This window comes from Paenibacillus sp. GCM10027630 (assembly GCF_042676305.1).
Classification (GTDB): Bacteria; Bacillota; Bacilli; order Paenibacillales; family NBRC-103111; genus Paenibacillus_S.
The window spans coordinates 1-57671 of the sequence record NZ_JBHTGY010000050.1 but is presented as its reverse complement, the minus strand read 5'-3'; the positions used below and the strand labels follow the sequence as shown (position 1 = coordinate 57671).

Annotated in this window: 53 protein-coding genes, 1 rRNA gene, 1 other RNA gene and 1 riboswitch (1 of these 56 running past the window's edge); of the genes, 26 read left to right on the top strand and 29 right to left on the bottom strand. The window is 45.7% G+C overall.

The annotated features are described in order from the left end of the window. The 17 genes from ACFQ0C_RS24245 to ACFQ0C_RS24165 all read right to left on the bottom strand — a co-directional run. Nucleotides 1-77: the start of a hemolysin XhlA family protein gene (locus ACFQ0C_RS24245; RefSeq protein WP_258217724.1), read on the bottom strand. Its footprint begins 151 nt before the window's first position; 77 of the gene's 228 nt are visible here — the first part of the coding sequence; the start codon lies at nucleotides 75-77; the stop codon falls past the left edge of the window. A 63-nt stretch (nucleotides 78-140) separates the two neighbouring features. Further along, entirely contained in the window at nucleotides 141-2126 is a 1986-nt protein-coding gene (locus ACFQ0C_RS24240; RefSeq protein WP_379370388.1) for an Ig-like domain repeat protein, read from the bottom strand. Nucleotides 2127-2141: 15 nt separating this feature from the next. Next, a complete protein-coding gene (locus tag ACFQ0C_RS24235) occupies nucleotides 2142-7862 on the bottom strand; it encodes a hypothetical protein (protein ID WP_379370386.1) in 5721 nt (1906 codons plus the stop codon). Between the two features lie 18 nt (nucleotides 7863-7880). Beyond that, nucleotides 7881-8522, bottom strand: coding sequence for a hypothetical protein (locus ACFQ0C_RS24230; protein ID WP_379370384.1), 642 nt, complete (start codon nucleotides 8520-8522; stop codon nucleotides 7881-7883). Further along, a complete protein-coding gene (locus tag ACFQ0C_RS24225; protein ID WP_379370382.1) occupies nucleotides 8515-9690 on the bottom strand; it encodes a baseplate J/gp47 family protein in 1176 nt (391 codons plus the stop codon). The genes ACFQ0C_RS24230 and ACFQ0C_RS24225 overlap by 8 nt, the downstream gene beginning before the upstream one ends. Further along, a complete protein-coding gene (locus ACFQ0C_RS24220) occupies nucleotides 9680-10039 on the bottom strand; it encodes a DUF2634 domain-containing protein (protein WP_379370380.1) in 360 nt (119 codons plus the stop codon). Before ACFQ0C_RS24220 ends, ACFQ0C_RS24225 begins: the two co-directional genes overlap by 11 nt. Next, nucleotides 10021-10470 (bottom strand): hypothetical protein, encoded by a 450-nt coding sequence (locus ACFQ0C_RS24215; RefSeq protein ID WP_379370378.1) that lies wholly within the window; start codon nucleotides 10468-10470, stop codon nucleotides 10021-10023. Before ACFQ0C_RS24215 ends, ACFQ0C_RS24220 begins: the two co-directional genes overlap by 19 nt. Next, on the bottom strand, nucleotides 10467-11255 hold the full coding sequence (locus ACFQ0C_RS24210; protein WP_379370376.1) for a phage protein: 789 nt from the start codon (nucleotides 11253-11255) through the stop codon (nucleotides 10467-10469). The genes ACFQ0C_RS24215 and ACFQ0C_RS24210 overlap by 4 nt, the downstream gene beginning before the upstream one ends. A gap of 2 nt (nucleotides 11256-11257) precedes the next feature. Next, a complete protein-coding gene (locus ACFQ0C_RS24205) occupies nucleotides 11258-11575 on the bottom strand; it encodes a phage baseplate plug family protein (RefSeq protein WP_379370374.1) in 318 nt (105 codons plus the stop codon). Continuing rightward, nucleotides 11547-12032: a phage baseplate protein gene (locus ACFQ0C_RS24200; RefSeq protein WP_379370372.1), complete on the bottom strand. Its 486-nt coding sequence runs from the start codon at nucleotides 12030-12032 to the stop codon at nucleotides 11547-11549. The genes ACFQ0C_RS24205 and ACFQ0C_RS24200 overlap by 29 nt, the downstream gene beginning before the upstream one ends. Nucleotides 12033-12035: 3 nt before the next feature. After that, complete coding sequence (locus tag ACFQ0C_RS24195) at nucleotides 12036-14744, bottom strand: phage tail tape measure protein (RefSeq protein WP_379370370.1); 2709 nt, start codon at nucleotides 14742-14744, stop codon at nucleotides 12036-12038. Between the two features lie 41 nt (nucleotides 14745-14785). After that, on the bottom strand, nucleotides 14786-14986 hold the full coding sequence (locus ACFQ0C_RS24190) for a hypothetical protein (RefSeq protein ID WP_258217713.1): 201 nt from the start codon (nucleotides 14984-14986) through the stop codon (nucleotides 14786-14788). After that, on the bottom strand, nucleotides 14967-15260 hold the full coding sequence (locus tag ACFQ0C_RS24185; protein WP_258217712.1) for a hypothetical protein: 294 nt from the start codon (nucleotides 15258-15260) through the stop codon (nucleotides 14967-14969). The genes ACFQ0C_RS24190 and ACFQ0C_RS24185 overlap by 20 nt, the downstream gene beginning before the upstream one ends. A 12-nt stretch (nucleotides 15261-15272) precedes the next feature. Continuing rightward, nucleotides 15273-15668: a DUF3277 family protein gene (locus ACFQ0C_RS24180; protein WP_258217711.1), complete on the bottom strand. Its 396-nt coding sequence runs from the start codon at nucleotides 15666-15668 to the stop codon at nucleotides 15273-15275. 19 nt (nucleotides 15669-15687) lie between these two features. Continuing rightward, a complete protein-coding gene (locus ACFQ0C_RS24175; protein WP_308862397.1) occupies nucleotides 15688-16707 on the bottom strand; it encodes a DUF3383 family protein in 1020 nt (339 codons plus the stop codon). 12 nt (nucleotides 16708-16719) lie between these two features. Next, complete coding sequence (locus ACFQ0C_RS24170; protein WP_258217710.1) at nucleotides 16720-17259, bottom strand: phage neck terminator protein; 540 nt, start codon at nucleotides 17257-17259, stop codon at nucleotides 16720-16722. A 198-nt stretch (nucleotides 17260-17457) separates the two neighbouring features. Continuing rightward, a complete protein-coding gene (locus ACFQ0C_RS24165) occupies nucleotides 17458-17955 on the bottom strand; it encodes a sigma-70 family RNA polymerase sigma factor (protein ID WP_379370366.1) in 498 nt (165 codons plus the stop codon). Nucleotides 17956-18238: 283 nt separating this feature from the next. On the opposite strand from ACFQ0C_RS24165, the gene ACFQ0C_RS24160 reads away from it, so the two are divergent. The 3 genes from ACFQ0C_RS24160 (at nucleotide 18239) to ACFQ0C_RS24150 (ending at nucleotide 19674) form a co-directional block, all read left to right on the top strand. Further along, nucleotides 18239-18676 (top strand): helix-turn-helix domain-containing protein, encoded by a 438-nt coding sequence (locus ACFQ0C_RS24160; RefSeq protein WP_379370420.1) that lies wholly within the window; start codon nucleotides 18239-18241, stop codon nucleotides 18674-18676. Between the two features lie 49 nt (nucleotides 18677-18725). Beyond that, the gene (locus ACFQ0C_RS24155; RefSeq protein WP_379370364.1) at nucleotides 18726-19133 is read left to right on the top strand and encodes an ImmA/IrrE family metallo-endopeptidase; all 408 of its coding nucleotides are present in this window, start codon (nucleotides 18726-18728) and stop codon (nucleotides 19131-19133) included. 115 nt (nucleotides 19134-19248) lie between these two features. After that, nucleotides 19249-19674 carry a pyridoxamine 5'-phosphate oxidase family protein gene (locus ACFQ0C_RS24150; protein ID WP_379370362.1) on the top strand — a complete coding sequence of 142 codons (426 nt, stop codon included), beginning with the start codon at nucleotides 19249-19251 and terminating at the stop codon, nucleotides 19672-19674. Between the two features lie 171 nt (nucleotides 19675-19845). Here ACFQ0C_RS24150 and ACFQ0C_RS24145 read toward each other — a convergent pair whose 3' ends face one another. The 5 genes from ACFQ0C_RS24145 to ACFQ0C_RS24125 form a co-directional block, all read right to left on the bottom strand. Continuing rightward, a complete protein-coding gene (locus ACFQ0C_RS24145; RefSeq protein WP_379370360.1) occupies nucleotides 19846-21957 on the bottom strand; it encodes a methyl-accepting chemotaxis protein in 2112 nt (703 codons plus the stop codon). Between the two features lie 157 nt (nucleotides 21958-22114). Further along, complete coding sequence (locus ACFQ0C_RS24140; RefSeq protein ID WP_379370358.1) at nucleotides 22115-23506, bottom strand: cryptochrome/photolyase family protein; 1392 nt, start codon at nucleotides 23504-23506, stop codon at nucleotides 22115-22117. A 151-nt stretch (nucleotides 23507-23657) separates the two neighbouring features. Next, nucleotides 23658-24143, bottom strand: a complete 486-nt coding sequence (locus tag ACFQ0C_RS24135) for a C40 family peptidase (RefSeq protein ID WP_258217704.1) — start codon at nucleotides 24141-24143, stop codon at nucleotides 23658-23660. Nucleotides 24144-24147: 4 nt separating this feature from the next. Next, a riboswitch (cyclic di-AMP (ydaO/yuaA leader) is annotated at nucleotides 24148-24287 on the bottom strand. Nucleotides 24288-24666: 379 nt separating this feature from the next. Further along, a complete protein-coding gene (locus ACFQ0C_RS24130; RefSeq protein WP_379370355.1) occupies nucleotides 24667-25482 on the bottom strand; it encodes a hypothetical protein in 816 nt (271 codons plus the stop codon). A gap of 12 nt (nucleotides 25483-25494) precedes the next feature. Further along, the gene (locus ACFQ0C_RS24125) at nucleotides 25495-27675 is read right to left on the bottom strand and encodes a M1 family metallopeptidase (protein ID WP_379370353.1); all 2181 of its coding nucleotides are present in this window, start codon (nucleotides 27673-27675) and stop codon (nucleotides 25495-25497) included. A gap of 120 nt (nucleotides 27676-27795) precedes the next feature. Between ACFQ0C_RS24125 and ACFQ0C_RS24120 the strand changes: the two genes are divergently transcribed. Further along, nucleotides 27796-28311: a YwhD family protein gene (locus tag ACFQ0C_RS24120; RefSeq protein WP_258217701.1), complete on the top strand. Its 516-nt coding sequence runs from the start codon at nucleotides 27796-27798 to the stop codon at nucleotides 28309-28311. 138 nt (nucleotides 28312-28449) lie between these two features. On the opposite strand, the gene ACFQ0C_RS24115 is transcribed toward ACFQ0C_RS24120, so the two are convergent. From ACFQ0C_RS24115 to ACFQ0C_RS24100, 4 genes are all read right to left on the bottom strand, one after another. Next, nucleotides 28450-29118 carry a SanA/YdcF family protein gene (locus ACFQ0C_RS24115; RefSeq protein ID WP_379370351.1) on the bottom strand — a complete coding sequence of 223 codons (669 nt, stop codon included), beginning with the start codon at nucleotides 29116-29118 and terminating at the stop codon, nucleotides 28450-28452. A 145-nt stretch (nucleotides 29119-29263) separates the two neighbouring features. Beyond that, on the bottom strand, nucleotides 29264-29785 hold the full coding sequence (locus tag ACFQ0C_RS24110; protein WP_379370349.1) for a hypothetical protein: 522 nt from the start codon (nucleotides 29783-29785) through the stop codon (nucleotides 29264-29266). Nucleotides 29786-30129: 344 nt separating this feature from the next. Continuing rightward, nucleotides 30130-30951, bottom strand: a complete 822-nt coding sequence (locus tag ACFQ0C_RS24105; protein WP_379370347.1) for a dienelactone hydrolase family protein — start codon at nucleotides 30949-30951, stop codon at nucleotides 30130-30132. 86 nt (nucleotides 30952-31037) lie between these two features. Further along, nucleotides 31038-33110, bottom strand: a complete 2073-nt coding sequence (locus tag ACFQ0C_RS24100; protein WP_379370418.1) for a transglycosylase domain-containing protein — start codon at nucleotides 33108-33110, stop codon at nucleotides 31038-31040. Between the two features lie 293 nt (nucleotides 33111-33403). Here ACFQ0C_RS24100 and speE point away from each other — a divergent pair, with 293 nt between their 5' ends. After that, the gene (gene speE / locus ACFQ0C_RS24095; RefSeq protein WP_258217697.1) at nucleotides 33404-34231 is read left to right on the top strand and encodes a polyamine aminopropyltransferase; all 828 of its coding nucleotides are present in this window, start codon (nucleotides 33404-33406) and stop codon (nucleotides 34229-34231) included. Nucleotides 34232-34253: 22 nt separating this feature from the next. Further along, a complete protein-coding gene (speB, locus tag ACFQ0C_RS24090; protein WP_379370345.1) occupies nucleotides 34254-35123 on the top strand; it encodes an agmatinase in 870 nt (289 codons plus the stop codon). Nucleotides 35124-35227: 104 nt separating this feature from the next. Here speB and ACFQ0C_RS24085 read toward each other — a convergent pair whose 3' ends face one another. After that, nucleotides 35228-36073 carry a metallophosphoesterase gene (locus tag ACFQ0C_RS24085; protein WP_379370343.1) on the bottom strand — a complete coding sequence of 282 codons (846 nt, stop codon included), beginning with the start codon at nucleotides 36071-36073 and terminating at the stop codon, nucleotides 35228-35230. Between the two features lie 85 nt (nucleotides 36074-36158). Beyond that, nucleotides 36159-36989 carry a helix-turn-helix transcriptional regulator gene (locus ACFQ0C_RS24080; RefSeq protein WP_258217694.1) on the bottom strand — a complete coding sequence of 277 codons (831 nt, stop codon included), beginning with the start codon at nucleotides 36987-36989 and terminating at the stop codon, nucleotides 36159-36161. A gap of 139 nt (nucleotides 36990-37128) precedes the next feature. On the opposite strand from ACFQ0C_RS24080, the gene ACFQ0C_RS24075 reads away from it, so the two are divergent. From ACFQ0C_RS24075 to ACFQ0C_RS24065, 3 genes are all read left to right on the top strand, one after another. After that, nucleotides 37129-39156, top strand: a complete 2028-nt coding sequence (locus tag ACFQ0C_RS24075) for a beta-galactosidase (protein ID WP_445324361.1) — start codon at nucleotides 37129-37131, stop codon at nucleotides 39154-39156. 403 nt (nucleotides 39157-39559) lie between these two features. After that, nucleotides 39560-40462 (top strand): transposase, encoded by a 903-nt coding sequence (locus ACFQ0C_RS24070; protein ID WP_379370341.1) that lies wholly within the window; start codon nucleotides 39560-39562, stop codon nucleotides 40460-40462. Nucleotides 40463-41095: 633 nt separating this feature from the next. Continuing rightward, a complete protein-coding gene (locus ACFQ0C_RS24065) occupies nucleotides 41096-41506 on the top strand; it encodes a YwiB family protein (protein WP_379370339.1) in 411 nt (136 codons plus the stop codon). A gap of 39 nt (nucleotides 41507-41545) precedes the next feature. Here ACFQ0C_RS24065 and ACFQ0C_RS24060 read toward each other — a convergent pair whose 3' ends face one another. After that, a complete protein-coding gene (locus ACFQ0C_RS24060) occupies nucleotides 41546-42721 on the bottom strand; it encodes a S8 family peptidase (protein ID WP_379370337.1) in 1176 nt (391 codons plus the stop codon). A gap of 375 nt (nucleotides 42722-43096) precedes the next feature. Between ACFQ0C_RS24060 and rpoE the strand changes: the two genes are divergently transcribed. From rpoE to ACFQ0C_RS23975, 17 genes are all read left to right on the top strand, one after another. After that, nucleotides 43097-43684, top strand: coding sequence for a DNA-directed RNA polymerase subunit delta (gene rpoE / locus ACFQ0C_RS24055; protein WP_258217688.1), 588 nt, complete (start codon nucleotides 43097-43099; stop codon nucleotides 43682-43684). Nucleotides 43685-43880: 196 nt separating this feature from the next. After that, complete coding sequence (locus ACFQ0C_RS24050; protein WP_379370334.1) at nucleotides 43881-45482, top strand: CTP synthase; 1602 nt, start codon at nucleotides 43881-43883, stop codon at nucleotides 45480-45482. Between the two features lie 204 nt (nucleotides 45483-45686). After that, a complete protein-coding gene (locus ACFQ0C_RS24045; RefSeq protein WP_258217686.1) occupies nucleotides 45687-46079 on the top strand; it encodes a response regulator in 393 nt (130 codons plus the stop codon). 164 nt (nucleotides 46080-46243) lie between these two features. Further along, nucleotides 46244-47098: a class II fructose-1,6-bisphosphate aldolase gene (fba, locus tag ACFQ0C_RS24040; RefSeq protein ID WP_258217685.1), complete on the top strand. Its 855-nt coding sequence runs from the start codon at nucleotides 46244-46246 to the stop codon at nucleotides 47096-47098. 124 nt (nucleotides 47099-47222) lie between these two features. Beyond that, entirely contained in the window at nucleotides 47223-48476 is a 1254-nt protein-coding gene (locus ACFQ0C_RS24035; RefSeq protein ID WP_379370331.1) for a UDP-N-acetylglucosamine 1-carboxyvinyltransferase, read from the top strand. Between the two features lie 82 nt (nucleotides 48477-48558). After that, nucleotides 48559-49884: a transcription termination factor Rho gene (rho, locus tag ACFQ0C_RS24030; protein ID WP_258217739.1), complete on the top strand. Its 1326-nt coding sequence runs from the start codon at nucleotides 48559-48561 to the stop codon at nucleotides 49882-49884. Nucleotides 49885-49943: 59 nt separating this feature from the next. Further along, nucleotides 49944-51215 carry a radical SAM family protein gene (locus ACFQ0C_RS24025; RefSeq protein WP_379370329.1) on the top strand — a complete coding sequence of 424 codons (1272 nt, stop codon included), beginning with the start codon at nucleotides 49944-49946 and terminating at the stop codon, nucleotides 51213-51215. 75 nt (nucleotides 51216-51290) lie between these two features. Continuing rightward, nucleotides 51291-51488 (top strand): 50S ribosomal protein L31, encoded by a 198-nt coding sequence (rpmE, locus tag ACFQ0C_RS24020; protein ID WP_171650169.1) that lies wholly within the window; start codon nucleotides 51291-51293, stop codon nucleotides 51486-51488. Nucleotides 51489-51583: 95 nt separating this feature from the next. Then, entirely contained in the window at nucleotides 51584-51985 is a 402-nt protein-coding gene (locus ACFQ0C_RS24015) for a hypothetical protein (protein ID WP_379370327.1), read from the top strand. A 46-nt stretch (nucleotides 51986-52031) separates the two neighbouring features. Next, nucleotides 52032-52295, top strand: an RNA gene (ffs, locus tag ACFQ0C_RS24010) — signal recognition particle sRNA large type. A gap of 155 nt (nucleotides 52296-52450) precedes the next feature. Then, nucleotides 52451-53512 (top strand): ATP-binding protein, encoded by a 1062-nt coding sequence (locus ACFQ0C_RS24005; RefSeq protein ID WP_258217681.1) that lies wholly within the window; start codon nucleotides 52451-52453, stop codon nucleotides 53510-53512. A 66-nt stretch (nucleotides 53513-53578) separates the two neighbouring features. After that, nucleotides 53579-55342: a DNA polymerase III subunit gamma/tau gene (dnaX, locus tag ACFQ0C_RS24000; RefSeq protein WP_379370324.1), complete on the top strand. Its 1764-nt coding sequence runs from the start codon at nucleotides 53579-53581 to the stop codon at nucleotides 55340-55342. Nucleotides 55343-55361: 19 nt separating this feature from the next. Continuing rightward, nucleotides 55362-55673, top strand: a complete 312-nt coding sequence (locus ACFQ0C_RS23995; protein WP_258217679.1) for a YbaB/EbfC family nucleoid-associated protein — start codon at nucleotides 55362-55364, stop codon at nucleotides 55671-55673. A 117-nt stretch (nucleotides 55674-55790) separates the two neighbouring features. Continuing rightward, nucleotides 55791-56387, top strand: coding sequence for a recombination mediator RecR (gene recR / locus ACFQ0C_RS23990; protein ID WP_258217678.1), 597 nt, complete (start codon nucleotides 55791-55793; stop codon nucleotides 56385-56387). A gap of 248 nt (nucleotides 56388-56635) precedes the next feature. Beyond that, a complete protein-coding gene (locus tag ACFQ0C_RS23985; RefSeq protein ID WP_258217677.1) occupies nucleotides 56636-56911 on the top strand; it encodes a YaaL family protein in 276 nt (91 codons plus the stop codon). Then, entirely contained in the window at nucleotides 56911-57180 is a 270-nt protein-coding gene (locus ACFQ0C_RS23980) for a pro-sigmaK processing inhibitor BofA family protein (protein WP_258217676.1), read from the top strand. The genes ACFQ0C_RS23985 and ACFQ0C_RS23980 overlap by 1 nt, the downstream gene beginning before the upstream one ends. A 309-nt stretch (nucleotides 57181-57489) precedes the next feature. Further along, nucleotides 57490-57671, top strand: a 16S ribosomal RNA gene (locus tag ACFQ0C_RS23975); the annotation flags it as partial.

Below are 57671 nucleotides of genomic sequence, written 5' to 3'. Positions count from 1 at the left end.
TTGATCATTAAATCAAGCTTGGTTTCTACTCGCGTTAATCTTTGCAGGATTTCACCTTTCTCTTCATCATGTGGCATTGAGCACCACGCCCTTTCTGTGTAAAGAAATAGCCCCGATAAGGGGGCTATTTCTTTATAACATTACTTGGATATTGCTTTTATACCTTGGGTTGTCGTCAGTCGCATGGGACTTGCATTTACATCGGTTGTAGCTACTAGTTCATAACAGCCAACGACACCTCCAGATAAAGTGATTCTACGTGCAGTGGAACCAACAACACCGGATTGTGGATCGTATATCGGTAGTGAGATAGTAGTCCCACCTGCCTTAATACGTTTTTCACCTATTTTTTTCTTAGTAGCGAATTCCCGATAAGTATAGGAACTTGCATTTCCTGCATTATCGAAATGTATGACTGTATAACGATAGCGGCCACCCGCTTTAAGTCCTGTTATGTTTTTTTCTAAGACACTGCTATCTGTAGCAACAATATTTCCATTGAATAAGTTGGGTGTTCCGCCAACCCAATCAGAACCGCTCCATTCCCCTAGATACATTTTGGTGTTAGAAAAGCCTGATGAAGGAGTTGGATCGTAAAACTGCTGCCAAAATATTGTAGCAGTCGTTGTTCCGTAAATGGCTGCAGCGTTTGGGTCATTCGATATGACCGAATCAACGAAGAAGTAGGCTGTTTTGCTTCCAACCATCCAATTTCCAGCGTTATCAATGCAGTAAAAGTCCATTCTATATTCACCCTGCTGGGATAAAGGAATATCTACGTAAGCGTCAGAGCCGGATTTTGTACAAACAACACTGTTAACTTGCGTCCCGTTAGGTAGCTTATAATTACAGTAGATTGTCCCGATTCCAGAAAGATTGTCAGTAACCCCATACGCCCAAACTCTACGTGTTCCAGATGTCACGTTCGTATAACTATATCCTTGGACGCTTGAAATAGTAGGTGCTACTGTATCACGCATAACATAAGCGGCTACATAATTCCCATTTATTGCAGGGTTACCAGCATTATCGTAAGCCCTAAAGTGGAATTGCCAATTTCCATCGACATTTATCCCTGTAGCGTTTATCGAATAACGTCCGTTGCCTACATGAGTTGCGTTACCAATATCATAATAAGAACCGTCAGGACGCATTTGATAAACTTGGACTCGATTAATTCCGATTGCATCCGTCACCCCATCAACATAAACTGTAGCTGTTGTTCCTGCTATATATTGTTGTGTTGAAGGTGCTCCTATGGTTGGTGGGGTTGTATCTGAAATAAAATAAGTATTACCAAAAGCGGGGTCAGGCCCGTTACCATTTGCAGCATTTATAGCCCCACTTTGATCTTTAACTTGAATTCTAAGATAGTAAGCACCGTCTGCTGTAATTACACCGGCTGGTAATGTAAAGCTGGTACCTGAACTGCTAATCCAACCACTGTTCCATAATACCGCGCTGTAGACTGAATTTATTAATTCCACATAATAAGCACTCTGATAATTACCAGCGTCAGGGTCGGTAAATAGCCACGTAATTGTGGGCGTACGCGTTGCTAAGTTCTGTCCCCACGTAGGAGCTGTAATTGCTGGAGCGTTAGGTGCCACGTTTGAAGGTGTGTAGTCAACGATAAGTTTAGGTGATGTGGAGACTCCTGAAGCAACTCCTAAAATATATTGCTGAGAATAACTAAAGTAATAAATAAAGGGTCGCCAAAACTTAAATCCATAGCCGCCATATTGTCTAGTATCTCTGACGATACCAGTTACTTCAAATTCATACCAAGCAGATGTAGCGGTAGTAAAGCTTGGGGCATTAACTCTATTGGCATCTGTACTTGACGGCAAACCTGAATTGGATCCCCAATTTGATGTAATTCGATCGACATAGGTACTTACACCTACATCTACTTGTCCTTTTGAACCGTATACCCTAAGAGTTGCTTTATTTATGGTTGCACCAGCAGGAATACTATTAAAATCAAAATCAATGCAAGCTATTGCATTATACTCTTCTTCATAATAACCCCATTGACCATATTGGACTGCAGTCTCAGAGTTAACGGTGTGCAAATTAATAGAACCCCAACTATCTCTTGTGGCATTAAGAGTTATCAACGACATTTACTTCCCCCCCTCCTACAAGTCGCTTCGCAGCCATTCTTGCCCAACAACAGGACTAACAGGGTCGGAAGTCCTTACCTCGACTACTAGAGGTTTCGTGTTGTCTGTACGCACCGCATCAACGGTGTCTTTTCTGGCAATATCGGCAGCAGCTACAGGTGCAGCAACTTGTGCGCGACCATTCACATCCCTTTGCATTATGGCGTTTGCTGTAGCAGCCGATGTTGAGCCATGAGCAGTAGCGGTGTTTCGATGTGTATCGACATCAAGTCGCAGGTTGTCTAGGTATGCACCATCTTGCAGCAATAGCCAGTCCTGTACACTGTCCTTTGTTGTGTTGTCTGCTAAGTCCTGAGCCAAATTACTGACCACTGTCGCCATATTTGCGCCGTATTGGATGCTTACGTCTGTCGGGTTACATGTAATGTTGTACTGGTCTAGGGCGATGTACGTAACGTAGTAATCGGCTGTTGGGTCGTAGTCAGTAATAGGAATAAATGCTCTAGATGTTCCATTCGTCCATCCTACGTTACTATCGTGCATAAACCTCCACTTTTTATCTTCAATACCGTTCTTGAATACCTTCAGAATCCTTGAAGCACGATTTTTAAGATATGTCGAACTCCCAACAGCAACTGCGTAGTTATCATTAATTTTGTAAAACCCTTCCGCAGAGGCTATGAGAGGCGTTACCTTCTCTCTTACAATCATCCCACTGCCAACATCGATTTGATTACCACCCTCATGGAGTGCTATGTCACCTTCTACTGCAATTTCCTCAATTTTTGATGTAGCAAGCTGGTATTGCAGCTTGTAAGGTGTATAGTTCTTCGTTGCATAAGTTGTATTAGGTAACGTTTGTACAAGCAACTGTACATCCAATTCTACAAAGTCGGTGTTTAACGTAGATGCTATAGTTCCATTGGACGGGTCTGCATAAGCAATGTAGTGGACAAACCCAGCAGAGTCTATTAAGTCCCCCACAACGGATGTAGCAAATGTGTGTTGGAAGGATAATTGTGTAACAGTCGAATTTGTGTGCGTTTTCGCTGTGGGCCATGCATTCGTAGTCACTTTCCATACACTCAAATATGCCTTGTTGCCTAATGGACTACTTCCAAATCCACACCAGTTACAAGTAAGCTTCCCTATATTGGCTTTCAACCAAGTTACACGATCAGTTGTAGTTATTGCTGTTCCGAAAATCTCAACACCGTAATTTCGGATTACATGTTCAATGAGGTTGAAGGAGAATAAGTATTGAACTTGATTACCACTTACCGAATCTGTCATTAGTTCCAGTTGACCATCTAAGGACTGTAACCAAGTATACGAAGAAGTGCTTACCTCTCCTGTCCAGCTTCCGGATGGCGTTATCAAAGAACTTGCTTTACCATATTTAGAAGTGTGAGGATTACCTACTACACTCCCTGAAACTTTGTTCAAGAAATTCGCTTTCAAAGCGTCTACGGCTGTGTAGTATTTCGTCCCACTTGAGTACTGACCGAATGCATTGTCTGATAGTCTCCAACCTTTAAAGTAGCTTGCTATGTCAGCTGCACTAGGATTATATGTCTCTCCCCAACCACTATCAAGGTCTGCTACATACACATACAAGCGGTTATCTAAATTGTGGATGTAAGTTTGAATTGAAACAGGCTGTCCCTTGTAGTCTAAAACAGTAACCGTGGGGTTAGACACAATAGAGCCTACAGTATCAGCGAAGGAGTTTCCAGCCGTGTACACTTGCTTATACCCTACATAATCGTTTTGTCCCGACCACGATAATGTGTCCTTCAAGTCAATTGTTTTGAGACGGGACTCTTTATAGTACTTACTACCTGCCTTGTACAGTGAGTCGTAAATCGCCCCATTTGTACTAGATGCAAACTGCTGATTAGGGATATAGATGTATTGGTCCGATTTGGGTTCAAACGGCAAGGCAGTGGAGCCTAGATTGAGTATTGGCTTGTCAAATATATAGGTTCCCGCTGCGGAATTGGTGTCAGGATAAACTTTCATAGATTTTGCATTACTTGGTGTGGTGAACGTCCCTGAAAGACTCGCAGTGTACCCGAAAGAGCTAATAAAAGTTAATCCTGCCTCATCCGAATAGAAATTGACTGCCCATTGCGTCCCCGCTTGTGCCCATGACATTGTGTAAATCTGAGAAGGGAGGCAGCGTAGAAGTACGGAGTATTCTTGAAACCCTGTTGTTTTATTTATAGTCAATTTATATGGCTCATTAACTACAGCATTTGCATTTAATGTCCACTCGTTAAACACCGGAATTAAATTTTTCCCTGACTTAGTTACATACAGCCCATTAACGTTTGCTATGCCTTCGGTGTATGGGAACTTAGTGGCGATCTGCTCAAGAGTCATACTATCAATTGCTGCATATTCAGCTGCGGTTATTTCATATAGACGTAACCCATCTGCATATCCATTCATGGCCGTACTTCCTTGATGAGCTCCAACAGATATACGTATTCCGGTCTTACCTGTAAATTTTAAATAGGCTGCATTAAATTTTCCGTTAGCAATACTGTACGCACGTTTGATATTTGTAAATGCTCCGTAATCCCAATAATTGAGACAAAAATTTGCATCGTCTGATTTTAAGTCACCTATCAAGACGTAGTAGGATGCACTATTTAGATTCGCATAGTCTTTATAGACGTAATTGTTTGTATTATTGATATACACACAGTAGTTACCTATGGTTTTGTTCACTGAACTTAGGCTTGCGCTCGCACCAATTGTCCAAGGTGTCAACGATTCAAAGTTCCCATCACGCCCCAACAGGTTAACCAACGTCCTGCCACGCACCCCCAGATCAACCGGACCCACCTGGTCTGCATTTATAGCCTGCAAACCGTAATTAAGGTTGGTTGTAAGCAACTGTGTGGTCTTCAGCTTCGAATCAACAGCGTCCACGGTATCTTTTCTAGCAATATCGGCAGCGGCTACAGGTACAGCGACTTGTGCACGTCCATTTGCATCACGTTGCATAATTGTGCTAGCTGTAGCGGCTGAAGTAGACCCATGAGCAGTGCTAGCATTTCTATGCGTATCTATATCAATTCGTAAATTATCCAGATATGCGCCATCTTGTAGTAATAGCCAGTCCTGTACGCTATCCTTTGTCGTGTTACCTGCTAAGTCCTGCGCCAAGTTACTCACCACTGTAGCCATATTTGCACCGTATAGGATGCTTACATCTGTAGGGCTGCATGTAATGTTGTACTGGTCTAGGGCGATGTAGGTCACATAGTAGTCTGCAGTTGGGTCGTAGTCTGCAGAAGTGACTTCGTACCGATGGAGCTTATAAAAACTGTCATAAATTTTTGATCCCTTGGCTTGTAACAGTCCTTTGTTTACAGATAAAATATCTAAGCTACGGTACTTTAAAAGCGTCAACGGGGTATTCCCATCATTGATCTTATAAGTTCCAGCAACGAGCTGCGGATTAGCTTTTTCCCTAACAATGATCCCACTACCAACCTCGATTTGGTTCCCGCCCTCATGCAGCGCAATGTCACCTTCTACTGCTATCTCCTCGATAGTCGATGTAGCAAGCTGATATTGTAGTTTGTAAGGTTTTCTACCCTTATCGCTTTGAGGGGCTAATGTTGTAGGCAACACATCAGTCCCGCCGAACGGATTACCTGATGCATCGATGTAATACCAATATTTTGTTCCTCCTGTATACAAGTTTGCTGGATTTACACCGTCATACATTCTCCACCCATAAAAATATGCCTTTATCTCCGCTTGTGTCGGCGTGTAGTCTTCACCCCAGCCAGTGTCTGATGAAGGTGCCGTCACATAAAAACTACCATTTACATTGTCAATTGTTGCAACGTCAGGGTTCATTAAGCTATTGTCAAACTTAACAATCTTCCCATCGTACTTAACAGCAGTGAAAGAGTTACCAGCCAAATTATTTGTTATAGGCGTATATAAAGCCACATGTCCTGCAGTCCTTTTGGTGTAAGACCACGCTAAACTCCCAGTCAGGTCCATTCGTTTGAATCGTGTTTCTTTATAATACTTGTTCCCCATCTTATACAACATATCGTATACCGAGCCGTCTACGTTAGACGCTAACTGCTGATTAGGGACATAGATGTATTGGTCTGATTTCGGTTCAAAGGGCGCCGCTATAGAGCCTAGATTGAGCATAGGGCTGGTGAAAGTGAAAGTTCCAGTAGCACTGTGATTAAACAAATTTACACTAAACTTTGCCGTGTTAGGCGGTGTAGTAAAAGTAATCGCGCCATTATACATCTGATTATAAATAGTGGAAAGACTCACGTCATCCTTATCGAATGCATAAATGGACACAGACTGCGTTGTACTCATAGTAAGCGTGTAAGTTTGGCTCGGTAATGCAGGAATAGTTGATGTTGAAGATTGATACTGCGCAGTAGCATTCAACGTCAACTTATAAGGCTCTACTACAACTGAATTTGCATGTAACGTCCACTCGTTAAACGGAGGCAGCAGGTTCTTCCCTGACTTAGTTACATACAATCCATTAACGTTGGCTATGCTTTCGGTGTATGGGAACTTGGCTGCAAGTTTATCCCCTGTAAATTCAGGATCATCGTCAATTTTGGCATAATCAGCAGCAGAAATTTCGTATATGGATATACCATCGAAATAAGCTGCAAAGGAAGTGTGCTGATAAAGCCGCAAAGACTTTTCTGTCCCTCCATTGAAATACGAACCTGCGAATTTAAGGTATTTTAGCTGATATCCTTGTGTTGTCACAGTACCTGGGGAGATATAACTAGTGCTATCCTTATATAGTCTAAATTCGACACTTCCCCCGTTGTCTACTTTCATCCATACTGAGATTAGATAAGTCTTAGAAGAATCGATATTAACTAAATCTTTTTTTATGTTAGAATAACCACTTGATGCTAATTTCTGAGATTTCGTCCCGAACTTTGCATCCGGAGAAAGAGAGAATAAAGATGTTCCGCTTACGCTTAGTACAGAAAACCCGTCTGCTATACCGTCACCATTAGAGTCCATTTCAAAGTTTCCATCACGCCCCAACAGGTTAACCAAAGTCCTACCACGCGCTGACAGATCAATCGGACCCGCTTGATCTGCATTAACGGTTTGCAAGCCGTAATTCAAGTTTGTGGTAAGTGATTGAGTTGCCTTCAGTTTTACTTCTAACGCATCAACTGTATCTTTCCTAGCAATATCCGCAGCAGCAACTGGAGCAGCGACTTGAGCTCGGCCGTTGGCATCACGAACTAACAATGTGTTGGGAGTCGCAGCTGAAACCGCTCCGTGTACACCGGAAGTTGCATTCATATGGGTATTGGCGGCTTCCAAGGTTGTTGCAGGGGGCGTAATCCAACTGCTTTTACCTGTGACCTGACGGATCATTTTTCCTAAAGAGCCAAATAAGCCCGTAATTGTGTTAGGCCCTGTACTTGGTACAACTGTATCATCTACGGTACGGTTCCCGATTACAGCATCCGTGGCCGCACCATTGGCAAGGCTATTGCTGTCAAGCTTCGCCGCATCCCCAACAGCTCCCGTATGCTTATGATTCTGAAGTTCCTCCAACGCCTTGTACGTCCTGTTCTGCGTCCAGTTCAGCCAGTCTGCCGGAGGCTTCTCACCTGGCTTCCAGCCTTCATTTTTCTTAGATGCGGACGGTTCAACGCCAGGTGACTTCCATTCAGGCAGTTCTTTTTCAAAAGCCATATAAATCGCGCTCCTCTCTTAAATAGGCAAATCTATGTTTTCAGCAGGGGTGAATACAGCGCCAAGCGTTCCGCCGGTCGTTTGACCTATATCGGCAAAGCCTGCTTCGATATCTGTTTCCAGCTCATGGCCGCTAGCAAGGGAGAAGGTACCCTGCAGCTCCACGGCATCTACACGAACTCCTGCGGGGATCGTTTTTTGTAGAATTCTCGTAAACTGACGAACATCGATTTCTGAATTACTGATTCGGCTAAAAGGAAGCCGCACTAAAGAGATCGCGGCAGGCTCGGGGTCCGACGGATCTGTGTACTTTTCACGAATTTCAATCTCAGAGTAATCCGCATTAACCGAGATCGCTATAACGCGAATGAGTGTATTGATATCGCCACGTGAGAGATTGCGAGCAATTTTAGACTTAATCAGCACGCGGTAGACCTCGTCTGAAGCCATCCCGCGAGGCTGGGCTATGTTTTGCCCGATATTATCCAAGGTTGAGCCACGGGCAAGATCGATATCCCGCCAGAGCTGCATCGTCTCGAGTGTCTGATCGAGGTCGTTGAGTTGTCCGTGGACAATGGACAGAAGCTTCCCAATATTGCTCTGCGGACTTTTGGCATAATGATCCGTTAACTTCTGTAACATCTCACGAAGATCAGGCATGGCTGCTCACCTCAATGTCACTATGAAGGATTTGAGCTACTTTATTACTGGATACGGCAATATTGCCGGTCCCAAAGCTGCCCGAAGTCGCAACTTGAACATTAACATCCTCAACACCGACTACCTTATAAATCGAGCTGATCAGCTTCGTATATATCACGTCATCGCCCATGCCAAGCCCGCTATACAACGAGCCGTCCACATCTTCACCACCAATATAGCGGATAATAGCTGTCCTGATTTGCGCATCGCCATCTACGGGGTATTGTTCATTTTTGGTCACAGCAACCCGGACCTTCAAAGCGATTTTTTCAGCATAACTGAATTTGATAATATGAGGGGAGCCTGACAGGTCATGAACCGTACGGGATACATCACCAAAGGATTGAATACCAACGGCTTTTGTTTCCAAAATGCATTGAGCTATAGCATCCGCGTCACCTCCTAGCAAGTAGGCTTGAAAGCTTTTGCCTGGCCGTCCTTCAGCATCCGTAGCGAGTGAAGTGTTTTCAATGACAGTAGCTGCCCTTACACCGGCGATGCCTAGCAAAGCACTGCGAATCGAATCCAAAGTAGCCGCGCCTCCTCCGGAAACCGAGAGCTGGAATCGTTCGCGGAATTCCGGGTCGGTTTCTTTTTCCCTGCCTCCGACAGTAGGGGCCGGGTTGGTTACAGAGGCTACATTCGGATTGGGATTCACAATCTCCGTTATCAATCCGCCTGCCACATTGCCGCGAACACCTGCCAACGAAGCTCGAATGCCCACAGTCGCATGCCCGTTGGCATCTAAGGTAACGGGTACTGTAGTTGTGAAATATACCGCGTTCATTGATCTGACTGAAAAGCCGGCAGCAACCGTATAGTTGGGGGTGCCCGTGATAGCTATGGAACCCGATGAGAACTGTTCGGGAATACGGGAGATTCCTACATACGGCCCGAGTCGGTCCTGTTGAACGCCCTGCGCGGTATTAATGTAGGCGGAATAATACACGTCCTCAGCTTTTTCCCATGGCTTGCTCAAAAACCAGGCGAAAATTCTAAGAATGATGCCAAGCGGCGATCTTTCCGAGGTATTGATGGTTTCCCCGTAGGCTTCGCGCGCTTTGGCCTCCATTTCCGTAATTAAGTCGGCATACCGCTTGCGTTTAAATCCTTTTTCATCCAACATGCTGTGTCACCTCGCTTTCTATAGTTGTACCGTCAACTGCCGTAGCAGAGAAACGAACCGTCATCATCCGATTTGGATTATCGTGTTCAAACTTTATGCTATCCACCGTCTTGATGCGCGGTTCTTGAAACAAACCTTGCCGGATTTGTTCCCGCATTTCCTCTTCATTCAAATTTTTCTCCAAAAACGCGCGAAATTTGATACCTAGCTCAGGCTGCAAAAACCACTCGCCTTTGTTAGTGCCGAGAGTGCTTTTTAGACACTGCACAAGCTCATCAGTTCCTTCAGCCATAACGATTTCGCCATGCTCCAGAACCAAATCACCCTCTACTAGCTTAAAAGACTGCATGGAAGCACCCCCACAATTACAGCATCGTTCTTACTGTGCATCCGTTTGCTTACAGGTATTGCGATTTGTCCGGACAGTGTGTTTCTAATTTCACCATCGGCACATACTACAAGCACGGTATCGCCAGATTTTACATTAGGAAAATGGATTTCCTCGTGTTCTTTTATAATTATTGTACGTTCAATTCCCTGATCGACGATGGTCTGCTCATGTTCCTTAACGATAAGCTTTTGTCCGATGGCCGGTACATTTTGGATCAGTGCGGGTTCTTTATCAGCTTTGCGAAAGAGAGGCTGCACAGCAGCCATGCCGCTGGCCGAATCAAACGAAATGACTCTGCAAGGGAAACAGACGTACAGGTCATTTATAGCCTTTTCCACCATACCTGCCACAAAAGCATTTGCAGCACTTCCCGCATCAATTACACTCACGGATAAATCCCCTCCATTTCCGTCACAAAGTCAGAGCTGTTCATTTTATGGGAACCTTTGCGGATATGAAGGGTTGCTTCTTTTTGCCGTGAGAATAACCGAACGACAGAAGCGGTTGTAATCCGGTGCTGCAGTTGGGATTTCAGGTGCATTCCGCTAAAATAGTCCTCATCAAACGGCTCAGGCATACCGATCAATCCTGTATCCTGGGATAGCTCGAATACATCATCCGTACCTTCTCGTAAATTTCGGATGTACAGATGCCCTTTGTTGATATAAGCGCTCGTTCCGCAATCCGCGGCTATTTTTTTAATGATATCTGTGACCTCGCCACTGGCCGTATATCCGCCCGCGTACCTGACATCTTGGTTCAGTACAAATTGCGCGACAGGCAATCCTAACTGCTCGGCCATCTCTTTTAATATGATGCTAGCCAGTGTATCCTCGGCATAAGTGATATCCTCCAGCTTGCGGTCGGACAGCTTGTCTGAATCAAGTACATGGATCGTTGTAATTTTGTCTACGCCACTCCAGGCTGTTTTGATTCTTGAGATATACCCGTGCAAAATCATACCGGCATCACCCTCATACCCGGCATTGATTATAAGTGTATTACCAAGCTCGATTTCAGCCAGAGTCGAATCCGATAGATTGTAAATCTTGATCTCACTTTCGTTTGGCAGCAAGTCATTATCGAAGGGAACTGTAAATTCCATAGTAAAGCTCTGGTTTGAAAAAGTTTTTGTACCCGTCTGTATTTCAGCCACTCTTCCGAAGTTGTTCATGATCAAACATCTCCGTCCATATATAAAAATACCGTTTCGCCTAGCGTCTTCCAATTCACTTCGGTTTCTTTTCCTGATTCATCCAGTGGTGTCAGGGTAACGGCAGGAAATCGACGATCGGCGACATCACGAAAGAGAGGTACTCCATATATAAGTTTTTCTCCATATACAAGCAGTTCTTTATTTCGATAAAGGTCTATGGCGAAAAAATCAGATTGAGGGTTATAATTCACTTCCATTTCAAATAACACATTAGCAAGCTTAATTTCAAAACGATAGGGAATTTGATGCTTAATGATATTTACCAGTAGAGTCGACAAATACGCTCTCCTCCTGTCCCTTTTCTTTCTTTACGGGCTCCTTCCGTCCTACTGTAATTACAGGTGCAGCTTGTGCTTGGATGAAAGGGGGCAGCGTTTTGAGGTAGGAGCTTTTAGCTACTCTCACTTCTTTTAAGGTCGCATTAAAGGATAAGCCGTTGGCTACCTGATGGTTATGTGTACTTTGAAAGCTGGTGATGATTCCAACGAAGTAATTGCGTCCGGTATATTCGACGATAGAACCGGCTTGATGCAGATTTAGAATGTTTTGCCGAATCTGTGCAACTTCATTTGAGTCATCTCCTACGATGAAGCCGCTGATACGCATTGTTTTTGCTTTGGCCCGCACATGGTCCATGATATCGATGCCATCTTCGATCGGCTGCTCGGTTACATCGATTTCATGAGACGGCTCCTCCGACTCGACCATAATTTTGTTGCTGTTTATAGTAGCCATCCGTTATACCCCCACAATCCCTTGTCTTCGTGATGCGCTCTCGAACACTTCCTGGATAGCTTGTTTGACCCGTTCGGCGATATCTTGGGCCGCTGTTGAGCTATCTCCGCTCATTGTGATATTGATGGTTGGGCTGAATGAAAGTGCGGAGCCGGATGGGACTAGTGTTGATGAAGCTGTGGTAGAAGCAGAAGCCTGTGTAGGTGCTAATCCGGAAACTGGTAATGTTAGGGCATCTATGCTTTTGAAACCAGAGTCGTAAACAGAAGGATGATAAGGTGCTAGCACGGTTTCCGCGACACCTTGACTAGCTCTGTGAACACGGCTTTGACTATCTTCCAAACCAACAGCAAGCCCTTCTGTTGTCATGACGCCTATTTCCATCATGATGCGGGATGGTGAACGGATCCCCAGAAAATTACGAATTCCAGTTGTAATGCTTTCCGCTACGCTTTTTATGGTATTCCAAATAGCGGACGCTGCACTGGTTATGCCTTGGAGCAAACCATCCATAATATAACCGCCAATTTCAAATAATCGTTCGCGTATCAATGTCAGTTCTTCAATAGCACTTGTAATTGGAGCCAAGATCGCTGTACGGAAGTCGAAGTTTGCCATAAATCCGATTAAAGCGTCTTTGGCTGCATTTAAGCCTTGCAAAAAAATAGTCCAGCCCACCGCAATTGCAGCAAGTCCACTCATAATATTATCCATAACAGAACTAAAATCGCGCTTAAGACTTTGGAAATCCAGCATGACCAAATCAACTATGAGTAGAATAATTCCACCTATAGTGTTCTTTATGACAATCCATATCCCGGTGAGGTAGAGAAGCATCCCGGACATAGCGGTAGTTATACCGGATTGCATAGCGCTGAATGCCCCAAGGACATAATCCTTAATTTGGTCCCAATAGAAAGCGAACAACAAGGGTAGACGCGCGAGAGGTACAATAAGAAAAATTAAAGCCTGGAACCAATAAGAACTAATAAACCCTCCAATTGCTTGCAGGTTACTCACAATCCAATTTTTGAGTTGAGTCCATTTTTCGGCAACCCAGTCCGTAATGGCTCCCCAATTTTTAAATACCATAATCCAATAGGCTACTTGCGCCGCAACCCCAATGCCCACTGCGATAAAGGGCAGCAAAGGTGCAACCGCAACCCAACCAGCCACAGCAACGGACCACAAAGCGGAAGCTAGCCCTACACCAAGAGCGAGGGCTACCACCCCAACAGCAGGGCCAAGTATATCGATATATTTAATGAAAAAGTCAATCCCATTCGCGACCTGATCCAGTGCAACTAGAAGTACACTTCCCACGACACTGGCGAATACTTCAACATAAGGCAAAGCTCTTTCGAGTCCGCCTTTCAAAAGGTCAGCTATTTTCTTAATAGCGGGAAATGCTTTCTCTACAACACCCATCAACTGCTTTCCTAGCGGAGCGAGGGCGATCATCATTTCGTTCTTCAAAGAGCCGAACTTGTCCCCAAGCGTTTCGGTTTTTTTGGCCATAATGTCTATAATATCTTTGGAGTTGGTCATTTCTTGGAGCATGGTGCCCAACTCAAGACGTCCTTCGCGGATAGCAGCGGCCATAGACGGTCCTGATTCTTGTCCAAACGCTTCTATTCCTAATTTGGTGGCCTGAGCTGTGGTTCCGGCTTGTTTAATTTTATTGATAGCGATAGTTAATGCTTGGTTTGTATCTTTCACGCCGACCTTAGACATGTTACCAAGAGCAGTTGTGAATGATTTCAGCACCATATCCGCATCTAGTCCTTGCTTGGTCCATTGCCCAACGAGTGCCGCTGAAGTATCGAAATCAAATCCAAGCTCCCGCATTGGCCCGCCAAATTTGGTTAATTTATCAGCTAAGGTGTTGACGCCAATGCCAGTCTTTTGGGATAAATAAAACATTTTATCAAACATTTCACTGCCTTGGTCAGCGCCGATTCCCCAACTCTGCATGGCACCGGTGAGGGAAGTCGAGATAGTGGATGAGCTTACACCGGTTAAAGTACCCAAATCCATTATTCTTTTGGCCATTACTTCCAGGGTCGGACCGGTAGCGCCGGTCTTCTTATTGACATCGGATATAACCGTAGCAACCAAGCTCAGATTATCCGGGACTTGAGAACCTACCTTTTCATAACTGGACATAAGTCCCTTCAATTGTTCGCCAGTGGCTCCAGTTCCGATCTGAATAATATTCATTGAGGCAGTAGATTGTTCGGCTGCACTCCAGCTGGCTTTTCCCAATTCAGTCATAGCATAAACAAAACCCTTACCGACTGAGATGGCTACATTACCGAAGGTTCCTTTAAGAGCCATGAGTTCAGGGGTTAATTTGCTTTTAATACCCGCAAAGCCTTGGCTTATTGTGGTAGCTCTCTTGCTAATAGATTGGCCAATAGCTGTGAATGTTGAAGCTGTTTTATTTTTAATAGTTGTGAAGCCCTGACCTACTGAATTGGCTGCATTGTTAATAGATTGGCCAAGCGCTGAGAACGTCGAAGTTGTTTTATTTTTGACAGCTGTGAAGCCTTGACCGATTGAATTGGCTGTTTTGTTAAGCATTGTAAACTTTGATGCTGCCATCTCGAAGCCTATTGAAGCGTTTTTTACGGCAACAGTTAAGCCAGTAATCCCTATGGTGGCTTGCGTAATATCGTTTGCAACCATTATAACTTCTGCAATACCCGCCATTGATTTTCACCGCCTTTCTTCTTAAACAAAAGAAGCGTCCCCTAGGAACGCTTCTTTGATTTTTCCATGTTCTTTTCCATCATTTCGATGTACATATCAAGAGCGGCATTGGCTTCGGCCAAATCATCCTGGTCCATTTCGTTTAGCTCACTGTAAGTGATGTTCATATCACTCAGTAGCAGCCGCCACATGGCCCAGTTCCTCTCGGCTCGATGGCGTGCTTCACTCCTGGTTATCGGCATTTGCCGATTCCTCATCTTCGCCTTCAAGGAAACGGAAGGAGGCTGCAATTACATCGTTGAATTCCTTTTTGTCGCTGCCGAAATAATCCCACGAAATTTTCGGGTCGACAATTACGTTTTTCATCATTTCCTCGGCCAATTTTTCCTCTAAAGGAACACCGAACTTATTTTTAACGCGGTCACTAATTTGGGCGGCTGCGCGGACACCGGGGAATTGAAAGGTATATTGCTTTCCGCTGCGGGACGTATACTCTTTTTGCTTAAAGTTGTTCATTTACATTCACTCCTATTCCATTTTTAGGTCTAGCGCCTGAAATTCATACTCACGGTCTTCAGCTTCTTTACCGTATTTGCGGTCAGCCGGCTTTTTCAAGAAGGCTTCTGTAACAGAGGTGGTTTCCTTCGGATCGTTGGAAGAGATAATGCTGATCGGAACAACCTTACCGCTGTTTGCCAAAGTATCCAGGTAGGAGAGTTGAGGACTCGTCTGCTGCAGAGTAATTTTAATAGTGCCTAAAGAGTTGTTGATTTTCGTACGTACGACATCGCCTAGGGCACCAACTTTTGTTTCATAGCTGTTCTCATCCTTGGTGATTTCGACCATGCTTTCTCCGAGACCTGTAATATACACGCCATTCACGGTGATAGCTACGTTCTTTGGATCATAAGTTTTTGTTGACATAGATAGTCCTCCTCAAAATTTAGTAACGGATAACGCCGTTGATTCTGGCAGCATGTACTGCGCCGGCAAGCTCGAAGAAAAAGGAACCGTCATTATAAGTGCGCTCTGCACGATCGGCCGGATCTACTTCATCTCGGGATTTGAAAGTTGTGCCGTATAAGCCGATGCCATCAGAGTCGCTTGCGATAATGCCTTGGTTGTGCGCTCTTTGCAGCACAGTTCTCACGGCGCCTTCAATCTGGGAGATACCTGCAGCTGTATAAGGAATTTTCGGTGTACTGTTCAATAGCTTCTGGATGCTGTATTCGATAGAGAATTTAACGTAATCTTTGGCATGAATAATATCGATATATTCGTCATCAACTACTTTACCTTCCGTTGTTACGTTGTCTCCGGCTTTAGTAACGTAGGCGTTAGCGCCAAGACCATGGATCGCAAGCAGCTCAGTCGCTGATAGTTCGAGTGGTTCAATACCTCTAAGCTGCTTAAACTTCCAGGTTACACTGCCGACGGGGGCTGAGCCGGTTGCACCGACCCAAGCCGCGTCCGGATAATTGGCAAGGTTGGTGTGGTACAGCACCGAAGTGCGAGTGTACTTCTTGGCCTTGATAGCGGCCAGATCGGTTTGATTGGAAGAACGAGTAAAGTATTGATGTGTGCCATCGAGTTCAATCTCATCAGCTAAGGCAAGCACGTCCGTTTTGGCGGCGGAGGTGCTGATCAGGAAGTACCAATCCTTATCCATTACCTGCTGCAACCGTTCTACTAACGTTTCTGCACCCTCACCGATAGTGCTGTTGCGACAGGTGATGGCGATAGAAGCGGGAGCTTGATCTCCTTGGGCAAAAATGGCGCTTGCCGCTTTGTATTCCTCAGTAGTTTCGGGAAAATCCGTTCTGACACTGGTCAAATCGAGGTATTCTTTATAGGCGAAGCCGCCTGCTTTTTCCCCGAGAATGAGTACTTTACCAAATCCTAAACGCCCTACGGGCTTTTGAATGTCGATGACTACAGTCACATCTTTCATAGTGTTAGCCAATGTAATTCCTCCCTATTTCCAATTTATAATGTCAATGGTAGTTTGCTTCGTATCAATTACACTTAATGTTTTGAAGGTTACTTCAAAGCTGTTTCGCCGTTCCCAAATGTTACCGATCTGAATATCGCGATTTTGAATTTCTCCTGCGAGGACAACCACGATGTTCGCATTTAGCTTCAACTCATCGCGTCCTAGAATGCGGAACCAGTCATGCATTCGGACGGCGTTAGTGAGGCTGTCCATCTTTTGATCTGAGCAGGAGATGAAGCTCATGCGAAAAGTCGGCTGTTCGGTATAGCGTTCGATAACCTCATCCGGGGACGAGGAGGGGACCACGGTTACCGAAGGCTGCTTGTCCGGGAATAGTACAGGTCCGGAGAAGCTGTATTTAATGAAGGGATAGGCGGCAGGCGCCGAAGCATCATCCAGTTCAACTACAGGCATAGTCATCGCGGCGACCAATCCTGTGGTGATGCTGGAACGAATTTGCTCCAAATTAATCATGGGGAACACCGTCCAACAGGAAGCTCCTTTTTCTTCATAACGGTTCATTACTCCTTTCCTAGAAAAATTTGTAATTTGCTGCTTTTTGAAGTAAAATGGGAACAAGTGTTCGTTATTTACTTTCACTATTAGGTGGCAATCGTAAGGGGAGTCCCATTCTTGTCGATAAACAGCATAGCGCTTCATTTTTATCCGGAGTGCACGTTATGGTGTTGTACGGCAATCGGTCGAACCCCACTGTCTCCTTTATTTGACCGAATTGATCTTTTTTTGCGCTGTTTGCAAATAGTACTGAACGGTTCCCTTTTTAAGTGCTAACAAGGAAGCTATCTCTTGAAACGAATAGCACATGCCATAATGAAGCTCGTAACATTCTCGTTCTCTTGAACTCAAATGGGACAGTGCATGCTCAAGTCGGTGGCGCTGCTGCTCTGTAATAACAGAGGAGGGAGCTACACGGTGCTGCTGTTCGATGTAAGTCTGCATCTGTGAGGGATCCATCAGCTTTTCCCTTTGATAGGCAGCTCTTCTTTCAATACCCCGGCGGTTTCCAGGACATTTGCCGGTTTGCATCCAATCGATAGCGAATTGGACATCCGAGATCATGCCGTTTATCAGTTCTCTATCTCCACGGGCCACGGTAGTTTCCTGTGCTTTTTGCAGCATTCGGCAAGTACTACGATAAGAGCTTTGCAGATCACTTAAACCTTCGCTGTAGCTTGGTGCAATAGGGTGAGGGGTCATCCTTCTTCTCTCCTTTACCATTTGGTAACGATTTGTTAAATAAGATCTCATCATTTATTAATATAGAAAAATAGCGATCAGCATTATTAGGTGTTGTTACCTTGTGGTAATGATAATACCTAATAAATACCATTTGGTAAAGGTGAGGAATCAGTCAAAAATGTCCATTTAAGTCGAAATGTCTTTGCCGGAAACGTATTTTCCTTCCATTATCTTTACCTTTTGGTCAAAGTTGTGTATATTTGTTACCAAGAGGTAACGAAAAGTCGGAGGGTTGATCATGATGAGCGAAACAGAGTTCGGTATTTATCTCAAAAAAGCTCGGGAAAGCAAGGGCGTCAGTGTAAACCAGCTGGCTCTTGAATCCGGAATCAGCAATGCGCAAATATCCAGGATTGAAAATGGGCGGAGAGGTATTCCTAAACCGGAGACGATCCGCAAGCTTGCCGAGGCTTTACAGATTCCGTATGAGGAAATGATGGAGAAGGCCGGACACATGCCGGATGACAGTAAACAGGAAATTCCAGCCTGGGCTACCTCCAGAGACAAGCGGGATTTCAAAAAGATGCTGGAGGAAGATGGCGAGATCATGTTTGACGGTATTCCTATCAACGACACGGACAAGCAGCGGATTATGGACGTATTAACGGGATTTTTCTGGGAAGCCAAGCAAATGAACAAGCGTAAAAAACCGAAGGACTCTGATGATACCAAGGAGTGAACTAAGCCTTGCAATGCAGCTTGATTAATGAATTAGCCGGGTGATGACAATGGAAGAAACCGTATCCAAGCTTATAAAGCGACATAAAACCAATTGCCCGTTCACTATCTCCCGCGGATTGGGTATTCATATCCAATTTCATGATTTAGGGACGCATACAAGGGGGGTGTACTACAGAAAGCTGCGGCGGCGGCTCATCGTCATCCATAATCAGCTTTCTTCGGAATGGCAGCGCTTTGTTTGTGCACATGAGCTCGGTCATGACCGCCTTCATCAAGGCATGAGCCGCTTTTTTCTCGAGGAACATTCTTTTTTCAATCCAGGCAAATTTGAAAGGCAGGCTAATCTGTTTGCCGTAAAGCTGCTTACATCCTTTGACGAGATTCAGTCGGATGAAACGTTGGAGCAATTTTGCTCCCGCAACGGGATACCGGAGGAGATGCACAAGTTTTATTGAACGAGCTCTCCAGCTCTCGGTTGAGGATAGGCGTTCAAGGGTAAAGTATCCTTATGAGGGCTGCAACCAAGCAACTGCAACTGCAGCCTATCCACAATTGAGAGGAGATACCGTTATGGCCACGACGACTACGCAGCTTGAAGAGAAGATTATTGAGGCGCTGGACTCAAACCAAGTATGCTCTTTTGCAACTATTGAGGGCAATAAGCCGCATGTGCGGTATATGGCTCTTTTTCATGAGGGTATGACAATTTATTTGGCAACCAACAAGCAAACGCACAAGATAGAGGAGCTGGAACGGAATCCAAACGTTCATCTTCTGCTTGGATACGAGGGAAGCTGGTCGGCAAATTTTTTGCAAATCGAGGGGATAGGGCGGGTTTCCAAGGACGAGGCTTTGGGTAAAAAGGTATGGAAGGATGATTTCAAAATGTGGTTTGACGGATCTGATGATCCGAACTATGTTATTCTTGAAATCACACCTCAATGGATCGAGTATACCGGCAAAGGTGCGAAGCCGGAGGTATGGAAGAAGAGCTAATGCTGCATGAAGCAGATGTTCCTTCCCTGGCCTTGACCTTTGCCTTCTGTCTGAACCGACTATAGACCTTGCTCCCTAATAAGGTATATGAAAAAAGCCTCCAATTCTGCTCATTCGAGTAGATTGGAGGCTTCTATAATTTTCGGTCGGGACTTCATAACGTAAAGAAGACTAAACTTTAAAATGTGATAGCTGATCGAGAAGCTCTTGAACCATACTGCTTAGAGCGGCCGATGATGATGAAATTTCTTGCATGGAAGCAAGCTGCTCCTCTGATGCTGCGGCTACTCCTTGAGAATTCTGGGAAGCTTCGCGTGCAATGTGTGCCAGCTGATCTACGGTAGCGCTAACTTCCTCACAGCTTGCGGACATCTGCTCTGCAGCTGCTGAAACCTCTTGAATCTGCACGTTTACATTGGTCATTTCCTTCGTTATGGAAGCGAACCGTTCTCCGCTTTCGGATACGGTCTGTACACCTTTCTCCACTTCGGAGGCTCCACGTTCCATCGCATCAACGGCTTTTCTCGTTTCTTCCCGCATACTGCCTATCAAGTCGGCTATTTGTTCGGCAGCTGCTCTGGATTGCTCAGCAAGCTTGCGCACCTCTGTTGCTACAACGGCAAATCCTTTGCCATGCTCACCGACTCGCGCAGCTTCAATCCCTGCGTTCAAAGCAAGCAGATTGGTTTGCGTACTAATGGCAGTGATCATTGTTATGATAGCACCGATTTCCTCTGAGCGGATGCCTAACTGGCGGATGGCTTCATGAGACTGACCGACGGTTGAGCGAACCACATTCATTTGCGCCACCGCTGCTTGAATTTGCTTGTTGCCTTCATCCGTCTGCTGGGTGACATCTATAGCAGATTCGGTGACGCTCAACGAGGATTCAGCAATACGCTGTACACCAGTAGCCATTTCCGTCATGGCTGTGGAGGTATCGCTGGCGTTGCTTTCTTGGATCTCGGCGCCGGCAGCTACCTCTTGAATCGCCTCGGTAATCGTTTCTGCCGCGCGACCCGTTTGTTCGGCACTGGCTGTCAGCTGCTGGGAGGTTGCGCCAACTGACATCGAGATGTCGGAGACCAGCTGAAGCATGCTTCTGAGCTTGGCAATCATATTGTTAAAATGTACGGCCATAACACCGAATTCATCCTTGCTTGGCTTCATCTCAAGCGATTTGGTGAAGTCACCTTCAGCCAGACGTTGCAGCAAAGCTGAAACAGCTTGAACTCGCTGCACGACAACTATTTTTATAATGATTGCGAGCAAAGCACCTATGAGCAGCAAGGATATAATCGCAATAGTGATGGAGGTAGTCATACTCTTTTGATACGTTTCCAGAATACGTTCTTTGGGGACGACCGTTTCGACATACCAGGTTTCGTTGGAGCCGTTAAGATGAAGTGGCTCAATAATACGAAGCACGACGGCACCTTGTGAGTTTCCGGAGTAATATCGATATGCCCCTGATTTTTTCATAACTTCCCAGGCAGCTACTTTTTCCGGATTATCCGCATAGGGCTTGTTGATCCAGTCCTTGCTGGAACCATGGGATACATAAGAACCTTTATTGGAGATGATGCTTACATAGCCTCCTAGCGGTTTTACAGCTTCAGCCTTTTGCTGCAGCCTATCCAGAGATAGGTCCATGCCTATAATACCGAGAAAGCTGCCTTGCTTGTCTACAATCGGGTAAACAATAGAGGTCATAAGAACATCTTTTCCTCCGGCATTGTAGTTATATGGATCAAGAAGAGTTAGCTTTTTGGAGCGTTTAGGCAGCTGGTAATAATCTCCCGCTCCATCTTTATCATAATCATGAAGTGGTTCAATAGTTACGGAGCCCTCATTACGGAGGAGGTAAGGGATGAATCGCCCTGTCGCATCGTCATAAGGCTTTTTATTAATGTTTAGCTTATCGTTATTGTCCCAAGCATTAGGTTCCCATAAGGTATAAAGACCCATAATGTTATCCTGTTCCTCAATCCTGTGCTTAAGCATTTCAACGATATCCTCGCGTGATTGCTTTTTCTGAGCTCTGGCATCCAGCAATATACCGGAAAGTGTCTCTAGAGTGCCCTGGAGGTCGAGTAATTCACTTTTGAATGAACTTGAAAACTCTTGTCCGGCTTCCTGTGCTTCATATTCTCCTTTTTCCAGGCTGACCTTATAAAGCTGATCCAGATTGGTGTAAATGAGACCGGAAAAAACTAACAAAAGAACCAGGCCAACTGTAATACTAAGCTTTATAGACAATTTAAGATTGCGAAACCATGTCATATAATAAATCCCCCCGTACCCAATGTTTTCTTAATGATATTATATCGACATGGTTCGACATTTTTTTTATGCCTTATTGAAAAATAATAGAAAAAACTATTTTAAAAATAATAAACCAGTAAATTAACTAGGTAAATATACCTAATATTTGAAAAAATCATGAAAATATACGCTTATTTGCTTCGTAAAATCTTTGATACACTTCGATAGCACGAGCTCTTGATAATTTCAAGTCAACAATTGATCCCGGACGTGGTTTGTGAATTTCTTTATCCGACAGATTCGCCAATTCAGGCAGCCATTGCCGAATATAGGTCGCTTCAGGGTCGTGTGTTTCCGATTGGGTGACCGGATTCATGATGCGAAAGTAGGGAGCCGCGTCAAATCCTAGAGAAGCGCACCATAGCCAGCCGCCGCGGTTAAGCGTATTATCATAATCGCTAAGCTTGAAGCGAAAATACTGCTCGCCGTAAGGAAAGGGGCAGAGCAGATTTTTGGTCAAAAACATGGCGGTAATCATTCGCAGCCGATTAGGCATCCAGCCTGTTGTGTTCAATTCTGTCATGGCAGCGTCAATGACAGGAATGCCGGTGCGCGCCTCACACCAGGCTTGGAAGTGACGTTGGTCGAGCGTTGAGAGATCGTAACGCTTCTCATAGCAATAGAAGTCCGGATCAAGACGGGCTTGGTAGAGGTAGAAGTCGCGCCAAGCCAGCTGGCGCAGCCAAGTTTCCCGCTGCTCGTGCTCGAGCAGCATCTCGTACACGCCGCGCACGGAGAGCGCGCCGACATTGACGTGCCGGCTGAGCCGGCTCGTGGCGTCCTGCGCGTAGCGGTCGCGCCCTGCGGCGTAGCCGGGCAGCCGCTCCGCGAGGAAGCCGCTCAGCACGCGCAGCGGATGGGCTGCCACAGCGGCGCCCGGCCCGCCTGCGTGCGCGATTGTCGCGGCATGGCCGCTAAGCGCTGCCGCAAGCTCAGGCGGCAGCGAATGCGCCGCAGCTGCGCCGGGCGCGAGCTCCGCTGCGGCAAGCTCGCGCAAGTGCACGGGCGATGCCGGTCGGTAGAAGCGGAGCAGATACTCGCTCCACTTCCGGTAGAACGGCGTGAATACCTTGTACGGCTCGCTGCGTCCTGTCCAGCGCTGGAAATCGCGCAGGTTCGCGAGCGCCAGCTCGTCGAACGATGTAACGGCTACCCCGGCAGCCTGCGCCACTTCCCGCAGCTGCTGATCACGTTGCGTCGCATAAGGAGTGTGGTCCTCGTGAAACACGAGCTCCTCCACAGGATGCGACTGCATAAGCCCGCGCAGAACTTCCGCGGGATTGCCGTAGAGCATGTGCAGCTGACGTCCGGCTGCGCGGTATAGCTCCTGCAGCCGCGCTGCGTGCTGCAGGAAATTGATTCCGCTGTGCTCGCGGTAGCGATCCTGCTGCAGAAGGTGCGGATCGAGGATGAGCACATGCAGGCTTGGTTTGCGTCGAGCGAGTATATAATCGAAGGCGGGCAGGTCGTTTACCCGCAGATCCTTACGGTGAAGAAAAAGAATCATCCAAATACCTCCAATTGTGATTCGCCGTGCAACCGGTGAGGTAATAAAGCGTATATAAAGAAAGAAAGCCCTGCAGGCTTGTCCAACGCGAGGGCGTTGGTGCAAGCACTGAGGACTTCAATGAAAAGAAATCGTTCATGATTGTTCTAGATCAGTTGTCGGTCATCACATCTGCATATTGCTCATCTGATAAAATGCGTTTAGCCGTAACGTAGGTTTTCACATAATAAGCTTCGCTGAGCTTATTGATGGAAATACCTTTGCCAGTAGCGGAATGATAGAACTTTCCGTCTCCTACATAGACACCTACGTGAGAAATTCCGCTGACGCCTTTATTTACCTTGTTTTCTGTGTCAAAGAACACAAGATCGCCTGCCCGAAGCTCATCTTGACTCACTGTGGTACCGAGAGCTGCCTGTGATTTGGATTGATGCGGCAGACTGATGCCAAGCTTATCGAAGACGAATGCGGTGTAGCCGGAGCAATCAAAGCCTTTTTTAGTAGTGCCGCCACTTTTATACGGCGAACCAAGTCCATCATTAACGGCTTGACTCATAGGTGTTTCGGCGGAGGCGCTCCCAACTTGAATCGTAAAAAATAGAGCTAAAGACATGGCAATACCAAAAAACTTCTTCAAAAAGATGTTCCCCTTCCGGTGCCTACGAGGTTAGCTTGAGGGTTCGGTTGAAGGTTCCCTATGATCACTATGAAGCGAGATCAATTCACCCAAGATTGGATCCCCCGTTTTCCGTTTGGAGCGGAAATTCGGCATTATGTATTATTTTCTTGCTCTGAATACTAAAATTCGATTAAAAATAAAAAAATCCTCCTTTAGTCACAAAATGTTCACAATTAAAAGGGCGAAACCTGAAACATTACATGAAAATTCGATAAAGGCTTATTTTTGGCGGCTTCCAACGAATGAAAGCGTCATCTTTTTATAGTTCCACTCCATATCAGGTATGCATATTCGACAAAATCTTTTTTTTATTTACAAAAATAACCTAAAGCTGAAGTTGTTTTCCTTCGACAGACGCGCGTAAAAGGAAAATATTAGGACATAAGACACTGGTTGAATAGCCTATTTATTACATCGTATAAATGGACGCAAAAAAGGACTTAAACTGCCGTTGAGGCAGCCTAAGTCCTTCTTTTTTCTTTTATTCTTCGTTGGCGTTCCATAACGCATACTGTGAGGTGATCGCCCACATTTTGCAAAACATGTGAATGAAGCGGTAGGCCTGCACCCCTGCTACAGCTGCAAAACCAGCCCATATCATCGCCGACGTCATCACTGCAGCGGATATCGCAACTGTAATCAGCAGTAAGGTGAAGGCTAGCAGAAGCACCGGTAATGTATTACGAAGCAGTAGCCGAAGCGAATGTGCCGATGATTTTCCGTTCAGCTTGCCGAATTGTACATACATGAATGCCGTTTGCAGCAGGAACAAATACAGCAGGTATCCGCCTATGAGTGGAAGTATACTCCAAGCTAGAGATTCTAGGGTGAGATGTTTGTTGTAGCCATCTAAGACCTTTGGTACTAATAGATAGAGTGGAGCCGCGCTTAGCAATATCTGCAATATATACAGCCCTAGAAACGGAAGGCCAAGCTTCTGTATTCCTTGAACGAATCGATAGCCTGCATTCATCTCTGTATGCTCTACTGAGTAGTAAATCCCGGCGTTTAAAAGCGGACTAAGCAGCATGCGTGCAGCAAGCAGTGCGCATCCCCACCATAAGTAGTATTGAATGAGGTCGGTTTTCATGATTTGAAACTGCCCCTCGACCCAGAATAGCTGAACCGCTTCCCGAGACAGGTCATTGCCTGGATAGCGGTGGAGGAGAGGAACAACAACAGAGCGGATCATGCTGTATAGGACAAGTCCCCAGATCAGATTGTAGATAAACAGCGCGCATACAGCAAAAGGCTGATGCCATGCCATTGTCCAGCCTGTTTTCATCGTTTTCAACATGGATTGCACACCTCACCAAGCGACCCAACTGAATAGGGTCTCCATTAATTTGACGACGCCTAAATTCCAACGAGCGGTTAGCTTGCTATCGACGTTAGTTTTCAAAAAGCTGTTTATCCGTTTGTTCTCCAGTATGATAGTATGCTGTGGATCAATGGCGACCCAGTCCAGCTGAGCCGGATGGTTTAATTTAAATTGGACGTCACTGTCTATACCATCCCATACTTTGTCGATTTGGGAGCCGTCAGCAAAATGAAAACGAATAGGGATGTTGTGATAAGTACCCCCAAGCTTTTGGATTTGTACTGTATTTTCATAAACCATTTGACCATCCCGAATAACCTTCTTGGATTTGATCCCAGCCACGGAATAATCAACCATAAATCCGCCATAAACGTACTGCTTGAAAAATTCATCCCAGCTTCTTTTCGTCGTACTTTCAAGCACAGCTTGAAAATCAGAGGTTGTGGGATGCTTGAACTTCCATTTCTGGAAATACGCACGCATGACACGGTCCATCGTAGCACTGCCTATTTGCGACTCAATAGATTCCAAAACCAGCTTGGCACGCGTGTACACATTTTCTGCGTATTTTCCATGGCCACTGTAATTCCAAGAGTTTTGTTTAAGCGCCTCTGGATCTGTGATATAGCTCGACTCAACCGTTAGATTCGGCTTCACGCCATATTCGAGCTCCATTAATTTATCCTCGGTGTATGAAGTGAACCCTTCGTCTAGCCAAGCTTCCTCGAATTCGTTGCTGGCGACCATCCCATACCAGAACTGATGGCCAATTTCGTGAACGATAACTCGCTCCAGCTCTAAATCCGGTTCTTTGTCTCCCGCACCCCAGCCGGTAATCAGTGTAGGATACTCCATGCCACCGGCGCCATTTCCGTTTTCTGGAGGGACAACGATGGATAGCGTGGCGTAAGGGTAGCTGCCGTACCACTGGGAGTAACGAGCGAGTGCCTTTTTGGCGGCCGTCATATAGCGGGTTTTCAATTGCTCATGTTTGGGGTCGAGATACAGCTTAATCTTAACTCCCGGTAGATTTGGAGTCGCATAGGGTTCTTCATAATAAATGAAGTTAGGAGATGCAGCCCAAGCGAAATCATGTACATCATCGGAGTAAAAAGCATATGTTTTTGTTTTGCCGTCATCGGCAGGCGGCTTGATCGGAAATCCGGTGGCTGCAACGATATAGCTGGAAGGGACTTTGATGCGAACGTCATAAATACCGAAGTCTGCGTAAAACTCGGAGTTGCCGTGGTACTGGTGCAGGTTCCAGCCCTCTGATGTTCTTCCGCGTGAGCCTGCTGGCTCGTACACTGCAACCTTGGGAAACCACTGACCGGCCATCACGAAGTCATCCGCATAGCCCATTCGTGCAAAAACCGCGGGGAGCTTGACCGAAAATACGTAATCAAGAGTTACGCTATCGCCGGAATTGACAGCCTTAGGCAATTTTATCTTCATTAATGTACGGTCATCTTTATTACCGTCGTCTGGCTGCACATACTCGATGCGGGAAAGCAGTTCTTCTCCATCCAGCGTCTTGATGCTCGAAATGTCCATGCCTCCTCTGTTGTTGGACGTGCTCTTATCATCCCGGAGCCTGCCTCCGGATTCTTTCATGAAGGTCGTTTTTGGAGAATTAAAAGCATTGGGGTACAAATGGAAATAAATTTCTTGAACAGGCAATTTTCCGGGATTTTTCCAAGTTAACGATGAAGTACCCGTGAGCATCTTTCCTTGTGCATCCAACTCCACATTCATGTGGTACTCTACAATCCGATTGCTCAGAGGTTTGGGTGCCGGCTTCTCCAAAGGCTTGGCCGGGAGTCCGGGTGGGGCAGGCGGTTGTCCAGCTGAAGAGGATGGTTCGTTAGCATTTGCCATAGTGGGCCTTGCTTCTGGTTGGAGGCCTAAAGAAGAACCGTCGGCCTTGGATAAGTCCAGCTGGAATTGCTGGAAGTTTGGTGCTCCTTTGGTGGATCGGGATGCCAGCGCTGCAGGTTTTACGATCATAGAGCTGAGAGGGCTGCTGTCCGCTTTCAGGTTGGTAGTGGAGGGAGCAGGCTGGTTGTCATAACCGTAAGGTAGGAGGGCTTGGCTTATCCAAGATGCTCCACAGGCCAGTACAATAAGAAAACACCATTGTGCAGTTCGATTGCCGAGTTGTTTTTTCATCTCATTTTCACCCCGTTGACAAGCATCTAAAGCATGTATATGTTTGCAAATCGAGGATTATTAGCTAAAATAGTAAAGAACGATAAAACTTTATTTCAAAAAAATTGGATGGTGCCATCGATGGATATAAATAAGGATCAACCTACGGATAAACCGAAGAAACTGAACGCGCTTAATATTGTAAGCGGGAAGGTAGAGCATCGCGGATTTGGCGCGGGCTCGATCGACTTGAGCCAGTTGTCCAGTGTCATTGTGGATGGAGATGAAGCCTACCTAGATATGGGGGCAATCCATGCGAAGAGCAAGGTCGAGAAGGGGATTAAATTCTCTACCAATAAAGAAGATGTGCCGAATGGACATCCTTACTGGATCGTATGGGTGGCAGCCGACCGTAATGAGGCGGGTATGTATTATGCAGGCGTAACCTCATGCGAGATGCTAGTTGATTCCGAAGCTAGACGGGGCTGGAAAATTCTTGCCGATCATGTTAACCGATTAGATTATGCGCTTAAGCGGCGCTTCATGCTGGACAATTTGGGTGACCGTGAAAAGGCTGCGCTTAAGAAGCTGTTGATGGAACATAACCCTGATATGTGGAATAATTCGGGGGATGTTTTGAAGGAAGCTTTGGCTTAACACCAAAATTATGAAGATTATGTGACGCTCATTGTGCTTTTCTGGGAACTGGATGTATACTAATGCCTAGTATATGCGACATATACTAGGACAGCAAAAAGGCAGACCCTGGTCTGCCTTTTTGTGTTTAATATATAGTTATCGATCTGCAGTTAGTCTTCCATCACTTGTAATAGGTATGGGATCCCCTAGGTAGGTCGGCTTCGGCTTAAGCAGGTGAAGATAGGCGAAATCTTTATTCCTGGCAAGCACCTCCCTGGCCTGATTATAGGCCATCTTGGCATATACCTGTTTATCTGAGGCGACACCATACGCATCCAAGCCCATTTGACGAGCCGCATATACAGCACGCATAAGATGATATTGCTGAGTCACGATCAGTATTTTTTGCGTTTTAAAAATATCTCTGGCCCGATAAATGCTCTCATAGGTACTAAAGCCGGCATGATCCATAAAAATATGCTCGGACAAAACATTGTGCTGCTCAAGAAAACTCCTCATGGCATTTACTTCATCATAATCAATTTTTCCGTGATCTCCACTGACGATAAATGTGTCAGATTTACCGGCATCCTGCAGCTCTAATGCGACCTTCAAGCGATCGCTCAGTATTTCCGATACGCTCCCATTCGGATAAACCCTGGCTCCCAGAACCAGAATAGCATCGGCTTTGGGGGCTTCCTCCAAATTAACGATGTACTTTGAGGCTTCTGACTTAACATGAGCATCGATTCCGAATACGACCAGAAATGGCGCTGCAAGAATAAAAATGAGTGCAAGAAGCTTCCTTTTATTAGCTTTGAGCATAGTTGGTTCCTTTCAGCGAAATGGTTTCAAAAGCCGGCTTATCTTTATTGAACGATTTTTTGTAGCCGGAAGTTGCTGATTATGCGTGATAGGAAGAAGAAAATTTCATTTGTCTCTAACCCTCGGCTTCAGATAAATCAATATATTATAGTAGGGCAAGCAATTTGGCGCTTAAGTAAGCAGGCAAGGGCTCGGCCAACAGCAAATGCAGAGCATTCCGGTCAGCTTGGTGTTGCTTCAGGTATGCAAAGAGCTTATCGGACTTGGCTATACGGTTCATTAGAGCGTAAGAAACGGCCCACACCTCGGGACTTCCCATAAGAATACCTTGCCATTCAAAAGATGGGACCGTTGGTAAGCGGCAAATTCCATTTTCACTATGAATGGCGAACTGGCCGATCATATCGATGGGAAGCTGTTGGTCGGCTACTTGAATCCGATAGCTGCTGGCAAAAGGGTGGTCGCCGCTGGACGATTGTGTCCAGGACCAACCTTGGAGGGCAGCGGTAACATCATCCAATGGAGCATCTGTAGTCAGGTCCCAATCGTGGACTTGATCGATAAGGCCTAAGCTGTACAGCAGGCCGCTACCGCCGGATGCGTAACGGATTCCGGCTTCATCCAGCTGTTTCGTCAATAGCCGGACTGTTTCCAATGGCAGCGTCAATCGTCTCACCTCATTTTGATTAAACTAGATTTTCTCTCATTTTACCAAAAATGCAATTTGTTTTTCACTTTTCTTATAAAGAAAGGGACCTTCCCGTTTGTCAGTAGACTCTTTGGGCGGTCCCTTCCACTCTATTTAATCCATCATTTCTTATTCTTATCTTTATAGCCACTATCCCCTTAACTCAGTGAGTCAGATAACCACCCTGACCAACCGAGCAGTTCCAATTACCTCAGCAAATCCGAATTTACTGCAAAATTATTTTATTCGTTTACTGAGGCAAGGGGATAGTGTCCATAAGTGTTCGAATTGCGAATTGCTGTTCTGCTGCTTATTGTTTGTTACTATACCAGATGCTCCCGCAGGAAATTAAATGTACGAGCAAAGGCATCCTGAGCCGCCTCAGGTCGATATGAAGCACGTGTGTCATTGGCGAAGGCATGTGGAGCACCCTCATAGATGCGGTGCTCAAACGGTTTGCCATGTAGTTCCATGGCCGCTGCGAAGGCAGGCACCTGATCGGTGATACGCGTATCGAGCTCGCCGAAAATACCGAGCATAGGGCATTGCACCTGCGGAACTTGCTCCGCTTGCGGCAGGTTGCCGTAGAACACTACCGCGGCGCCTAGCTCCGTGTCGCGGACGGCTAACTGTGCGGCTAACATGCCGCCCAGGCAAAAGCCTACCGCGCCCACGGCACGTGGCCGCGAACCGCCCGCACGTCCGCGCAGGTAGCCTGCGCTTGCAGCGAGCAGCTCAAGATACGCCGGCGCCTGTGAGCCTGCGGAGAAGATTGCCTCAAGGGTCTCGCCTATGGCTTGACCCTCAGAGTCCGGAAGCTCGCTTAGCGCTTTGCCGCGTGCTTCCGGATCACGCCATGCTGCCGGCGGAATCGTATCGAGAAACCGCTTCGCGGTTGCGACTCGATCCTCCTGCAGCGCGGGCGCCTTAACGCCGTCCCGATGGAACAGGTCCGGTGCAAATGCTACGTATCCGGCCTTCGCGAATCGGATCGTTACATCCTGGATATGGGCGTCAACGCCCCATATCTCTTGGATAACGATGACCGCGGGCTTCTCAGCCGCGGTCGGGCCCTCTGGCAGCACTAGAAATCCTGAGTACTGCCCGTCTTCGCCAAACTTCACCCATTCATTTTGCAAACCCATGCTCCACCCACACTCCTTACCAGATATTGGACCTTGTCCTCTAGCCTAAGCATATGCGAGTCCGGGCGGGATTTCAACTAATGTTATTACTCATTCCACCAACGCTTCAAATCTTCCCACCATGTTCCATTGCCCTTAGGCTTATCCGTCTTGCCTGTATCCTTTTTCACGGGCTGCTCGGTACAATATTCGGTCGGCTCTGTACCTTCCACGAACGCCTCCATCCGTGAATTTGGGCAGCCTTCGTTGGCAAGCTTGCCTGTTGCTGGATCAATATACACGCTTACGACTCCTTCAGGAACCGCGAACAGCTTAGGCGGTACCGACTCTAGCGCTCGCTCTGTAAACTCGGCAAAAATCGGTGCAGCCAAATGGGATTCAATCGTACTGATATTACGATCCTTGTCGTACCCGACCCAAACAGCAGTGGACAGCTCAGGTGTGTAACCTACCAGCCAAGCATCCGTATTGGTTGTACCGGTTTTTCCTGCCACAGGGCGTTTCAGCACATTGGAGACCCGGTTACCGGTTCCTCCCTGTTCGAATACGCTCTCCATCAGTTGAGTCATTACGTAGGTGTAGGGTGCTTCGATAACCTTTTCCATTACCGGTTTTGATTCGTATAGGGGTCGACCACGGCTATCCTCAATGCGCACGATAGCAGTCGGTTCTACACGTATCCCTTGATTGGCAAATATACCGAACGCTGATGCCATCTCAAACGGACTAATGGGGAAAGTCCCCAGTGCCAAAGAAGGGAGAGGCTTCATAGGACTCTTGATACCCATTTTTTGAGCCGTAGCAATGACATTCTCAGCGCCAACCTCAAGCAGGGTATGTACAGCAAAAATATTATCCGATTTTGCAATAGCTTGTCTCAGATCGATCGTATTGTAATAAGTGTTGCCGAAATTTCCAGGGGTGTAGCTCTGCCTTCCGTTGTCATAGGTGAAGGTTGTCGGCTCACTTTTAAATTGTGTAATTGGCGTGTATTGTTTCTGCTGCAACGCTGTGACATACACGATCGGCTTGAAGGAGGAGCCTGGTTGACGGCTGTCTGCAAATACCCGGTTAAATTGGTTTTCGCCATAATCACGCCCGCCTACCATTGCCTTTATGTAGCCGTTCCGTGGATCAATAGCGATGAGTGCGGCTTGCATTTCCGTAAATTTGCTCAGCTGGTCCGTAACTACTTCTTCGGCAACCTTTTGAGCATTAATGTCCAGTGTTGTATAAATTTTCAGTCCTTGCTCTTCGAATTGGTCCTCACTAATGCCAAGCTGCCCGATGGCGATGCTTCGTACATAGTCACGGAAATATCCTCCGATAGCGGGCTTCTTCTTCTCTAAAGGCAGTATCGTAAGCTTCTCTTTTGAAGCTTTATCCGCTTCCTGCTGAGTTATAGAGCCTGAGACGACCATGGTTTGCAAAACGGTACCCTGTCGTTCTTTCGCATTCTTAGCGTCATAGTAAGGGGAGTAGTAACGCGGTCCTTTAGGAATTCCGGCGAGCATCGCGCTCTCGGCCAAGCTCAGCTCCTTGGCGTCCTTACCAAAGAACAGCTTGGCCGCCGCTTGAATACCGTAAGTGGAGTGGCCATAATAAATTTGGTTTAAATACTCCTCAAGAATTTGATCCTTGCTCATCTGCAGTTCCATCTGAACAGCGTAGTAAGTTTCTTTTAACTTCCGCGTCCAGGTCCGCTCATGCGATAAATATAGATTGCGGGCGAGCTGCTGCGTGATCGTTCCGGCTCCCTGCACTTTAGACATGTGCTGAAGATTGACAACAGCGGCTCTAACAATTCCGCGCATATCAAATCCGTAGTGATGATAAAAATTGCGATCTTCAATGGCCAGCGTGGCTTGGATCAAATTGGGGGAAATTTCGTCTAGGGAAACATTTTGGTTGTTTTTGCCGCCATTTAATGTCTCGATAATTTCGCCGTGGATATCGAATATTTCGGTGGATGGCCCCATTTTGGAAACGGGGAGCGCCTGTGAGCGCATGTATAACAGCATAATGAAGAGAGCGGCCGCGCATAAAATGAGTGTGGAAAAGCTTAAAGAACTCATTTTTTTAATTCGCTTGAACCAGCGTTGCTGATCGGATTCATTAGCTTTAGTTTGCTGAGACGGGTGTGGGCGTTTGTTCTGCATATCGGACACGGATCATCGATCCTTTCCTGAAAGAAACCTAGTATTTTAAATAAGTACACACTTTCCATTATGGAAAAACATAGCAGCCCTTATTCACCTAAAAGCAGGTTAATGTTAATTTTTTTTGAACGGGGGCTTTTTAGGGCCGTTTGTATTTGCATTTTTGGAAGGATACACTATAATACAATTTGATGTATAGCAGCAAGGTGTTGCTTAGTAAAGCCGCGTCATTTTATAATGAGACATGTAATGGAATGGGCGGGAATTCGTGTGAAAGAAGGGTGAAACGAACCATGGAATTATGGTATACGGAGAAACAAACGGAGCAATTCGGTATTACCGCGAAAATTCGCGAGACACTTGTGACGGAGAAAACCGATTTTCAAGATCTTGCCATAATCGATACATTGGAATTTGGCCGCATGCTTGTACTGGACGGTATGGTTATGACCACGGTAAAGGATGAGTTTGTGTATCATGAAATGGTGGCACATCCTGCGTTGTACACGCATCCTAATCCTAAGCATGTACTTGTTGTGGGCGGCGGCGACGGCGGCGTCATTCGTGAAGTGCTGAAGCATCCTGAAGTGGAAAAGGCAGTTCTGGTTGAAATTGACGGCAAGGTTATTGAGTATTCTAAAAAATACTTACCCGAAATTGCCGGTGAATTGGACAACCCTCGTGTTGAAGTAATCGTGAACGATGGCTACATGCATATTCATGATCATAAAAATACTTATGATGTTATCATGGTCGATTCTACAGAGCCTGTAGGACCGGCAGTTGAGCTGTTCAGTAAAGGATTTTACCAAGGTATCTATGAATCACTGAAAGAAGATGGCATTTTCGTTGCACAAACAGACAACCCTTGGTTTAAAGCGGATCTGATCCAAAGCGTCAATCGTGATGTAAAAGAAATTTTCCCGATCGTACGTGTGTATTGCGCGAATATTCCTACCTACCCAAGCGGTTTGTGGACCTTCACTTTAGGCAGCAAAAAACATGATCCATTGCAAGTTGATGAAACGAAAATTCCCGAAATCAACACTAAATATTACTCCCCGCGCCTTCACAAAGCAGCATTTGCGCTGCCGAAGTTCGTAGAGGATCTTTGTAAATAATTTGTTGAAGGAAGTGTAATGCATGCGTTTGGATCAAGCTTATTCCGGCAACGTGTTTATTTTAAGCTCCGATAATTATGAAGCCTCCCGTGCGGTTATCTATGGCATGCCAATGGATTATACGGTCAGCTTCCGTCCCGGTTCCCGGTTTGGTCCTCCCCGCATCCGTGAGGTATCGATCGGACTAGAGGAGTACAGTCCTTATTTGGATAAAAGCCTGGAGGAAATAACCTACTTCGACGCGGGAGATCTGCTTCTGCCTTTCGGTAATCCGGGGCGCAGCTTGGACATCATCGGTGAATATGTCCGCGGTCTGCTGAAAGACGGTAAATTCCCTCTTGGCCTTGGCGGAGAGCATCTGTGTTCTTGGCCGGTATTCCGTGAAGTATATGCCAAGTATCCTGACTTGGCGATTGTTCATTTCGACGCTCATGCTGATTTGCGTGAACAATATGAAGGAGAGCCGTTATCCCATTCAACACCACTGCGCAAAGCAGCTGAGTTGATGGGCGGACGAAACATTTATCAGTTTGGTATCCGTTCTGGCTCCCGCGAGGAGTTCAAGTATGCTCGTGAGAATATTAACTTCCACCCGTTCGAAGTGCTGGAGCCTTTGAAGAAGGTGCTCCCGGAGCTTGCTGGACGTCCTATTTATTTGACTATTGATATTGACGTGCTCGATCCGTCCTGTGCACCGGGTACAGGTACTGCAGAAGCAGGAGGGATTACCTCCAAAGAGCTTCTAGGTGCCATCCATGCTATGGCTGCGGCGAATCTCAACTTTGTTGGCGCCGACGTTGTGGAAGTAGCTCCTGCGTATGATCCGACAGAGCAGACGCAAATCGTAGCGGCGAAATTAATTCGTGAAATATTGCTTGGGCTTGTTAAGTAACCCCAGCTTCAACAAAACTATAAAAGGCAGCTTCTTTGCGTGGTTTGCAAAGAGCTGCCTTTTTTTCTTAAACAGAGAATTTAAGCTGTAATATTATTCTGGGCTCAGGCCCTATGGAGTGTAAATACGGTCAACTCCGGCCTGCACCAAAACCGGATAGGCAAGACGGAGACTCCGATACCGCGATTCGTATAGACCTGAAGCTTGCCGTTGCCTAGCGTGTACAAGCCATCGACATATTTTTGGCCAAATTGGGGGGTGACCACATGACCGTAGAAAGGCAAGCGGACTTGGCCGCCGTGAGTGTGCCCAGATAATTGCAGATCAACGGGGTGCTGAAGCGCTATATCCGCGAAATCAGGGCAATGGGATAGAAGCAAAGTGAATTCTTCCTTTGGCACCTGTTGAAGCGCTTTTCGCAGGTCGGGTTTACCATCCCACATATCATCTACACCACTTAGCCATATCCTGGAGCCGCCTCTTTTTATCGGGATTGATCGGTTGATTAGAAGGTCGAAGCCGCTGTTAGTGAGGATACCTGAGATTTTTTCCGACTCCTTGCCATAATAGTCGTGGTTTCCAAGCACCGCTGCTTTGCCTAGCGGGGCTTTCAGTAGGGATAATTGCTGAAGAATCTGATTATCCTCGCTGACTACGGAATCGAACAAATCACCAGTGAAGCAGATCAAATCAGGCTGTAACTTTTGGATGACCCCAACCAGATGGGTTAACTGCTTCACGGAGTAGTGAAAGCCTAGATGAACGTCACTGAATTGGATCACACGTATGCCGTCAAAGGCAGCAGGAAGCCGCTTAAGGGATAGCGTAATCATCCGAGTCTGAAGCCATCCAGGCTCAGCGTACCTCGCGTAACCATAACCGGAGAATGGTGCTAAGACTGTTCCTGCGAGCGTGTAGGCGCATTTTTTCAAAAAGGCCCGTCTATTCATTCTTGAGCCACCCATTCAACATCTCCTTTGCTTACGATTTTAATATTCATATGTTGTATAAACGGATTTAATCAAGCAAAGTTACCTAAAGTCGACGATGAATTTTGCGAAAATGACTTGGAGTGACACCTTCTTGCTTTTTAAATAATTTAATAAAATAACTGCTGTCCTCATAGCCTACATGTTGGGCCACATCTCGGACCTCCATATCCAATTGTTGCAGGAGCAGCTCCTTCGCTTTACGCAGCCGGTAATGGGTCAAATAGGTAATGGGCCTAATTCCCAACGCTTGCTGAAATAGAAGACAGGTGTGCTGAGGCGTCACCCTTAGACTATCCGCCAACTGCTGGAGACTGATGGGTTGATTGTAATTTTCCTCAATATAGTGAAAGGCCGGTGCCAATTGTTCGGCATGCTGTTGTTTCGAACGGACCTCCGAGTGGGAGGTGTACAAAAACAGGTCGAGCAGAAGCTGGTAGACGAGTGCAGAACATTCTACCCCGCGAAGCGGATTTTGCAATTGCAGCAGAGATAAAATAGCGCCTATCTTAGAGAGTGTAATGTCAGGGTTAGTTAAATAAAGCACCGTAGAAGCGTCGAAATGCATAGAGGCTAGCATCTCCGACATATGAGCGCCGTTAAAAGTAACCCATTTAAGTGACCATGGCTCCCGAACGGGGGTGTATTCGTGTTTTTCATGAGGAAACAGCAGCATTCCTTGTCCTTGACTGACAGTGTACGATTTGCCGCCTACTTCTAGTCGGCCCATACCATTCAATGTTTGTATCCACTGATAATCAGGGAAGCCTGCTTCTCTTCTCATCGGCTCCTGATTATACCAGCTTCCGACACTTGTTACATACATGGGAAACTTCATTTCCATCTCTGTAATGACACCAAAAATATTATGATCCATCTCTGTCATCCTTCTATTGTTTATTGACAATACAATATGAATATTTTCATATTAACAAGAAAATACTCTGATTGATATAGTAGAAAGATTAGGATTATCATACTCATATGATTGTATTTGATGAAGGAGGTAATACGTTGTGGCGGTATCCAAAAATGTTAAACTGCCCCATATGTTTTATGGAGGGGATTACAATCCAGAGCAATGGCCGGAGGAAGTTTGGCTTGAGGATATGAGATTAATGAAGAAAGCGGGTGTCAATATTGTCAGTATTGGCATTTTCAGCTGGGCTGCCTTGCAGCCGGGTCCGCAAACCTATGATTTTGCCTGGATGGACCGGCTAATGGATTTGCTCGCGGCTAACGGAATCATGGCTGACCTTGCGACAGCCACAGCGTCACCTCCAGCTTGGTTGGCCAAGCTGCATCCAGAATCGCTTCCGGTTGATGAGAATGGGGCACGCTATATGCAGGGCTCGAGACAGCACTACTGCCCGAATAGCAAGGCATTTCGATTGTATGGGCAGCAGTTGGTCCGCAAGCTGGCTGAACGCTACAAGGATCATCCTGCCTTGGCGATGTGGCATATTAATAATGAGTATGCCTGTCATATTTCGCGCTGCTATTGTGATGAATGCTCATTGGAATTCAGAGTTTGGTTACAGAAAAGGTACGGTACACTGGATGTGCTGAATTCAAGTTGGGGCACAAATTTCTGGAGTCAGAAATATTATGGTTGGGATGAAATTGGACTGCCTGGCAAGACGCCTACTTACGCTAATCCAGGACAGCAGCTCGACTATATGCGATTTATGTCCGACAGCTTGCTTGATGCCTATTTGGGTGAACATCGTATTCTCAAGGAGATCACACCTGAGCTCCCCATTATGACCAACTTCATGGGTGCGTTTAAGCCGCTGGATCAGTTCGAATGGGCTAAGCATATGGATGTAGTCACCTGGGACAGCTATCCGGAGCCGACGAGCGGAATTCCTGTTTTTGCTGCAATGCAGCATGATTTGATGCGCAGCCTAAAGGGTGGACAACCATTTATTCTAATGGAGCAAGTTACGAGTCAAGTGAACTGGCGGCAGCATAATCCATTGAAGAGACCGGGTGTCATGCGTCTGTGGAGCTATCAGACTATCGCTCGTGGTGGCGATGGGGTAATGTTCTTTCAATGGCGCCAATCCTGGGCTGGAGCGGAAAAGTTTCACGGAGCTATGGTCACACATACTGGAGATGAAAACAGCCGGATTTACCGCGAAGTGGAGCAGCTGGGCAACGAACTGAAGCTGCTTGATGCTATTGTTGACGCTCGCGTTGAGTCGAAGGTGGCCATCCTATTTGATTGGCATAACTGGTGGGCGCTGGAGCTGGATTCCAAGCCCAACCGTGATGTGCTGTATGTAGAACAAATTCGTCAGTATTATCAGGCATTGTTCAAGAGTAATGTAGGGGTTGACTTTGTCCAACCCAATGCAGATTTAAGCGGTTATAAGCTCGTGTTGGCTCCTGCAATGTACATGGTAGGAGACGGTGTAGCTGACAACTTAGAAGCTTATGTTCAAGCAGGAGGTACTTTACTCACAACGTTCTTTAGCGGTATTGTTGATGAGAACGATCGTATCCATCTGGGCGGTTACCCTGCGCCTTTGCGTAAACTACTTGGTCTTTGTGTTGAAGAATTTGACCCAATGCTGCCTGGACAAACCAATGCCATTAATGTTGAAGGATTAGGTGAGGCAGATGGCGAATATAGCTGCAATCTTTGGGCCGATCTTATACGTCTAGAGGGAGCAGTATCTCTGGGTAGCTTTAAGACTGACTTTTTCGCAGGATCGCCTGCAGTTACAGTCAATAATTTTGGGCAAGGCAAGACCTACTATGTAGGCACCCAAGTGGAGGAGTCCTTCATTGATGGATTGTTAGGGCATATTATTGGCGATGTGGGCCTTACAGCACCATTGGATGTGCCGGCTGGCGTGGAGTTGAGCGTGCGAACTAATGGCGACCGACGTTTTATCTTTGTACTCAACCATCTGGCAGAGACAGTTGATGTGCAGCTGCCAGAAGGGGCTTTCATCGAACTGCTTGGCGGCAGTACTCTCCGCGATAAACTGCAGTTAGAACCTAATGGGGTTGCTATCTTGCATAAACAGGACTAATCACGGAAACAAAAGGACTCCAATCAGCTTCCTTCCTCGTAAGGGAGGGCTGAATTGGAGTCTTTATTTTTATTTTTAACCTTAGATCATCTCAGATCATAGATCATTTCCTTCAAGATAACCGTTCTTGATAAAAGAGTCTTGCATAGTCGCATTAACCACTCTAAGCACACCAGGCACACCAGGCCACCAGGCACACTAAGCACACCAAGCACTCATCCATTGCTTATGGTCACTATCCCCTTCACTCAGTTAGCAAATTTTTAATCGTTCAACTATCCTTCTTCGTCGCTACCCCTCAAATTTTCTGTCTCTTATTTATTGAAAAAAAGTTGTTAAGGGAACATATGTTTGATATAATAAAGGGAACAAATGTTCCGTAAAATGGTGGGGGTGCATTTAATTGGTAGAGGGGTCGGCTGTTGGAGAAGATAGGCTTAAAGTTGAGGAATTAATGGGACAATTTAATACGGAACAAGCTTGTGCTGATGCGTTGTATGCAGCCAAATGGCCGAATGGGTTTCGCTGCGCACGTTGCGGGCACCTGCATGCCTATAAAATCACAACACGAAGGCTCCCGTTATTGGAATGCAGAGCCTGCCACTATCAGGAATCCCTTACCGCAGGTACTGTAATGGAGGGCAGCAGGAGCAGTCTGCGTAAATGGTTCCATGCCATCGTTCTCGTTTCATATAGTCCAGGTGGTGTTAACGCTGTGCAACTTGGTGGAGCGATTGGCGTCACCTACAAAACAGCTTGGCTTATACTTCACAAACTACGTCATGCGATGAGCCAGGCGGATACATATATTAAGTTGTCTGGCAGTGTCCGGGTGAATGCAGCTTTTTATGGTCGCCCTCACAACCCGAGCCTCCAGCGCCATCCCCAAGAGCAACCGCTACTAGTTGGTGCTTCTATCAATAATGAAGGCCAATCTATTTATATCAAAATAAAACAAGTGGAACAAAATTATCTTCTGGAGCGATCTGTCAAGCATGCAGGGACTCGCGCTTTTATGGAGAGCCAAGTTGAAGCGGGAGCAGCTGATGTTGAGTTCGTTACGGCCAGGTTTAGTTCCCGACGTTTTCAGACATTATTGGATAACGTTAAGGAAGCAAGCAGGTGGATCAACAAAATGTTCCATGGAATAGGTCCGAAGTATTTACAAGCCTACCTTGACGAATACTGCTGTAGAATGAACTACAATAATCAAGAAGGATCGATTTTAAAGCGTCTGATGCATCTGTGCGCTTCCACTGAAACAGTGACGTCTCGTTCTTTAATTGGATTCGTAGTCACTACATAGCCTGACTATGCATTTTTTAGTATTTGATCGCTCCTATCCATACAAATCGCAGATAAGAATGAGGAATTTATAATAGACTGGTGGAACTTTACTGAACTAAGGGGATAGTGGTCGTAAGAGTGTGGAAATACAATCAATCTTTGGCTGAGCCCGACCCAAGCAAATTGAATATAACTCGATCTAGCGCCAACTAACTCTATCCACCCGACCAAACTCGATCTAGCGCCAACTAACTCTATCCACCCGACCAAACTCGATCTAGCGCCAACTAACTCTATCCACCCGACCAAACTCGATCTAGCGCCAACTAACTCTATCCACCCGACCAAACTCGATCTAGCGCAAACTAACTCTATCTAACCCAACTCAACTCAATCTAGCTCATTCTAAGCATCTAAACTACTCAATTAAACCAACCCAACGCAATAGAAAAATGAAAAAAGTTGCTGCTGAAACTTAAGGGACGATACTGAACCAAGGGGATAGTGACCATAGGCTTGCTGTAAGATAATAATGTGTGAAGTCTCAAATTCCAAATAAATAGACCTCCTGATATAGTCGACGACGTTGCAGTGTAATTGAAAAAAATGATTTCATTCGTTAAACTGTTTCTTGTGACAGGAGGAATGAGTTATGAATACACCTATAAAGGTACATATACTTATAGATAGTTATATTGAAGATCAGCACATCGCTCAAAAAGCGGACGGTGACTTGTATTTGAAGGGTAACCATTATTACTTACGTTATAACGAAGAAGCTCCGGAAATGGAAGGGACCGTTACAATCATTAAGCTGGGACAGGATAGCATCCGTATCCTTCGTCAAGGAAGTCTTCGTTCGGAGCAGACTTTTATTAGGGGTCAACGCTTAAATGGTTATTATGACACACCTCAGGGCAAGCTGGACATGGAAACGCTGACTGAATCTTTGGCAATCAACTTAACTGGAGGTCTTGGAACTGCTGAGTGGAGTTATGAGCTGTTTGTGATGGGGGATAGAGCTGGAGTTTATAAGCTAAGGCTCACTGTTACTGCTAAATAGCTGACTTGCAACCATAGAAAAAAGCCGGCCCATACGAATTCAAATATCCGCATAAGCCGTCTTTGCTAGTGCGCCAACTGCACGCAGCGCGTGAATTTCTTTTATACTCATTCCGGTTCGAAGCAGAAGTTTGGCATTTTTCTTGATAATTGACTTGACTTGCATCGGTTTTAAACCAGGCTTTCGAGAGAGCATCAGCGCTATAACGCCTGTTACATGGGAGGTGGCCATTGAGGTACCGCTCAGCTCATGGTATTTCCCTCTTAGCCAAGTTGAATAGATCTTGTCGCCAGGAGCATAGATGTCGATCTTGCTGCTGATGTTGCTGAAAGGAGCGATTTGTCCCCGCCTAGTTGTAGCTCCCACTGCAATGACTTGACGCAGCCTTGCCGGATAGTCAATAGTAGCCTGCTTACCTTCATTTCCGGACGAAGCAACAACGATGACGCCCGCTTGATAAGCGTTGCGGATTGCGGCCTCCAATGCTTTGCTGTAGGCTTTCATGCCGAAGCTCATATTAATAATATGAATTTGATTTTTCACGCACCAATCAATGCCACCTATGATATCGGAGACAAAGGCGCTCCCTTGATTATCAAATGCTTTAACGGGATGGATCATCGCTGATGGAGCTACGCCATTAATACCTCGCAGGCGACTTGAGGCTGCAATTGTACCTGCAATGTGGGTACCGTGTCCATTATCATCATTAGGCATCAGATGCCGGTTTAGGAGATTCACTCCATAGGATAGACAGTGTCGTAGATCGGGATGAGTGTAATCAGCTCCGGTGTCAATGATACCGATTCGAATGCGCTCTCCCTTGGATTTTCCCCATGCTTGGGGAGCCCGGATATGTCTAATCCCCCAAGGCACGGTTCCAGCTCCACTGCGTGCTTTATTGCCGTTGGACGGCTGAACGGCACTTATTATTTTGGATGAATGAACTTTCATCTTACTGTCCATTTCGATCGATTTAATGTAGGGAACAGAAGACAGCTTTGCTGTTGATTGCAGCGTGCAAGATATGGCGTTAATGATTTTCAACGGCTGCACGTTGTTCAATCGGGTTAAAGAATGCTTCATCAGGTTACACTGCTGAATACATGCTGCGTAATCGTCGCGGTTGGTGAATCGTATGATATGCTTGCGGTCATCGTTTTCTGTGCCCTCCATGGCTTCATGCAGCCATTCGACAAACAAGGATGGTTTCAAAGTTGTCGCCCCTCCCGCGCATCGGAATCCCCTTATTTCCACTTTTCATATCCTATGTTAAAGGGAGTTCGGTGGCATGTGCACATGGCCTTTTTCAAAATAAATGGGTTCTCAGCCGTGTCATAAACTTTATTGCTACATACGATGAATAAGGGGAATCAGACGGTTCTCTTACTTATTAGTAGGGGGAAGCGGCGGACGTAGTTCGCGTGTCTTCGTGGATACAGTCAAGGGCGAAGGAAGGAAATCCTTCGCTTCTTCCTTATGCTGAAGCAAGGCAGTTGCTTTTTTACATAAAATAAGGTTTACTATTAGGGAGTATAATGGATAATATAGTTAGAACTCTTGTGAAAATGTTTGAAGGGATGTGCTTGGATGAGTGCACAGTACACTCTCAAGGTCGGTGCGGAGCAGGCCAAAGAGATGCCAATGGTCGACCTTGCATTTGAAGTGCTAAAAGCAGCGAATACGCCTTTTTATTATCGGGACCTTATGGCGGAAATCTCCAAAATTAAAGGACTCTCCGAAGAAGCAGTCATGCAGGTAATCGCTCAACTATATACGGAGATCAACATTGATGGTAGATTTGCATGTGTTGGTTCGAATCTATGGGGGCTGAAACGCTGGTATCCTGTAGAAAAATCAGAGGATGCTGTAGGAAGTGCTAAACGTCCTCGCATCATTAATGATGAAGATGATGATTTGGACGATGATGATTTGTTTGCTGAAGAAGAGGATGCTTTTGTCGAGGAAGAAGAGTACGATTCCTTCGATAAAACGCGTGATGATGATTTCGATGCCGAAGAAGAGGTAGAGGAAGAAACTGAATTCCTGGCAGAAGAAGAAATAGATGAAGAAGAGATCGACGACAACGCCTTGGAGGAAGAAGACTCTGATTTAGATGAGGATGAGGACGAAGAGAGCGATGAAGACGAGGACCTGGACGACGAGAAAGGTAAATAAGTCGAATTGTTCTCGCTTTACTTGACAGCGCTGTGCGTTGGGGGGTAAAATATTTTCTGGGCTTTTGATATAAAGAGTGTATCATGACGGATGTCTTGACTATAAAGTGCCCCCGCTTATAACGGGGCGCTTTTTCTTTTTTAGGATGTAATATTTCGGAAAAAAGGCATACTATCAAAATTGGAGGTTTACATACATGACTAAGTATATTTTTGTTACGGGAGGAGTCGTGTCCTCATTAGGAAAAGGGATTACGGCTGCTTCACTTGGTAGGCTGTTGAAGAATAGAGGGCTCAAAGTAACGATACAAAAGTTTGATCCTTACATCAACGTGGATCCAGGGACAATGAGTCCTTATCAGCATGGCGAGGTATTTGTAACCGATGATGGTGCGGAAACAGATTTGGATTTGGGTCATTATGAGCGGTTTATCGATATTAACCTTTCGAAGAATAGCAATGTAACAACCGGTAAAGTTTATTCCTCCGTTATTACCAAAGAACGTCGTGGAGAATATTTGGGAGGTACGGTCCAAGTTATTCCTCACATTACGAATGAAATTAAAGACCGTGTATTTCGTGCTGGGCGTGAAGCTCAATCTGATGTTGTAATCACAGAGATTGGGGGCACGGTTGGCGATATTGAGAGCTTGCCGTTTCTAGAGGCGATCCGTCAAATTAAAAGTGATATCGGTCGAGAAAATGTGATGTACATTCATGTGACACTTATTCCTTATTTGAAGGCTGCCGGTGAGGTCAAAACAAAACCAACCCAGCACAGTGTCAAAGAACTCCGCAGCATTGGTATTCAGCCGCATGTTGTAGTGTGCCGTACGGAGCATCCATTAACAGAGGATATGAAGCGCAAGCTGGCGTTGTTTTGTGATATTGACCTCGGAGCCGTTGTCGAATGTCTGGATGCGGATACTCTGTATGAGGTACCGATGATGCTGCGGGAGCAAGGATTGGATGATATCGTAGTTAATCATTTGAAATTAACGACTAATCAGCCAGAAATGACAGAATGGGAAAATCTTGTTAAGCGCGTCAAGTCATTGAAGCATACAACTGAAATTGCAATTGTTGGTAAATATGTTGCTCTTCATGATGCTTATTTGAGTATTGTTGAAGCGCTTGGTCATGCTGGAATAGATAGCAATACGGAAGTGAAAATCCGTTGGGTGAATGCGGAGGATGTCTACGATCATAACGTAGCTGAACTGCTTCATGGTGTACAAGGTATCCTTGTCCCAGGCGGTTTCGGAGACCGTGGAATAGAGGGTAAAGTATCGGCGATCCGCTATGCCCGTGAGAAGAAGGTGCCTTTCTTCGGTATATGTCTTGGCATGCAAGTAGCCGTTGTAGAATATGCTCGTTCCGTGCTGAAGCTGGAAGGCGCTAATAGTTCAGAGATCAATCCAACAACACCGTATCCGGTAATTGATCTGCTGCCGGAGCAAAAGGATGTTGAAGATTTAGGCGGCACTATGCGCCTCGGCTTGTATCCTTGTAAGCTTACTGAAGGTTCCCTTGCAATGCATTGCTATGACGATGAACTGGTTTATGAGAGACATCGTCACCGTTATGAGTTTAACAATGAATACCGTGAGTCCATGGAGGCTGCCGGATTTAAAATTACTGGAACCTCACCGGATGGAAGGCTGGTTGAAATCATCGAGTGCCCTGATCATCCGTGGTTTCTGGCTGTACAGTTCCATCCTGAGTTTACTTCGAGACCGAACCGTCCTCAGCCTTTGTTCAAGCATTTTGTGCAAGCGGCTTTTCAAGTTGAAAAATAGAGGCATGTATCCATATTTAGCAGCATAATACAATAGCAATAGAAAATACGGTTTCACTTCAAAAACTTCTTGATTTGTAAAACTTTTCAAATTTCCTTCAAATGCAGCAGGAATCTCGTTATTTGTATCGAATTTATTTTGTTAGGCTAGATCAACAGAACGGAATTCCGACAAATGTGAACGCGATATGAGGAGGTTACCGTATTGAAGAAAAAGTTGCTTATTGTGGATGATCAGAATGGTATTCGGATCTTGCTGATGGAAGTGTTCAGCAGCGAAGGGTATGAGACCTACCAAGCATCGAACGGCAAGCTTGCTCTGGACATTGTAAGGAGCGTTTCCCCCGACCTGGTTTTACTGGACATGAAGATTCCAGGAATGGACGGATTGGACATTTTGAAGCATATCAAAAGCATCGACAGCACGATAAAAGTCATTATGATGACTGCATACGGTGAGCTGGACATGATCAAGGAAGCAACAGACCTCGGAGCGATCATGCACTTCACCAAACCTTTTGATATCGATGAACTGCGCAGTGCGGTAAACAATCATTTGCGTTCAACTAATAATAGTTCTTACGCTGTGGGATCCTGAATTTAGGGTCTCTTTTTTTTGTGCGGAGGGATCTGTTCATGGCTTTGAAAAAAGCCAAAGGCTTGGTTATCATTTCATTATTTGTATGCTATAATAGGTCAGTATGACAGATGAGCGGTTTATCGCAATAAACTCGGTCAATAAATACTAGGAGGAAGAGTCACATGCCGTTAGTTTCAATGAATGAATTTTTGCCTAAAGCTAAAGCTAATAAGTTCGCAGTAGGTCAGTTCAATATGAATAATCTGGAGTTCGCTCAAGCGATTGTAGACGCAGCTCAGGAACTAAATTCTCCTTTTATCTATGGTGTTAGTGAGGGAGCTTTGAAGTATATGGGTATCGAATTTACTGTGGCTATTGCAGAAGCAGCGGCTAAGAAATCCGGTTTGCCGATTGCTCTGCATTTGGATCATGGTAGCAGCTTTGAAGTTGCAATGAAATGTATTCGTGCGGGATTTAGCTCGGTTATGTTCGATGGTTCCCACTATTCTTTCGAAGAAAACATCCGTTTGACGAAAGAAGTTGTAAAAGCTGCGCGCGCTATGGGCGTATCAGTAGAAGGCGAACTCGGAACTATCGGCGGTGTGGAAGATGACATCAGCGTAGACGAAGAGAATGCAAGCTTGGCGAAGCCAGAAGAAGCAATTCGCTTCTATGAAGAAACTGGTGTTGATTGCTTAGCCATTGCAGTAGGTACTGCACATGGTATGTATGCAGGAGAGCCAAACATCCGTTTTGATATTATTGAGCAGGTTTCCAAAGCGATTCCGGTACCAGTCGTGCTTCATGGTGGATCTGGTGTGCCTGATGAAATGATTATTAAAGCAATCGCAGCAGGGGTAGGCAAAATCAACGTAAACACAGAGAATCAAGTTGCTTGTACTGAAGCTATTCGTGAAGTTCTTAACAAAGACGCGAAAGTGTACGATCCTCGTAAATACCTCACTCCTGCTCGCAAAGCCATGGTTGAAGTGGTTAAATCCAAAATTCAATTGTTCGGTAGTTCCAACCAAGCTTAATTTGATTGACGGGGAATGCATCGCAAAAGATGTATTTCCCTTCTATTGTTTTTATCAGTCACGCCTGTCGGTTATTCATATCGTTTAGCGCTTTAAAGTGGTTACGTGGGAGGAAGAGGGACGAATGGAGAAATTGATGGTCGCCGGCGGTCGGCCGCTGCGGGGGACGGTCCAAATTAGTGGTGCCAAGAACAGTGCTATTGCTTTGATACCTGCAGCTATTTTATCGGAATCAACAGTTATATTGGATAATTTGCCTGTATTGAGCGATGTGGCTATTTATTCGGAGCTGCTTGAGGAACTGGGTGCAACGGTTCAGTGGAATGAAGATTATATGAGTATCGATCCAAGCCGTTTGCAGTCTAAGCCAATGCCTAATGGAAATGTCAAAAAGTTGAGAGCGTCTTATTATCTTATGGGTGCGCTGCTAGGTCGCTTTGGGGAAGCAACAATCGGATTGCCTGGAGGTTGTAATTTTGAGCCTAGGCCGATTGATCAGCATATTAAAGGTTTTGAAGCATTAGGAGCACGTGTAAGCACAGAGAATGGAGCTTTGCATATTAAAGCTAAGCAACTGGTTGGGGCTAAGATTTATTTGGATGTTGTTAGCGTGGGTGCAACGATTAATATTATGTTAGCGGCCTCACGTGCCAAAGGGTTTACTTTGATCGAAAATGCGGCGAAAGAGCCTGAAATCATAGATGTTGCTACACTTTTGAACGCCATGGGCGCTAAGATTAAAGGAGCTGGAACAGAAACGATCCGTATCGAGGGCGTTGATTCCATGCATGGGTGCCGTCATTCCATTATTCCAGACCGCATTCAAGCGGGTACTTATATGATAGCTGCAGCTGCAACACACGGAGACGTTGTTGTAGATAATGTTATACCTAAGCATCTAGAAGCTATTACTGCTAAATTGCAGGAGATGGGTGTAATTATTCATGAAATGGATGAATCCATCCGTGTTATTGGACGACCAGAGTATGAAAGCGTCGACGTTAAGGCACTTGTATATCCGGGATTTGCGACGGATCTACAGTCTCCCATGGCGAGCTTGCTCACCCAAACCAAAGGTGTCAGCATTCTGAGCGATTACGTGTACAGCAACCGTTTCAAGCATGTTCCGGAATTGCTTCGTATGGGTGCTAAGATCAAGGTGGAAGGACGGTCGGCTGTTATTGAAGGCAGCAAACTGAGCTTCGCTAAGGTGAAGGCAACCGATTTACGTGCCGGTGCTGCATTGGTTATTGCCGGACTAACTGTATCAAGTGGTGTAACTGAAATAACTGGTGTTGAGTATATCGATCGTGGGTACGATCACCTAGTGTTGAATCTATCAAATTTAGGTGCAGAGGTTTGGCGAGAACAAGGTTAAATTTGGTATAGGTGAAGTAAATTTGGGTAATGCTAGATTATATTTCAAATTTTGAAAATTTAATAGTTTGGTGGTTGAGATGATGGATATGCCTCTAGCACAACTAGAAGGTTTGAAACTGACAGAGCTTTACCAATTGGCCAAAAAGCATCAAATTCCATACTATGGAACATTGAAGAAAAAAGAACTTATTTTCGCCATTTTACGAGCACAGGCAGAAAAAAGCGGATTGATGTTTATGCAGGGCGTTCTGGAAATACTACAAGATGGATTTGGCTTTTTGAGGCCTATCAACTATTTACCTAGCTCTGAGGATATTTATATTTCTGCTTCGCAGATTCGTAAGTTTGATCTTCGATCGGGTGACCTGGTTTCAGGAAAGTGCAGGCCCCCTAAAGAGAACGAACGTTATTTCGGCCTTTTGCATGTTGAAGCGGTGAATGGAGAGGATCCTGTTACCGCAGCAGAGCGGCTGCATTTCCCGGCCCTAACCCCTTTGTATCCGCAAAGAAAGTTGAATTTGGAAATATCCCCTACCCATCTTTCCACTCGACTTATGAATTTGTTGGCCCCTGTTGGTTTTGGCCAGCGTGGTTTAATTGTTGCTCCTCCCAAAGCAGGTAAAACACTGTTGCTTAAAGAAATAGCCAACAGTATTTCAACGAATCATCCCGAGGTAGAGCTTTTTGTACTCCTGATTGATGAGCGTCCGGAGGAAGTTACCGATATGCAGCGCTCTGTTAAGGGCGAGGTTGTCGCTTCCACCTTCGATGAACTTCCAGAGAATCATATTAAAGTTGCTGAGCTTGTATTGGAGCGTGCACAGCGTCTGGTTGAACATAAAAAGGATGTTGTCATATTGCTCGACAGCATAACTCGCCTCGCTCGTGCCTACAATCTAGTTATTCCTCCATCCGGACGTACGTTATCTGGTGGTATCGATCCTGGTGCTTTTCACCGTCCTAAACGTTTCTTTGGGGCTGCTCGTAATATTGAGGAAGGCGGGAGCTTGACGATTTTGGCTACCGCATTAGTTGAAACGGGATCTCGTATGGATGATGTTATTTACGAGGAATTTAAAGGTACGGGTAATTTAGAGCTTCATTTGGATCGCAAGCTCGCCGAACGACGCATTTTCCCGGCTATCGACATTCGTCGTTCTGGAACACGACGCGAGGAGATGCTCTTAACCAAAGAAGAACTGGATAAAGTATGGGCGATCCGCAAAAGTATGAATGATTCACACGAATACATCGAAGCGTTTATTAAAAAATTGGCCGATTCGAAATCGAATCAAGAATTTTTGGATTCGCTTGAAACCGGAAATAACAAGCCGTCTGGCGGGAACAGCACATCTTCATCTTCCTCAGCCTCACCGTCCAAACGGGTTAAAAATTCCGCATCATAAGTGACAGCTGCAACTTCAATAACATCGAAGTTATGGTTCACATAAGGAGTAAGTTCGATATGAATGTAGTCTATGCCGATCGTGATGGAAATGTCTTCGACCATCCTGATTTTGTTGCACTCGGTCGTAATGGAGACATGGTAACGGATATCATGGATGATGAGTTGATTCCGTTGCCTGAAGGAGCAACATTGGTTAGTTTGCCTGATACCCGACCTATTGGCATTCATGTCGAGTCGGGTCAGATGCAGGTGCTGCCAGGCGAGGTAAATGCAGTAGGCGCGCTTATGCCTCAAGGGTTCACGCGGCTGTTGCTCCCTGGCTACGCCAAGTCGGATAAAACGAAGGTTCTCCCCCTTTTCGGATATACAGCAGTTGTATGGAAGGAAGGACAATTCTTCGTTGCCGCTCATGCAAGTGATGATCCCGAGCCATGGAACCCGCGCAACTGCGATCCAGACGAGCTTGAAGTCAAGGTAGGGAGCTTGCTGAAGCAGTACGATGGGAATCGCTTGTACCAGCATTTGTCCAACTGTGCACTGGAGTATGAGTGCTTGACGGCTTCGAATACATTCTTGGGCAGGCTCGAAGGTGCTGTGCCCGTTTCTTTTTCCTGTAACGCGGGCTGCTTCGGATGTATTTCCGAACAGCCGGAGGATAGCGGATTCCCTGCTCCGCAAACAAGGATGAACTTTAAGCCCACAGTGGATGAAGTCGTTCAGGTAATGCTGGAGCATTTGAAAACGCCAGACGCTATTATCAGCTTCGGGCAAGGCTGTGAGGGTGAGCCTTCTACGCAAGCTCCAACCATTATTGAGGCGATGCGCCGTGTAAGGCAGCAAACCAGTAATGGGTTTATCAATATCAATACGAATGCGGGCTTGACCGATCATATCCGTGGGATCGTTGATGCAGGATTGGATTTGATGCGCGTAAGTACGATCAGCGCACTTGACGATCACTACAACTCATACTACAAGCCGCGTGGCTATACTTTGCGTAATGTGGAGAAGTCGCTTCGCTATGCAGCGGACAAAGGTGTCCTTACTTCGATCAACTACCTCATCTTTCCGGGCGTAACTGACCGTGAGGAAGAGGTGGAGGCGATGATTGAATTTGTTCGCCGCACGGATCTGAAGCTGATACAGCTGCGTAATTTAAATATTGATCCTGAAAGTTATTTGAATTTGATTCCAAAAGCTCAGGGAGAGCTGCTTGGTATGAAGCAAATGATAGAGATTTATGAACAGGAACTGCCAGGTGTTGTTCTGGGTTCCTATACCCATATTCCGGCAGCGTTGAAGCGTAGAAATGACTTGCAACAGCAGTGATTTACGTGATATAATCTTGCATGTGTTTATCAACTCTGATTCACATGGTGTTTCAGGGCAAAAGAGGTGAAAGTCATGAAAGAAGCAATCCATCCAACGTATCACAACACTACACTTACATGCGCTTGTGGTAATGTTTTTGAAACAGGTTCCATTAAGCAAAACCTGCGTGTTGAGATTTGTTCCGCTTGCCACCCATTCTTCACAGGTAAGCAGAAATTTCTTGATGCCGGCGGTCGTGTTGATAAGTTCAAAAAGAAATACGGCATCTAATTCTAGATGTTTCCAATGGCTTACAGCATAAATTAACCTCCTGTGGCTATCCTAAGAACACAATTCTTAGGATAGCTTCAGGAGGTGTTTTCGTTTTGAGCCTACGACCACTTACAAGAGAAAGAATCGTTGTATCCATATTGACTGTATTTTTGGCCACAGCTTCTTTGACTGCTTGCCAGAAGCAAAACACACAGGTTAAATCCTATTCGCAAGATGGGCTTCTGGGAATTACGGATGTCAATCCCAATATGCCGACTAGCCCGACTCATCATACCTATTTGGCAGATACGAGGCTGATGAAGGCTACTATTAACCAAGTACCCCATGTAACAGGTTCAACGATTTCAGTCAATGGGGATACAGCTAACGTTAAAATAGATGTCCCTGCTAATTTAACCGATCAGGAAGTAGCGGTTGTAGAGAAGGAAGCCAGAGATAAGCTATCCCAAGCAATGCCCCGATATACGGTAAAGGTTTCCGTTTCTCGTAAATAATGCTGCAGGTTGCTATTTCAGTATGAATCGTCTATACTTATCTTTGCCGTGCTAGACGGGGAGGTAGCGGTGCCCTGTAACCTGCAATCCGCTACAGCGGGGTTGATCGCCTAACTGCGGTATTGCGATGTAAGGCTTGGGTTTTAGAATTGGTGTTGAGAGTCGGGTCCTCCGCAATGGATGCTTGTGAATCCGGTCAGGTTCGGAAGGAAGCAGCCGTAAGCGGGATGTTCCATGTGCCGGAGGGTGGCCTAACTTGAGCTGAGTCTAAAAATTCCGCTTGGATCGTAATATCAAATTAGGTGCACGGTTTTACTTACAATTTATGCACACGATAAACATCGGGATAGGCTCTTCTAGGGCTTAAGAACGGTGTTTTTTTGCGTTTACAGAAGGAAAATGAAATATTTAGGAGAATTGTATACTAAAGTTAACTAGGGTTGGCAGACAAAGGGGGGTGGCCCGGTGCAGCAAGGTTTAAATTTGCTACAACGATTCGCTGGTACATTTTTGCGTGATGTTAATCTTGGAGTCATATTGATGAATACGCAATTTGAGCTTATTGATATTAGCGATATGGCATGCCGTGTGCTAGGATTAACTAAAGAGGATGTTATTAATTGCCAGGTAGAGCAGATTTTTGCTAACATGCCTGCGGAACATCAACTGGTGCACCGTAATATTTTGGATGGCATGGTTGTCCGAAATCATGCACTTTCTTGGACAAACAATCAAGAGCGCTATGAGCTGCTGGTGGATTCCAATGTGCTTCGTGATGAAGATCATCGAGTTGTAGGCGCCTACATCATATTTAAGGATGTTACCAATCTTCGTTCGTTAGAAGAGCAAGTGCAGCGCAGTGATCGGTTGGCTATGATTGGTCAAATAGCGGCAGGGACGGCTCACGAAATTCGCAATCCGCTTACTTCGATCAAAGGCTTCCTGCAGATGATGCGCAAAACGATGAAGGATCTGGGAATGGACCGTGAAACCGGGTATACCGAAGTCATGCTGACCGAGATCAATCGGATTAATGAGTTGGTAAATGAGTTTCTATTGCTTAGCAAGCCCAAAAATGTGACTTACGTAGAGGTAGATACCTCGCAGGTTATGAAGGACATTCTTCCAATAATTAATAATGAGGCTATCATGCATGGCGTTATCATGCACTACGAATCAGCAGATAAGCTGCCGTCGGTAATAGCGGATAGGGAGTTGTTGAAACAAGTATTTTTAAATATATGCAAAAATGGCATCGAGGCTATGGGGGACGGAGGCCATTTAACCTTAACCGAAAGGGTGGACGATGACGAGCGTAAAGTGAACTTTGATATTCATGATACAGGCCCCGGAATTCCCTTGTTTGTTATTGATAAAATTTTCGATCCTTTTTTTACCACCAAGGCTGAGGGGACCGGGTTAGGCCTATCGGTGTGTCAGCGTATTATTCACGATATCGGCGGTCATATTCGCGTTTCCTCGAAAGGCTTCGGGACCACATTTACCGTTAGTATCCCTTTTCCTTAACCACTTCAAAGACATTCCGTTGTGTAGTATAATAAACAGGATAAACAATTACTGGAGAGGATGCTTTTGTCACATATCGCATTATACCGAACGTGGAGACCGCAGGCTTTCCGAGAAATTGTTGGTCAAAAGCACATCGTTCAAACACTGCAAAACTCTCTTCGCGAAGGTCGGTTTACGCATGCTTATTTATTCAATGGTCCAAGAGGGACGGGTAAAACGAGCGCGGCTAAAATATTAGCCAAAGCCGTAAACTGCTTGAATGGCCCGGCGGTAGAGCCTTGTAATGAATGTGCCAATTGCATACGTATTACGGAAGGTGCAGTCATGGATGTAGTGGAGATCGATGCAGCCTCTAATCGGGGTGTGGAAGAAATCCGGGACATTCGCGACAAGGTGAAATATGCGCCAACCGAAGTTCGCCAAAAGGTATATATTATCGATGAAGTCCATATGCTGACGACGGAAGCTTTCAATGCTTTGTTAAAAACATTGGAGGAACCGCCTGCACATGTTATGTTCATTCTGGCTACTACAGAGCCGCACAAGCTGCCGGCCACGATTATATCGCGATGCCAAAGGTTTGATTTCCGTCGTGTTTCACTCGAGGACCAGGTGGAGCGGCTGCATGAGGTATGCCGGGAAGAACGGATAGAAGCTGATGATGATGCGATCCGATTTATCGCCAGACTTTCTGACGGCGGAATGCGCGATGCACTCAGTTTGCTGGATCAGATTATGGCGTTTTCAGGGCAGCACGTTACTTATGACGACGTTATTTCCATTACCGGAGGGATGGCTTCAGATCAGTTTGAAAAGCTGGTTCAGGCCATCAAACAGCGTGATGTAGGAGCGGTGCTGCAGCTGATCGATGATTTTATGCAGGAGGGTAAGAGTGCCGACAAGTGCATGGAAAACCTGCTGTATTATTTCCGCGATTTATTGATGGTCAAGATGGTTCCCGGCTCACAAGCCGTAACGGATCGAATTATTGATGTAAAAAGATTTGCCGGTGTTGCTGAGTCATTCACTACACAAGAGCTTATTTCCATGATGGATACGTTGAACTATTACCAAACCGAGATGAAATACTCGGTTCAGCCTCAGACGCTGCTTGAAGTGGCGCTGATGAAGCTGAGCAGCTCTACTGCTGGAGGGGCTCCCTCACGGACTGGTGCCGGCGATGGCTCCAAAGGAGCGGAACGTGCTCCTGATGGACTTGTGTCTCAATTAATGAGCCGTATTCAGCGGCTTGAGGAGCAGTTGGTGCAGCTGCAGAAGCAGGGTGTTGCACCTGCGGCGGGTAGTGCTTCCGGCGGTGGGGCTGGGCAATCCGGTTCCGGCTCAAGAAGTACAGCGATTCCGGCGGCGATGAAGAAGAGTGTCGAGAAGCTGGACGGCTTCCTGGAAGGGAAGGACTCTCAGGATTCTAAGTCGGTACTCCAGAAGTGGAATCAGGTGTTGGGTCGGGTGAAGGAACAGCGAATTACCATTCATGCCTGGTTGGTTGACGGTGAGCCTGTATCGGTTCATGGAGATGCAGTATTGGTAGCATTTAAAAGCTCGATGCATCGGGAAACGACAGAGAAGCCGGCTAATAAACAATTGATTGAGCAGGTAATGGCGGATGTTTTGGGCAGTCCGTACAGGTTGATATCCATCATGATTAAGGATTGGAAGTCAGCTGCTGATCAAGTTAAACCGGTTGAAGGAAGTAAAGAAGAGCTTAAGCTTGTTCCAGAGGATGAACCTGTGGCTGCTAGAGAAGAATGGATTAGTGAGGCTATTCAATTATTTGGTGAAGACTTAGTTAAAATAAAAGAAGACTGATAACGAGGAGTGATTTTTTATGAACAACATGAATCAAATGATGAAGCAAGTTAAGAAGATGCAGGAGCAAATGCTGAAAACCCAAGAGGAGCTTGCTCAAAAATCGGTGGAAGGCTCTGCCGGCGGCGGGGTTGTAACTGTAAGCGTAAACGGGCAAAAGAAAATCACCTCTATCCTGATCAAGCCTGAAGCTGTGGATCCAGAGGATGTAGAAATGCTGCAGGACCTCGTCTTGACTGCTGTCAATGATGCTATGACCAAAGCTGAGGAGCTCGCTAATAAAGAAATGTCTCGCTTAACCGGTGGAATGAACATTCCCGGCTTATTCTAATTTAACACCATAAGAGTGACAACCAACTCAGTCGTGCTTCAAGAAACGGTTGCACCCTAGTGATAACTGGCTTCGATGTACCCTGATGTTATGGTTGCGCCATAAGGAGCTATCCCTTTGTTTTATCCTGAACCGTTAGCTAAACTGATCGACGCCTTCTCCCGTCTGCCGGGTATTGGCCCCAAGACAGCGGCACGGCTTGCTTTTCATGTGCTGCGAATGAAGGAAGAGGATTGTATTGATTTCGCCAAAGCGTTGGTGAATGTCAAAAGGAATCTGCATTATTGCTCCATCTGTTGTAACATTACAGATACCGACCCCTGCCGTATTTGCCAGGACAAGGGAAGGGATCATTCAATAATTTGCGTTGTTCAAGAGCCGAGAGATCTTGTTGCCATGGAGAGAACCCGCGAGTTTAACGGCTACTACCATGTGCTTCATGGAGCCATTTCACCTATGGAAGGTATCGGTCCTGACGAAATCCGCATTGCTGATTTGTTGAAACGTTTGAGCGATGAGAGGGTGCAGGAGCTGATTCTGGCTACGAACCCTAATATTGAAGGTGAAGCAACAGCTATGTATTTATCTCGGCTTGTTCGGTCTTTTGGCTTAAAGGTCACTCGCATCGCGCATGGACTACCCGTTGGTGGCGATTTGGAATATGCGGATGAGGTTACTTTAACCAAAGCGCTTGAAGGGCGCAGAGAACTATAGTTTATCGGAAGTTTATTTTTGATGTTACTACCAGAAGTTCCTTAGCATAAAGTCGTGCATATCTATGATATGCATGGCTTTTTTTTGTTTTCGGCAGGTCATTTGTACTTTTTGCTAATTTGGCGTTCTATCTTGGGAGTTGGTTTCATATGTATATAAAAGAGGCAAGAAGCTGCAAAATACTTATTCACTTTTGTAGTACATGCTCTGGTCCTATCACTTATCACTGTATTTAGGAGGGGATTGGGTTGAGATTTTGGCATCGATTGAGTCGTGTACAGCGAAGGAAGTCAGAGTTGGAGATGAATGACAAGCTACAGCTTATGCAGGAAATTGAAAGAGCTCACATGGAATGGGTAACCGCACAAAAAAGGCTGGACTTCGTTCTGGAAAAAGAACAGATTGACTATGCTGTTTTTGCGTTGGAAGCTGCTGAAAAACGTTTTGAAATGCTTATTAAACAGGCAAAAAATTTAAAGCTGTCTGCCATAGAAGTTAACAGGGGGAGGGTTATGGAGGGGTAATGATAAAGTCCTATTTGTTGTGGGGGATTTTTAGCATTTCGGGTATTCTTCTGGTGTTTACACTGTTTCGTCACAGGTTTGCGTTTAACTGGATCGGTTATCTTTGCCTGAATGTTGCAATTGCCGCTTTTTTATTGTATATTGTAAATCTGCTCGGGCCGTATACACGTGTGGAAGTGCCGATCAATGCGACCACAGTCGGGACCGTGAGTGTTCTAGGAGTTCCGGGTTTATTGCTGCTTGTTGCAGTGAAGCTTTGGATTGTATGATGTGGTTTTTCCTTCGTTGGAAAATAAAACTTGCAATCAGGTTTTCAACTGTGGTATATTAAGAAAGTCGCCGCTAAAACAAAACACGAAATACTGTGAATGTATAGCTGTGATGGATTGCTTAATTCAAGTAATAAGTTAGAATTTGCCCTTTGAAAACTGAACAACGAGTGAGTGTTAAAATAGAGAATGCAAATTCTCGATAGCATTACTTTTGAGCTTAAGACAAGCTTTTTTACACCCATGTAATGTGGGGCCCCCGAAAAGTATTCGGAATTCTCTGCGGAGGTTCGCGTCACTTTTTGGGGTATCGTGGAGAGTTTGATCCTGGCTCAGGACGAACGCTGGCGGCGTGCCTAATACATGCAAGTCGAGCGGATTGTTCTTTCGGGAACAGTTAGCGGCGGACGGGTGAGTAACACGTAGGCAACCTGCCTGTAAGACCGGGATAACTATCGGAAACGATAGCTAAGAGCGGATAGCTGGATGGA

Bases quoted from the DNA above. Each gene is read 5' to 3' on its own strand.
- ACFQ0C_RS24240 (WP_379370388.1), bottom strand. From the start codon at position 2,126: ATGTCGTTGATAACTCTTAATGCCACAAGAGATAGTTGGGGTTCTATT.
- ACFQ0C_RS24235 (WP_379370386.1), bottom strand. From the start codon at position 7,862: ATGGCTTTTGAAAAAGAACTGCCTGAATGGAAGTCACCTGGCGTTGAA.
- ACFQ0C_RS24230 (WP_379370384.1), bottom strand. From the start codon at position 8,522: ATGCCTGATCTTCGTGAGATGTTACAGAAGTTAACGGATCATTATGCC.
- ACFQ0C_RS24225 (WP_379370382.1), bottom strand. From the start codon at position 9,690: ATGTTGGATGAAAAAGGATTTAAACGCAAGCGGTATGCCGACTTAATT.
- ACFQ0C_RS24220 (WP_379370380.1), bottom strand. From the start codon at position 10,039: ATGCAGTCTTTTAAGCTAGTAGAGGGTGATTTGGTTCTGGAGCATGGC.
- ACFQ0C_RS24210 (WP_379370376.1), bottom strand. From the start codon at position 11,255: ATGAACAACTTCGGAAGAGTGGCTGAAATACAGACGGGTACAAAAACT.
- ACFQ0C_RS24200 (WP_379370372.1), bottom strand. From the start codon at position 12,032: ATGGCTACTATAAACAGCAACAAAATTATGGTCGAGTCGGAGGAGCCG.
- ACFQ0C_RS24195 (WP_379370370.1), bottom strand. From the start codon at position 14,744: ATGGCGGGTATTGCAGAAGTTATAATGGTTGCAAACGATATTACGCAA.
- ACFQ0C_RS24190 (WP_258217713.1), bottom strand. From the start codon at position 14,986: ATGCCGATAACCAGGAGTGAAGCACGCCATCGAGCCGAGAGGAACTGG.
- ACFQ0C_RS24185 (WP_258217712.1), bottom strand. From the start codon at position 15,260: ATGAACAACTTTAAGCAAAAAGAGTATACGTCCCGCAGCGGAAAGCAA.
- ACFQ0C_RS24180 (WP_258217711.1), bottom strand. From the start codon at position 15,668: ATGTCAACAAAAACTTATGATCCAAAGAACGTAGCTATCACCGTGAAT.
- ACFQ0C_RS24170 (WP_258217710.1), bottom strand. From the start codon at position 17,259: ATGAACCGTTATGAAGAAAAAGGAGCTTCCTGTTGGACGGTGTTCCCC.
- ACFQ0C_RS24165 (WP_379370366.1), bottom strand. From the start codon at position 17,955: ATGACCCCTCACCCTATTGCACCAAGCTACAGCGAAGGTTTAAGTGAT.
- ACFQ0C_RS24160 (WP_379370420.1), top strand. From the start codon at position 18,239: ATGAGCGAAACAGAGTTCGGTATTTATCTCAAAAAAGCTCGGGAAAGC.
- ACFQ0C_RS24155 (WP_379370364.1), top strand. From the start codon at position 18,726: ATGGAAGAAACCGTATCCAAGCTTATAAAGCGACATAAAACCAATTGC.
- ACFQ0C_RS24150 (WP_379370362.1), top strand. From the start codon at position 19,249: ATGGCCACGACGACTACGCAGCTTGAAGAGAAGATTATTGAGGCGCTG.
- ACFQ0C_RS24145 (WP_379370360.1), bottom strand. From the start codon at position 21,957: ATGACATGGTTTCGCAATCTTAAATTGTCTATAAAGCTTAGTATTACA.
- ACFQ0C_RS24140 (WP_379370358.1), bottom strand. From the start codon at position 23,506: ATGATTCTTTTTCTTCACCGTAAGGATCTGCGGGTAAACGACCTGCCC.
- ACFQ0C_RS24130 (WP_379370355.1), bottom strand. From the start codon at position 25,482: ATGTTGAAAACGATGAAAACAGGCTGGACAATGGCATGGCATCAGCCT.
- ACFQ0C_RS24125 (WP_379370353.1), bottom strand. From the start codon at position 27,675: ATGAAAAAACAACTCGGCAATCGAACTGCACAATGGTGTTTTCTTATT.
- ACFQ0C_RS24120 (WP_258217701.1), top strand. From the start codon at position 27,796: ATGGATATAAATAAGGATCAACCTACGGATAAACCGAAGAAACTGAAC.
- ACFQ0C_RS24115 (WP_379370351.1), bottom strand. From the start codon at position 29,118: ATGCTCAAAGCTAATAAAAGGAAGCTTCTTGCACTCATTTTTATTCTT.
- ACFQ0C_RS24105 (WP_379370347.1), bottom strand. From the start codon at position 30,951: ATGGGTTTGCAAAATGAATGGGTGAAGTTTGGCGAAGACGGGCAGTAC.
- ACFQ0C_RS24100 (WP_379370418.1), bottom strand. From the start codon at position 33,110: ATGCAGAACAAACGCCCACACCCGTCTCAGCAAACTAAAGCTAATGAA.
- speE (WP_258217697.1), top strand. From the start codon at position 33,404: ATGGAATTATGGTATACGGAGAAACAAACGGAGCAATTCGGTATTACC.
- speB (WP_379370345.1), top strand. From the start codon at position 34,254: ATGCGTTTGGATCAAGCTTATTCCGGCAACGTGTTTATTTTAAGCTCC.
- ACFQ0C_RS24085 (WP_379370343.1), bottom strand. From the start codon at position 36,073: ATGAATAGACGGGCCTTTTTGAAAAAATGCGCCTACACGCTCGCAGGA.
- ACFQ0C_RS24080 (WP_258217694.1), bottom strand. From the start codon at position 36,989: ATGGATCATAATATTTTTGGTGTCATTACAGAGATGGAAATGAAGTTT.
- ACFQ0C_RS24065 (WP_379370339.1), top strand. From the start codon at position 41,096: ATGAATACACCTATAAAGGTACATATACTTATAGATAGTTATATTGAA.
- rpoE (WP_258217688.1), top strand. From the start codon at position 43,097: ATGAGTGCACAGTACACTCTCAAGGTCGGTGCGGAGCAGGCCAAAGAG.
- ACFQ0C_RS24050 (WP_379370334.1), top strand. From the start codon at position 43,881: ATGACTAAGTATATTTTTGTTACGGGAGGAGTCGTGTCCTCATTAGGA.
- fba (WP_258217685.1), top strand. From the start codon at position 46,244: ATGCCGTTAGTTTCAATGAATGAATTTTTGCCTAAAGCTAAAGCTAAT.
- ACFQ0C_RS24035 (WP_379370331.1), top strand. From the start codon at position 47,223: ATGGAGAAATTGATGGTCGCCGGCGGTCGGCCGCTGCGGGGGACGGTC.
- rho (WP_258217739.1), top strand. From the start codon at position 48,559: ATGGATATGCCTCTAGCACAACTAGAAGGTTTGAAACTGACAGAGCTT.
- ACFQ0C_RS24025 (WP_379370329.1), top strand. From the start codon at position 49,944: ATGAATGTAGTCTATGCCGATCGTGATGGAAATGTCTTCGACCATCCT.
- rpmE (WP_171650169.1), top strand. From the start codon at position 51,291: ATGAAAGAAGCAATCCATCCAACGTATCACAACACTACACTTACATGC.
- ACFQ0C_RS23995 (WP_258217679.1), top strand. From the start codon at position 55,362: ATGAACAACATGAATCAAATGATGAAGCAAGTTAAGAAGATGCAGGAG.
- ACFQ0C_RS23980 (WP_258217676.1), top strand. From the start codon at position 56,911: ATGATAAAGTCCTATTTGTTGTGGGGGATTTTTAGCATTTCGGGTATT.